The following is a 57,523-nucleotide window of genomic DNA, read 5'->3' on the forward strand; positions in this document are numbered from 1 at the left end:
CGGTGAGCGCCAGCGGGTTCCCGCCGGCGCGCGCGGCGAGTGCGGCGGCGCGGGTCGGCGGCAGCGCCGGTGCGGCCTCGGCGACGAGCGCGGCCGCTTCGGCGTCGGTGAGCTCGGGGACGGGCACGACCGTCGCGGCCGCGAGGACGCGCGCGAGGACGTCTTCGGGGAGCCGGTTGGGGATGCGCAGGGCCGCGGCGACCGGGAGGCGCTCGGCCAGGACCGGCAGGACCGCGAGCGTCGCCGCGTCGCACCACTGGAGGTCGTCGACGATGAGCAGGCCCCCGCGGGTGCGGGAGTAGACGGCCTCGGCCAGCAGCGGGAGGTCGCCGGCGGGCATGCGCGCCCGGGTGGCGCGCTCGAGCGCGAGCGCGGGCTGGCCCGAGAGCATCGCCAGGCCCCCGCCGGCGTGCACGGGCCGCTTGGACGCGCGGGCGAGGCGCTCCAGGAGCCGGGTGCGGCCGGACCCGGGCGGGCCGGTGACGACCACCAGGCCCGGTCCCGCCAGCGCGCCGGCCATGGCGCGCAGGGCATCGTCACGGTTCAAAGCCCCGCTCGGCGGGGGCGTCGAGGCGACGGGCGGCGCCAGTCCGGGGGTGGGCGGCGGGGCGGCCAAGGGGGCTCCTAACGGCGTGGCACGAATGGGGGAGGCGGCCGGGCGGCTGCGGTTTGTAATCTCGTGTTGTCGACCGAAGGCCGACGCCTCTCATGATATTGCGGAAGCTTCGATGCCGCAGACCGGCGTCGGGGCTCGAGGCGCCGCAGACCGGCGCAGGCCCGGACCATCGGGACCGACGAGATTACACGGAGAGGGCGGACGCGGGGACCATGGTGGCAGGACAACTCACCACGAGCGTGGCGAGCATGTGCGAGGAACTGGCCGGCAAGGTCAGCAGCGCGTCGCGCCCCGTGGTCGAGGAGGTCGCGGGCCGGTTGGGGCAGCCGCTGCGCGTCGCCGTCGCCGGGCGCCTCAAGGCCGGGAAGTCCACCCTCGTGAACGCTTTGATCGGGCGGCGGGTCGCGCCGACGGCCGCGGGCGAGTGCACCCGCGTGGTCACCCAGTTCAGGTACGGGCCGGCCGACCGCGTCGACGTGGTCGCCCGCAACGGCGTCAAGCACGCCGTCCCCCTGGACGCGAACGGGATGATCCCCACGACGCTGCCGATCCCCGCCGACGAGGCCGCGATGATCGACGTGCAGCTGTCCTCCGACCGGCTGCGGGACCTGACCGTGGTCGACACCCCCGGCCTCCAGTCGGTGAACACCGACATCTCCGACGCCGCGCGCGAGATGCTGTTCGCCGCGCCGATCGCCGACGACGTCGACGACGACTCCAAGGCCGCCGTCGAGTCGGCCGAGGCCATCATCTACGTGTTCACCCAGCAGGTCCGCGCCGACGACGTCGACGCCCTGGAGGCGTTCGCGAAGGCCTCCCAGCAGCTGGCGTCGTCGCCGATGAACGCCCTGGGCCTGTACAACAAGGCCGACAAGCTCGCGCCCGGGCCCGGCCAGGACCCGTGGCCGGTCGCCGGTCCGATCGCCGGGGACCAGGCGAACGTCCTGCGCCGGTCGGTGTGCGACGTCGTGCCCGTGGTGGGCCTGCTCGCCGAGACCGCCGAGGCCGGGCTGCTGACCGCCGCCGACTGCGAGGCCCTGCGCACCCTCGCGGGCCTCGGCGAGGAGAAGCGCGCGCTCATGCTCGCCTCCGCGGGCCTGTTCCTGTCCACTGAGAGCCCCGTCGACAAGCACCAGCGTCAGCGTCTGCTCGAGCGCCTGGACCTGTACGGCATCCACTTCGCCATCGCGCACCTGCAGGCGTCCCCGCACCTGGCGACCGGGGAGCTCGTGCGGCTGCTGTTCGCGGCCTCGGGGTTCCCGCGCCTGCGCACCACCCTGCACCAGATCTTCGGGGTGCGCGCCGACGTCATCAAGGCCGGCTGGGCGCTGGGGCGCCTGGACGCGGCCGCGGCCTCGGGCCCGGCCGCCGACCGTGACCTGCTGCGCGGCGCGGTCGAGTCGATCGTCGCCCGCCCCGAGTACCACCGCCTGCCGCTGTTGGAGGCGGCCGCGCAGGTCACCACCGGGCAGGTCGCCCTGCCCGAGGCGATGGAGGCCGAGGTCGCGCGCCTGGCCCTGACCGACGACGCCGGCGTCGTCCTGGGCCTGCCCGACGCCCCCCGGCCGCAGCTGCGCCGCGCCGCCATCGAGGCGGCCGGGCGGTGGCGCGCGTTCGCCAACGGCGGCGCCACCCCGTCCCAGGCGCGGGTGGCGAACGTGGTGCATCGTGGTTTCCATCTGCTGGCCCAACGACTCGGCTGACCCCGTCGCCGTACCGAACATTTAGGAGAGCAAAGTGACGAATCGACTCGGCGGACCGCTGGTGGGGGCCCTCGTGGGCGTCGCCGCCGCGGCCCTGGGCGCGGTGTTCCTCACCGGCGGCGGGTTCGATGCGCGCGTCCTGGGCATAGCGGCCGGGTCGGTCATCGTCGCCGCGGTCGTCGCCGTCGTCGCCGGGAAGTCCATCGCCGCCCCCGTGCCCGCGCCCGCCGCCGCTCCCTTGAGCCCGCCGCCGTTCGCGCCGGCCGCCGGCACCGGCGCGGTCTCCGGGGCGATCCCGGTCGGCCAGCTCGCCGACTCCGCGCGCGCCGCCCAGAACGGCGCCGACCGCACCGTCCTGGTCGAGACGTGCATCTGGATGCGCGACCGCGCCACCTCCCCCGCGCTGGCCCAGCACCTCGACGGCGCGTTCGCGAAGGTCGGCGTCACCCCCGTCGACGCGACCGGGCAGCGCTTCGACCCGGCCGTGCACGAGGCCGGGTCCACGGTGGCCGCGCGGGGACCCGCCGACGAGGGCATCATCGCGCGCACCGAGCAGATCGGCTACACCGACCGGGGCCGCATCCTGCGCCACCCGATCGTCACCGTCTACCGGGGCCAGGGGGTGCGGGCATGACCGACACCGCCGCCCCCGCCGCGTCGGCGCAGCAGCCGGCCCCGGCGAAGAAGGCCGCCGCGAAGCCGAACCCGGCCGTGGCCATCCACAAGCTGTGCGTCAAGGCCGCGAAGGCCGGCAACGCGTCGCTGCGGACGGTCGACGCGCGGGCCGCGGCCGAGGTCGACGAGGTCGCGCGCTGGCAGCCCGACAAGCCCGTCGCGGTGGTCGTCGGCGAGACCAAGCGCGGCAAGTCGTCGCTGGTGAACGCCCTCCTCGGCATGCCCGGCCTGTCCCCTGTGGACGCGCAGGTGGCGACGACGGCGTACCTGGAGTTCGCGTACGCCGAGCAGGCGTCGGTGCGCGCGTGGCAGCCCGGCGCCGCCGACCCGATGCTCCTGGGCGTGGGCGACCTGCGCAACTGGGCGACCCGCCTGGGCACCATGCCCCCCGGGATGGTCCCGCCCCGCCGGATGCTGGTGGGCCACCCGTCGGCGCTGCTCAAGCACATGTCGGTGGTGGACACGCCCGGCACCGGCGGCCTCGACCCCGACCACGCGGTCATCGCGCTCGAGGCGGTCGCGCGCGCGACGTGCCTGATCATGGTGACCGACGCGTCGAGCCCGATGGCGAAGACGGAGCTGGACTTCCTCACCGAGGCGTCCAAGCGCGTCAACTTCGTGGTGTTCGCCCTGACCAAGACCGACACGTACCCGGGGTGGAAGACCGTCCTGGAGGAGAACCGGTCCCTGATCGAGGCGCACGCGCCCCGGTTCCGCAACGCCCCGCACTTCCCGGTGTCGGCGATGCTCGCCGAGCACGCCCTCAACTCCCAGGGCCCCACCCGCCAGGCGCTCGCCAAGGAGTCGGGGATCGGCCGGATGCAGCGCGCCCTGGTCAAGGTCGGCGCCGCCGGCAAGGCCCTGGTCGCCGCGAACGTGGTGCGCGCGGTGCGCACCGAGTTCTCCCGCCTCGCCGTCTCGGCGCAGGAGGACATGAAGGCGTACGACCCCGACCCCGAGACCGCGAACCGGTTGAAGGAGGAGAAGAAGTCGGCGCTCAACGCGCGCCGCACCGAGACGAAGAAGGCGAACCTCGCGCTGCGCGTGGAGACCCAGCGCGCGAAGATCGAGGTCCAGGGGCGCCTGCGCGCCCACCTCCAGGAGCTGGAGGAGGCCCTCCTCAACGAGCTGGAGAAGGCCAACAAGGCCGCGCTCGAGTCGCTGCCGCAGCGCATCGACATCGCCCTCCAGGGCATCGCCGCGCGCCTGTCGGGCGAGCTCCACCAGCGGTTCGTGCTCCTCGCCGAGCGCGTCCTGCGGCAGGTGTTCACCGAGGACGAGCTCATGCAGGCCACCAACTCGATCTCCGCGGGCCTGCGGGCCGCGGCCTCGGGCCGGGCCCGGCGCGACGCCAACCAGGACGGGGCGCTGCTCATGGCGTCCTCGGCGGGTGTGGCGATGATGGCCGGGCGCGCGGTGACCGCCGGCGCGGGCATGATCGGCCTGACCGCCGTCGCCGGGTCCGTCGCCTCGGTGGCGCTGACCGCCTCCGGTGTCGGCATCGGCCTCGCCGCCGCCGCGTTCCTGCTGTACCGCCGCAAGATCCAGGGCGACCGCCAGGCCGCCAAGCAGTGGGTGCAGCGCGTCATCGCCGAGGCCCGCGCGAACCTGAACGAGGAGATCGGCTTCCGGTTCACCGAGGTCGAGTTCGTGTTCAACTCCACGCTGGACGACGCCCTCGAGCGCCGCGCCGCCGAGTTCGACGCGCGGATCTCCGCGGCCGAGAACGCCGCGAAGGCCGACCAGGCCGCCCGGGCCAAGAAGCAGGCCGCGCTCAAGCAGCGCCGCGACTCCATGGCCCAGAAGGTCAAGCAGCTCGACGAGGTCCTGGCGAAGGCCCGCACCCTCGTACCCGGAGATGAGGATTCCGATGGATGAGTTCGACGAGTTCGATCCCGAAGGGGGCGAGGGCGACTTCCCCGACCTGGACGACGACGGCGCAGAGGCCCCCGGGTTCGACGACTTCGACACCGGCGAGGTTCCCGACGAGGACGGGTTGGAGGCGTTCGCGTTCGACGACGGCGACCTCGACGAGGACGAGCCGCTCGACGAGGCCTTCGGGGTGGACGCCGACTTCGACGAGCCGGGCGACGAGCCCGGCGGCGACGAGACCGCCTACGCGGCCACGTACGAGGACCTCCTCCTCGACGAGGCCGACAACCCGCCGACGTTCCCGCCCGAACTGGACCTGGACGTGCCCGAGCCGGTCGACGGCTACCCGTGGGTCGACCTCGACGCCCTCGGATCGGCCGAGGCCGAGCCGTGGGTGAACACCGTCGACGCCTCCGAGTACGCCATCGCCGACATCGACGACCCGGCCGCCCAGGCCCTGGCCCGCTTCTGGCAGGGCTAGACCCGCACCGGCTCGGCGGGCCCGGCAGCCGCCGACCGACACGCCCCGGCCCCGCGCCTCCAGGTGCGGGGCCGCAGCCGTGCACGGCCCTCCCGCGCCTGCAGATCGCATCGACAAAGGCGAATGGCACCGGTGTGCACTGTCCGATGTCGCCCGCGCCCGCCGCGAGGCCGCAATCGCGTGAAAGCCCGCCCCGTCGCGCCGCGGCCCCGCGGGCGCCTCGAGAACCCGCTCCCGGGAAGGAGAACCGCAGGCCGGAAGGGCCGCGGGCGCCCGTCACCCTCCGGCCGCGGCGCTCCACAGTGGGCCGTCGGGGGTCGTCTGGGAGAAGTCTCGGACACGACAGGCTGAATTTTCGGGACCTGCCGACACCGAAAGGGGCGAACCGGCGGTAGATTGGGGGCTCCATTACCGTCGAGTCCGACGCCCGATCCCCTCGCCGGGCACAGGCCCGTCCCCGTACGACCGACCGGGAGCCGTGGTGAACGAACCAGACCACTACCGCGTCCTCGGGGTGAGCCCGCAGGCACCACGCAACGAGATCCAGGCCGCCTACCGCAGGCGCCTCCGCGAGACCCATCCCGACCGCGGCGGCGACGAAGGCGAGTTCCACCTCGTCCAAGGCGCCTGGGAGACGCTCTCGCACCCCGGGCTGCGCCGCGAGTACGATCTGCTGCGCTTCGGGCGCCGCGCCGCCCGCCGCTACGGCAGGGCCGCCGCCAAGCCCGCGCACCGCAAGGTCCGCGGCTGGAACGTCGCGCCCGCGCCCGCCCCGGTCCAGCACGCGTTCCCCGCCGAGGGCGCCCTCGTGGCCGTCCCCTGGCACGCGCGCCTGCGCCGCCTGCGCCCGGTGTACCGGCCCTCGGCGTGGACGGCCGCCGCCCTGTGCGCCTCGGCCGCCGCGGTCTGGGTGTTCATGGGCCTGGGCTACCTCGGGCAGGCCCTGGCCTCCGACTCGTGGCTGTTCCTCGTCCTCGCCATCCCCGCGACGATCGCGGTCGCGATGATCGTCGCCGTCCAGACCAGCCGGGCCCTGCGCCGGCGCCCCGACCGGTCCCCGCCCCCGCCCACCGGCCGGCTCGTCATCGCGTTCCTGTTCGCCGCCGCCGTCATCGCGCTCGCCGGACCGTCGACGCCGTGGGGCTGGGCCCTGGGCGTGTACGTCCTCACCGGGTCGGCCATGGCCTGGACGGTCAAGCGCCTGCGGTACACCATCGCCCTGCGCCGCTCCGTCGGCGGCGCCCTGCGCCAGTTCAACGCGTTCGGGCCCGCCGGGACCCGCCCCAAGGCCGACCGGCCCACCGGGAAACTCCTGCGCGAGGTCCTCACCAACCTGCCCGCCGCGCGCCTGTTCGTCGCCCTCCCGGCCGAAGCCGACACCCGCGTGCCGCACGCGATCGTCTGCGGCGACCGCATCGCCCTGCTGTGCGCGCCGATCGGCCGCGACGGCGCCGACGTCGACTCGGTGAACCTCCCCGAAGCCGTCAAGGCCCTCGACGCCGCCCTCCCGGACGCCCACGTCCAGGGCTGGGTCCTGTGGCCGACCCTGCCCGAGACCGCCCGCGCCGGAGAGGCCGCCGCCGTCCACGACGTCGCCGTCTCCCAGGCCGCCGCCGACATCGGCCTGTGGCTCGCCGCCGCCGGGCCCGTCTACGACCTGCCGGTCCTCCAGGCCCTGCGGATGCGCCTCGCCGCCGTCCCGGCCCCGCGCACCGCCGACCGCGCACCCGCCGTCCGGACCTGACTCTTACGCTGCGCTTATGCGCGTTCCGTGAGCAATCGCACCCTCCACACGGGCGGGTGCGGCCAGTATGGTTCAGGCAATGGACGCCACCGCCCGCGCCGACGAGATCGTCGCCGACCGCCTCCGCGCCGCCGCCGACCGCGAACCCCTGCCCGGGCCCGCCGCCGGCGCCACCGCGGTCGAGATCGCCGCTTCGATCGGCGCCGGCTCCCCGCACGCGGACCGGTTCACCGCCGAGGTCGCCGCCGCCGTCCGCGGCACCGCCCTCGCCCTCGACGCCGCGCGCCCGCACCCCACCGACCTGTGGGCCGCCGCCGCGGCCGAGCACCCCGACCCGTCGGTGTGGTTCGAGCAGGCCGTCCTCCTGGGCCACCCCGTGCACCCCCTCGCGCGCTCGCGCGGCGAACTCACCGACGACGAGATCCGCGCCTACGCGCCCGAGCACCGGGCCCGGTTCGACCTGGGCGAATACCCCGTCCCTTCACTGCGCCTGACCGGGACCGGCACGGGGGGCCGCCACCAGATCACCGCCGGGTCGCCCGCGCCCGGCCTGCCCGTCCACCCCTGGCAGGCCCGCCGGTACGGCCTCGGCGACCCCGCCGCGGCCCTCCCGGGCGCCGCCCCGCTCATGAGCCTGCGCACCGTCTCGGTCGGCGACCGGCACGTCAAGACCGCAGTCGACCTCCAGCTGACCTCCGCGGTCCGGCAGGTCTCGGCCGCCGCAGTCCACAACGGCCCGCTCCTCGTCCGCGCCCTCGCCGGCCCGGCCCGCGACTGCGGCATCACCCTCGTGTCCGAAGCGGCCGTCAGCGCCCTCACCGACGCGGGCGAGCCCGACCCGCACCTGTCCGCGATCATCCGCCCCGCCCCCCACACGATCGGCCACCCCCGCGCGATCCCCCTCGCCGCGCTGGCCGAGACGTGCCCCGCCGATGGGCGGCCGATCGCCGTCGCGCTCACCGGGAACGACCCCGACGCGTGGTGGGAGGCGTTCGCGGCCGTCGCCCTCGCGCCGCTGCGGCTGTTCGCCGCGACGGGCGTCGCGCTGGAGGCGCACGGGCAGAACACCCTCGCCTCGTTCACCGGCGACCGCCCGACGAGCCTGGTGTACCGCGACTTCGGCGGGGTGCGCGTCCCGCCCGGGCGCTTCCCCGACGCCGTCGGGGACCTGCCCGAGGCCGATCCCGAAGCGCGCCTGGTGAAGCTCCTGGCCGCGCTGTTCCCCACCACGCTCACCGCGATCGTGGAGGCCCTCGCCGCCTGGTCGGACACCGACCCGGGCCGGTGGTGGTCCACCGTGGCCGGTGCGGTGCGAGGCCTGGCCCTGGAGCCGTGGATCGCCGACGCGGTCCTGCGCGACCCGTGGCCGATCAAGGCCACGACCGCGATGCGCCTGGCCGCGAACCCGACCGACGACATCTGGGTCCGGGTCGCGAACCCGCTGGCGGCGGCGTGAACCTCACCGACCAGATCCTCGCCGCGGCCTGGCGCGAGAACCTCGCCGGGCACCGCACCGGCCCCGCCCCCGTCCGCGAAGGCCCCTTCCACCAGCTCGACTACCCCGAGACCGGCGACGACGGCGACCCGGTGAAGACCCTCGAAGCGATCCTCGGCGCCCCCGTCCCCGCGCACCTGGCCGCCGAACTGGAGTCCGCGCGCACCAGCCGGGCCCTCGCCCGCGCCCGCGCCGCATCCCGGCGCGCTCGCGTCGCCGCGATCGCCGCCCGCACCGGCGAGCCCAGCCTCGCCCGGCTCGCCGCCGCGTGCACCAGCGACGTCGACACGACCGCGCGCCTCCTGGAGACGCTCGCGACCGACGGGCACCAGCTCCACCCGTGCGCGCGCACCCGCCTGGGCTGGAACCGCACCGACCTGGAGCGGTACGACCTCGAGGCCCCCGCCCCGATCCGCGTCCGCCTCGTCGCCGACCGCGCCGGCGTCCTCGACCGGTCCGGCGCCGACTTCCGCACCCACCCGATGCTCGCCGGCCTCGACCTGTCCGACCCGGTCGTCCCCGTCCACCCCTGGCAGCTCGAGCACCGGATTCTGCCCCAGTACGGGGACCTGTTCCGGTCCGGGCGGCTCGCGGTCCTGAACGCGACCGTCCCGGCGTGGCCGACCGCCGCGATCCGCACCCTCGCCGGGCACCGCGCCCCGGGGTTCCTCAAACTCGCCCTCGGCATCCACATCACCTCCACGCGCCGCGACATCTCCCCCGCGACCGCGCTCCTCGCGCCGGTCCTGTCCGCGCACCTCACCGCCCTCGACGCGGCGGCGCCGCACCGTCTCGTCCCCGACCTGGCCGGGGCGTGGCTGCCCGGGCGCCGCGACCTCACCGCGATCGCCCGCGCCCCCCTGTCGACGGTGGTCCCGGCCGGCACGGTGTGCGTGCCCGCGACCGCGCTCGCAGCCGCCTCCCCGGTGACCGGGGTCAGCCTGGCCGCGGAGTACGCCCACTGGCACGGCGACGCCGACGCGTGGCTGCGCGCCTACGCGGCCCTGTTCGTGCCGCCCGTGCTCGCCAAGGCCGCCATGGGCATCGGCCTGGAGGCGCACCTGCAGAACAGCTTGGTCGCGATGGACGGGCCGGTCCCGGTCGCGGCGGTCTCGCGGGACCTGGGCGGCGCCCGCCTGCACCTGCCCTCGGTGCCGTTCGACGTGGCCCTGCCCCCAGGCAGCCCCGTGAACGCCGCCTCCATGGACCAGGTCCGCGCCAAGGTCGCGTACACGCTGTTCCAGAACCACCTCGCCGCGCTCGCGACCGCCCTGGAGCGCGACGCCGGCCTCGACGCCGCGGCGTTCTGGGCCGACCTCGCCGACCTGATCGCCTCGCTCGACCTGCCCCGCGCCGACCGCGACTGCTACCTCGCCCCCGAACTGCCCACGAAGGCGCTGCTGACGATGCGCCTGGACCCGGGCGCCGAGATCGAGGCGCTCGTGGCCAACCCGATGCACCGGGCCCGCCGGTGACCGCCCCCCTCCCGCCGAAGGTCGCCGTCGCGGTCGCGGCGCTGGAGTCCCCGGCGAGCGCCTGGCTGTACGACCCCGGCGCCCTCACCGCCCGCCTGGCCGCCGTCCGCGCCGCCCTCCCGGAGTGGACGGTCCTGTACGCGATGAAGGCGTGCGCGAACCCCGCGGTCCTGGCCGCCGCCGCCCGGTACGCCGACGGGATCGAGTGCGCCTCCGGCGGCGAGCTCGCCGCCGCGCAGACCGCGGGCGCGGCCCGCCTGGCGTTCTCGGGGCCCGCGAAGACCCCCGCCGACCTCGCCGCCGCCGCATCCAGCACCACGCCGGTGTGCGTGCACGTGGAGAGCGGGCGCGAACTCGACCACCTCGCCGCGAACGGGTTCACCGGACCGGTGGCGCTGCGCGTCAACCGCGGCCGGGCCCTGCCGGGCACCCACCGCATGACCGGCGCGCCGACCCCGTTCGGCATGGACGAGGACGCCGCCCTCGCCGCCGCCGCACGCGCCCTGGCCCTGGGCCTGGACGTGGCCGGGTTCCACCTCCACGCCGTCTCCAACTGCCTCGACGCCGCCGCGTACGCCGCGCACGTGACCGACGCGCTGGCGTGGTCGGCCGCGGCCGCTACCGGCCGGTTCGACCTGCGGTACGTGAACGTCGGCGGCGGCCTGGGCGCGGACCCGCGCGGGGACGTCATCGACCTCGACGCGCTCGCGGCCGCCCTCGGCGACACCGCCGCCCCGTACCGGGCCGCGGGGGTCGAGCTCGTGGTCGAGCCCGGCCGGTACCTCGCGGCCGCCGCGGGCTGGTACGTCGCCGAGGTCGTCGACGTCAAGTCCGTCGCCGGCCAGGCGTTCGCGGTGGTGCGCGGGGGCACCCACCACTTCCGGCTGCCGGCCGCGTGGGGGTACGCGCACCCGTTCGCCGTCGTCCCCGGCCCGCGCACCGGCCCGGTCCTCGAGGATGCGGAGGTGCGGGTGTGCGGGGAGTTGTGCACGCCCCGCGACGTCCTCAACGGCGGGCAGCGGGTGGCCGCGCTCGCGCCGGGCGACCGGCTCGTGTTCGCGAACGCCGGCGCGTACGGCTGGGAGATCTCCCACGACCGGTTCCTGGGCCATCCGGGCCCTGACTTGGTTGTCATCGACTGATCGGCTGATCCGCACCCGTTCGCCATGCGTCTACGATGAAGGGCCCTGGCATGCCCGGTCCGTCCCGACCAGGTGCGCTACCCCCCATTGAGGAGTCCGTATGCCGAATCGGCGTTTTGCCCGGCGGACCCATCGCGAAGCGGCGCGCCTGGCCGCCGCCGGCGACCACCCGGCCGCGCAGGCCGCGTTCGCCGCTGCGGCGGCCGAGTACCGCGACCGGCTCGCCGGCCACCCCGGCGACCGGTCGTCCCGCGAGGACTTCGCCGAGCTGCTCGCCGCCCGCGCCGCCTCCCATGCGGCCGCGGGCGACCATGCGCGGGCGTACTGGGCCGAACGCGAACGCGACGCCGTCGCCGAGCCCCTCGGCGCGCCCGCGCCCGCCCGGGCCCGCCAGCGCCTCGACTACCCCGAGGCCGCGGTCCGCGCCGGGCGGCTGCTGACCGCGGCCGTGCAGGCGGTCGCGGCGGTGGGCGGCCTCGACGACTTCGACCCCGCCGATCCCGCGGGCGCGGGCTTCACCGATCTGGCGGCGGCGCTGGCGCGGGCGGCGCGGGTGTTCGGGCGCGCGGCCGACCCGGACCTGGCGGTGGGCGCGGCCGACCAGGCGGCGCGGATGCTCCTGGCCGCGGGCCGCCAGGACGACCTGCTGCGCGACAGCCTGCGCCTGGCCGCCGCCCTGCACGCGGCCGCCGGCCGCGGCGCTCATGCGCGGGGCGCGCGGGACCTGCTGGGCAAGTACTTCCCCGACGCGGCGCCGGTGACGGTACCGAACGCGGTGACGCTGCGCGGGGCGCTCCAGGCCGCGGCGGGCACGGGGGCGTTCGCGGACGCGGCCCTGATCCGGCGCCTGTGCCCCGACCCGGCCGGGCGGGACGCCGCGCCGACGGTGTCGGCGCGCGGGGACCTGGGTTTGGCGGCGGTCGCGCTGCACGCCGCCGAGCCGGCCGTCGCGGTGCTCGCGCGCACCAGTCCGGCGCTGGCGTGGCGGATCGCCACCGAGGTGCACTACCTGCTGGCGGCCGCCGACCGGCACGGGGAGCGGAACCTGCACGTGAACTTCCGCGACCACGGGCCCGTGTGGGTGGCGATGCTGATGGCGCTGACCGGCGAGGGGAACCGCGGCCCGCTCATGGCCGATCTCGCGTCGGCGCTGGCGGGGCTGTGCGAGCGCCTGCACACGCGGCACGCGGCCCCGGAGCACGAGCCGCTGATCCGGTCGGCGCAGCGGTTCATCGCCGCGTTCGCGGACGGGCCGGACCGGTGAGGGCCGTGATCGTGGACGCGTGCTGGCGCGGGGAGCCGGGCACGGGCTCGCCGACGGCGGTCGTCGACGACGACGCGGGGCTGACCGACGCCGACCGGGCGCGGGCGCCGGCCGACCTGGGGGTCTCGCACGCCGTGTTCGTCGACCGCGCCGCGCCGGTGCGGTCGCTGCGGTTCTTCACCGCCGCCGGGGAGCTGCCCGCGTGCGGGCACGCGACGCTCGCGGCGGTCGCGGTCCTGGAGGACTGGGACGGGCGCGACGACTGGCTGCTGCGCACGCCCGGCCGCACGTTCAAGGCCGGTACGACGGCCGAGGGCGCGTTCTTCGACGCCGGCGTCTCCGGCCACCGGGTGCCCGCGGCGGGTGAGGCCGCTCCGGTGCTCGCGGCCCTGGGGGCCGTCCCGGCCGGGGCGGTGCACGCGGCGGGCGGGGCGCGCGAGCGGCTGCTGGTCCCGGTCGAGGCCGACCGGCTCGGGGCGCTCGTCCCGGACTTCGGCGCGCTGGCGGCCGCGTGCGACGCGGCGGGCCTGCTGGGCTGCTTCGTGTACGCGCCGGTGCGGGAGGGGTGGTTCGCGGCGCGGATGTTCGCGCCTTCGATCGGGGTGCCCGAGGACGCGGCGAACGCGAACTCGACGGCGGCGCTGGCGGGGGTGCTGGCCGGTGACGGGCCGGGGTCGGTGCGGGTGGTGGTGTCGATGGGCGAGTCGGTGGGGGCGCCTTCGCGGATCCGCGCCGAGGCGTTCCCTGCGGCGGGCGGGGCGCGCGTGCACGTGGTGGGCCGGGTGGGTCCGCCGCGCGGGGTCGGCTAGGCGCCGGGGCCGAACCAGGTGGGGGTGTCGAGGGGCAGGAGGTCGCCGGGGGTGAGGGCGGCGAGGTCGGCTTCGAGGGCGGTGAGGCGGTCGGGTCCGATGGTGTGGGCCCATTCGGCGCGGACGCGTTCGAAGACGGCGGCGGAGCGGGCGAGGACGTCGAGGCCGGCGGCGGTGAGGCGGACGGCTTTGCGGCGGGCGTCGGCGGGGTCGGGGGCGCGTTCGACGTAGCCCTGCTGCTCGAGGGCGGCGATGGTCTTGCCGGCGGCCTGCTTGGTGACGCCGAGGCGGGCGCCGAGTTCGACGGCGGTGGTGCCGCGGGTGCCGATGGCCTGGAACACGAAGCCGTGCATGGGACGCAGGTGGGGGTGGCCGGCGCGGGCGAGGTCGTCGTGGACGGCGTCGACGGCGGCGCGGAAGGCGGCGAGGAACCGCAGCGGGAGCTCGTATCCGGGGGCCGCGTCAACCATGATCGACAACTAGGTTTACTATATGGGCAACCATGTTGTCCATCATAGGAGGCGTCCCCGTGCGCATCGTCCGCAGTACCGACACCCGCCGCACCGCCACCCCCGCGGCGGTCATGACCACCCTCGCCTCCCCCGCCCAGGGCGGCGCCCCGTTCCCGCTCTGGCGCGTCGAGGCCGCGCCCGGCACCGCCGGGCCCCTGCACCTCATCGACGCCGACCAGGTGTGGACCCTCACCGCCGGCACCGCCCGCGTCGAAGCCGACGACGCCGCGGCCGACCTGGCCGCCGGCGACACCCTCGTCGTCCCCGCCGGGGCCGCACGGCGCTTCACCCCGGGCCCCGACGGCTTCACCGCCCTCGTAACCGGCCCGGCCGGCATGCGCGCCTCCATGCCCGCCGCCCCCGAGGACAAGATCGACCTCGCCTGGACCGCCTAGCGGCCGCGCCGGCGCGCACTGTGCGGCCTCCCGCGCCGGGAAGCCCGCGGATGGCGTCGACAGTCCTAGGGGCGCGGCCTCACAGCCGCGTGTCGGCCCAGGCGGTCATGGCCTCGCGCAGGTAGTGGGCGAGGCCGGGCGCGACCCGGTCGTACGTGTCGCGGAACCGCGGGTCGTCGGTGTAGAGCGCCGCGAGGCCGGTGTAGGCGGCGGCGGTGGGCTCGGCGCCCCAGTGGCGGGCGATGAGCCGGTAGTGCTCGCCGACGACGGCCTGGACGTCGGGGTCGGCGGGGGCCCGGCCGTCGTCGCGCAGGGCGGCGAGGGCGGTGTTGAGGCGGTCGAACTCGGCGGGGATCGCGCGCCGCTCGTCGGGGGTCATGTTTTGGAGGACGCTCCAGGCGCGTTCGACCGCGGCCTGCCCCCACCGGCGGCGGGCCTCCTCACGGTGGTCGTCGTCGAGTCCTTCGAACCAGGTCTCGGGTGCCATGGGTCGGCCTCCTTCGAGTTGTCGGATGGTGTCGTCGACGGTGGCGGCGAGGCGCTCGAGCCGGTCGCGTTCGGCGGCGATCGCCTCGGCGTGGGCCCGCAGGGCGGCCGTCTCGTCCAGGCCGCCTTCGAGGATCTCCGCGATGACGTCCAGGCGCAGGCCGAGGCGTTTGAGCAGGAGGATCTGCTGGAGGCGCAGGAGTTCGGGCCGGCCGTAGCGGCGCTGGCCGCCGGTGCCCTGGGCGGCGGGCGCGAGGAGGCCGATGGCGTCGTAGTGGCGCAGGGTGCGCGCGGTGACGCCGGTCAGCTTGACCACGTGCGCGGTCGTCCAGGTGTCCATCGCCGTCCTTCCGTCGGTGCGGTTGCGACGGTATCGGGTGACGCTGCGTCAACCGCAAGGAAAGAGAGACGCGGGTCACCGTCAAGTGGCGCGACCAAGGCGCTTCCGATTCGTTGTTTACATGGGGCGGCATTGACCCACTCACGTGGGGCGAAAATCCCCCTGGGGTCTCCCCGCTCACGCGGGGCAGGAGAAAGACGAGCGGCCCCCGGCGCAAGCCGGGGGCCGCTTTTCGTCGCGGTTCGCTAGGCGGCGCGGGTGGCGGCCTTGCGGAAGTCGCGGTTGAGGCGGCCGATCACGTCGAGGCCGATCTCCTTGGGGCACGCGGCGGCGCACTCGCCGGCGTTGGTGCACCCGCCGAAGCCGGCCTGGTCGTGGGCGGCGACCATGCCCAGGACGCGGGTCGCGCGCTCGGGCTGGCCCTGCGGGACCAGGCCGAGGTGGGCGACCTTCGCGGCCATGAACAGCATCCCCGACCCGTTGGGGCAGGCCGCGACGCACGCGCCGCAGCCGATGCACGCGGCGGCGGAGAACGCCGCGTCGGCGTCCTGCTTGGGGATGGGGGCGGCGTGGGCGTCGGGCGCGGTCCCGGTCGGCGCGGAGATGTACCCGCCGGCCTGGATGATGCGGTCGAACGCCGACCGGTCGACCACGAGGTCCTTGATGACCGGGAACGCCCCGGCGCGCCACGGCTCGATGTCGATCGAGTCGCCGTCCTTGAACTTGCGCATGTGGAGCTGGCAGGTCGTCGTCGCGCCCTGCGGGCCGTGCGGCTGCCCGTCGATCACCAGCGAGCAGGACCCGCAGATGCCCTCGCGGCAGTCGTGGTCGAACGCGACCGGGTCGTCGCCCTCGCCGATGAGCCGCTCGTTGAGCACGTCGAGCATCTCCAGGAACGAGGCGTCCTCGGACACGTCGTCGAGCTCGTAGGCGACCATCTTCCCCTTGGCCGCGGCGTCGCTCTGGCGCCAGATTCGCAGCTTGAGTTTCACTTGTAGCTCCGTTGGGTGGGCTTGACGTACTCGAACACGAGCGATTCCTTGTGGAGGACCGGCGCGTCCTCGCCGTACTCCCACGCGGCCACGTACGAGAAGTGCTCGTCGTCGCGCTTGGCCTCGCCGTCCTCGGTCTGGGACTCCGCGCGGAAGTGCCCCCCGCACGACTCGGTGCGGTGCAGGGCGTCGATGCACATGAGCTCGCCGAGCTCGAAGAAGTCCGCCACGCGGCCGGCCTTCTCCAGCTCCTGGTTCAGGCCCTCGGCCTTCCCCGTGACCTTCACGCGCTTGTAGAACTCGGCCTTGAGGTCGCGGATGAGCCCGATGGCCTTGCGCAGGCCCTCGTCGGTCCGCTCCATCCCGCAGTACTCCCACATGATCTTGCCCAGCTCGCGGTGGAAGGAGTCCACGGTCCGGTCGCCCTCGTTGCCCAGGAAGAACGCGATCCGGTCGTCGACGGCCTGGCGCGCGGCGCGCACGGCCTCGTGCGACTCGTCCAGCGCCTCGAACGGGCCGTCCGCCAGGTAGTCCGAGATCGTGTTCGGCAGCACGAAGTACCCGTCCGACAGGCCCTGCATGAGCGCCGACGCGCCCAGTCGGTTCGCGCCGTGGTCGGAGAAGTTCGCCTCGCCCGACACGAACAGGCCCGGGATGTTCGACGACAGGTCGTAGTCGACCCACAGGCCGCCCATCGTGTAGTGCACCGCCGGGTAGATGCGCATCGGCCGCTCGTACGGGTTCTCGCCGGTGATCCGCTCGTACATGTCGAACAGGTTCCCGTACTTCGCCTCCACCGCCGGCTTGCCCAGGCGCGCGATCGCGTCCGCGAAGTCCAGGTACACGCCCAGGCCCCCCGGGCCCACGCCGTGCCCCTCGTCGCACACGATCTTCGCGGCCCGCGACGCGATGTCGCGCGGCACCAGGTTCCCGAACGCCGGATAGCGCCGCTCCAGGTAGTAGTCCCGCTCGGCCTCGGGGATGTCCGCCGGGTGGCGGTCGTCGCCCTTCGCCTTCGGCACCCACACGCGCCCGTCGTTGCGCAGCGACTCCGACATCAGCGTCAGCTTCGACTGGTGCTCGCCCGACTGCGGGATGCACGTCGGGTGGATCTGCGTGTAGCACGGGTTCGCGAAGTACGCGCCCTTGCGGTGCGCCCGCCACCCGGCCGTCACGTTGCAGCCCATCGCGTTCGTCGACAGGAAGTACACGTTCCCGTACCCGCCCGTCGCCAGCACGACCGCGTCGGCCAGCTCGGTCGAGATCTCACCGGTGACCAGGTCGCGCACGATGATCCCGCGCGCCTTCCCGTCCACGATGACCAGCTCGAGCATCTCGTGCCGCGTGTGCAGGTCCACCGTCCCGGCCGCGACCTGGCGCTGCAGCGCCTGGTACGCGCCCAGCAGCAGCTGCTGACCGGTCTGGCCGCGCGCGTAGAACGTCCGCGACACCTGCGCCCCGCCGAACGACCGGTTGTCCAGCAGGCCGCCGTACTCGCGCGCGAACGGCACGCCCTGGGCCACGCACTGGTCGATGATCTCCGTCGACACCTCCGCCAGGCGGTGCACGTTCGACTCCCGCGACCGGAAGTCCCCGCCCTTGACGGTGTCGTAGAACAGCCGGTGCACGCTGTCGCCGTCGTTGCGGTAGTTCTTGGCCGCGTTGATCCCGCCCTGCGCGGCGATCGAGTGCGCCCGCCGCGCCGAGTCCTGGAAGCAGTAGTTCGCGACCCGGTACCCCAGCTCGCCCAGCGTCGCCGCCGCGCTCGCACCGGCCAGGCCGGTGCCCACCACGATGACGCGCAGCTTCCGCCGGTTCGCCGGGTTCACCAGGCGCCCCGAGAAGCGCCGCTTCTCCCACCGCTCGTTGATCGGCCCCGCCGGGGCCTTCGCGTCCGCGACGGGCTCACCCTCGCGGAAGTAGTCGATGCTCATATCACTCCACCAAACCGAACGTGACCGACAGGGGCACGACCGCGAACCCCACGACGATGACCACCGCGACCGCCAGCGCGATCGCCTGCGTGCGCTTGCGCCACTTCGTGTCCGGCCCCGCGATCGTCTGGACCGCCGACCAGATCCCGTGCCGCAGGTGGAACCCGAGGGCGACCAGCGCCAGGAGGTAGAACACGGTGACCGGCCACCGCGACGGGTCGAACGTCGCCACCACGGCCCCGTACGCGTCGTGGATGTCCTTGACCGGGTTGACCGTCCGCCAGGTCAGGTCCAGCAGGTGCCAGACCACGAACAGGACGATGACGATCCCGCCCCACCGCATCACGTAGAACGCGTTCGGGGACTCGCCCCGGGACTTGTGCCGATGCGCGTACTTCACCGGGCGGGCCCGGTGCGCGCGGGCGGTGAGCACCAGGGCCGTCCAGATGTGGACGACGATCGAGGCGACGAGGCCGATCCGCAGCACCCACAGCAGGCTCTCGTGCGGCAGCAGCGGCTCGCCGAACGAGCGCAGCCCCGCCGCGTAGGCGTTCATCTCCTCGCGGCCCTCGAAGATGTGCAGGTTCCCCGCCATGTGGGCGACGATGAACAGCACCATCAGGACGCCCGAGACGGCCATGGCGATCTTCAAGCCGATGTTCGAACGCCACGGCGCCAGAGGGGCGCTGCGGCCCCCCGCGGGCTTGGCGGCTGAGCGCGATTGCAGTTCCGTAGACACGACCGGATGCTAGACGCGACCGGGCTCACCGGTCCAATTCATGGCCGAACCCCGAACCATGCCGATACGTTATGAACATGCGCCCGCAGCAGCTCCAAGCGTTCCTCACCGTCGCACAAACCAGACATTTCACTCAAGCGGCCGAAGAACTCGGTGTGACACAACCGTCATTGAGCAAACAGATCCAAGCCCTCGAAACCGAACTCGGCGCCCCCCTCCTCACCCGCAACCGCAGCCGCATCGAACTCACCGACGCCGGACACACCCTCCTCCCCCACGCCCGCACCATCACCGCCGCCCACGCCGCCGCCCACGCCGACATCGACGACGTCCTCGCCGTCCGCGCCGGCCACCTCCGCCTCGGCGCCACCCCCTCCCTCTGCTCCTGGCTCGGCGCCCCCCTCCTCACCCGCAACCGCAACACCCACCCCCACGTCACCGTCACCCTCACCGAAGACGGCTCCGGCCCCCTCGCCGAACACCTCGCCGCCGGCGACCTCGACTTCGCCTTCACCGCCGGCGACACCGGCCACCACCCCAACCTCACCGTCCAACCACTCCTCGCCGAAGCCCTCGTCGTCACCTCCGCCGCCCACCTCCCACCCCTCACCCGCCAGGCCTACATCGGCCTCCCCCAACTCCGCGAACAGGCCTTCGTCCTCCCCGCCCACGGCTACGACCTCCGCGACCTCACCATCACCACCTGCGAGACCGCCGGATTCACCCCCCGCACCGGCGTCGACGGCGGCGCCACCGACGCCGTCGCCTCCCTCGTCGAAGCAGGACTCGGCATCGCCCTCCTCCCCGCCATGATCGCCGCCGGACGCCCCGGACTCCGCGCCACACCACTCGCCCCGCCCGGCGCCTCCCGCACCATCGCGCTGGCGTCCCGCCGCGAGGCGCCGCTGACCAAGGCCGCGCAGGCGTTCGCCTCCAGCCTCGAAGAGCACCTCACCGACCTGCACGCCTGGGGGCGCCTCCCCGAGGGGATGCGCACGGTCTGAGGGCCCCGGTCAGGCCCGCGTGAACGTGTCCCGGTCGAACATCGCCGCGATCTGCCGCGCCGACGGCGTCCCCGCATCCGGATCGGCCCCCGCCTCCAGCAGCGCCGCGACCACGTCCTCGAAGTTCTTGAACACCGCCCCCGCCAGCGGCGACTGCTGCCGGTCGTTGCACCGGTCCACCGCCGCACCCGCCTCCACCAGCGCCCGCACCGTCCCCGCATGCCCGTGGTACGCCGCCAGCATCAGCAGCGAGTCCCCCGAACCGTTCACCAGGTCCACCGGCAGCCCGGCCGCGACGAACGCCAGCAGCCGCCCCGTCTCCCCGGCCCGCGCCAGGTCGAAGGCCGCCTCGGCGATGCTGCGGAAGTCCTCGTCGTCGCTCATGCGCACCAGCTTGGCACACGCGCACGCGCACCGCGAGCCGATCGCGCGCGCTCAACTGTGGACCCGATTCGTCCGGTTCACCCGCCCAGGTGTCGCGCCGGGTATTGACACGACTGCGCCCAGGTGGGAAAGATTGATGCGGGCACGCAGGCGACACGCTGACACGAACCGCCGCGCCGCCCTTATCGGTGGGACAAGAACGGTGAGGACTCGGGCATGAACGAGCCGAAAATCCTAGGACAGTTCCAATTGGAACATCGGACCATCCAGGTCAGTGGCGACGACGCGAGCGTCGGCACGGTCTGGCTCCAACGGCTTCATCCCGATCCCCCCATGGCGCTGGGGTGCGTGGTCGAACTCGACTCCCCGACCCCGCGGCTGCGCCTCTACCGGGCCGAATGGCCCGACGCGCTCCGCGAACGCGCCAAGGAGCAGACCATAGCGATCTGGAAGGCCAGCCGCGGCTTAACGCCAGGCGCGCGGTGACCGCGCGGGCCTTCGCCTCCGCCTCGGCGACCTCCGCGTCGGGGTCCGACCGCCATGTCACGCCCCCGCCCGCCCACAGGTGCGCCCGCGACCGCGACTCCTCCAGCGCGACCGTGCGGATCGTGACCCCCAGGGCCGCCGAACCGCCCCGCACGAACCCGAACGCGCCCATCGCCGGGCCCCGCCCGACCGGCTCCAGCCCCGACACCAGGTCGAGCATCGCCAGTTTCGGCGTGCCCGTCACCGAACCGGGCGGGCACAGCGCCCGCAACAGGTCCGCCAGACCCGTCCCCGCCTCGATATCGCACACCACAGTGGATTCCGCCTGCCACAGGCGGTCCCATTTCGCCAGCGCGAACAACCGCTCCACCGCCACCGAACCGGGAACCGCCACCCGCGCCAGGTCGTTGCGCGCCAGATCCACGATCATCACGTGCTCGGCCCGCTCCTTCACCGAGCCCAGCAGCGCCGCCCGGCCCTCCGCCGACGCCGGCGCCGTTCCCTTGATCGGAAACGACGCCGCCCGCCCATCGGACACCGTCACGAACGCCTCCGGCGACCCCGACGCCACCAGCCAGCCCTCGCCCGACAGCACCCCGCCCCACACCGCGCCCTCGATGCCCGCGACCGCCGCCGCGATCCCCGCCGGATCCCCCGACCACGACGCCGACCGGTGGCCCACCACGTTCGCCACGTACACCTGACCGCGCCCGATGCCCTCCTGCACCGCAACGACCGCCTTCGCATGGTCGGCGCCCGACCACGACGCCCGCCACTCGCCGACCGCGAACGGGCCCGCCGGCGCCTCGGCGCGGACCGGGCCGTGCACATACGCCACCAGCACCAGGTCCGGGACCGCCGGCACCGGACTCGGCGCACCCGTGGCACCGCCGATCATCACCGCCCCCGCCGCAGCGGAGACCAGCACCGCCACCCCGCACACCGCGCCGTCGGCATCGTCGTGGACGGCCCCGTACCGCTCGCAGAACGCGGCCGCCAGCGCGGCCGGATCACCGCCGTCGCCGACCCGCCACTCGAGCCGGTCGACCTCCACCAGGCGCCCGCGGCAGCCCGCATCGAGCCCCGGCGGCGCCGGGGCCACCGCCCCCAAGATCGACATGGCTCCAGTGTCGCCCAACCCGAGCCGCCCTCCCGAACCGAGTGGGCCACCTCACGCCGGGGCGATCGTCCCCAGGATCCCGCCCTCCGACGGCGCCGGCAGGTACGACCCGCCCGCCGCCGTCGCCAGCGACGTCAGGTTCTCCGCATCCGCCTCACCGAACCCGACCGTGTACACCGTGGCCGCCCCCGCCATCCCCTCCAGGGTCTGCGCGGTCTCCTCGACCGTCGGCAGGCTCTCGGTGTCCATCCCCGAATTGGTCAAGACGACCACCACGTTCGCGGCCCCCTCGACGAGGTGCTCGTTCAGATCCCCGTACGCCGCCACCAGCGAGTCGTACAGCGGCGCACCGCCCTCATAGACCGCGTTCTCCGACAGGGCGTACAACTCGTCGGTCAGCGCCGACTTCCCCTCCTGCGACATCTCCGCCGAGGCCACCACCGACCGCCAGTTCGACTCGCCCCCCGCACCGACCCCGTACTCCCACAAGCCCGCCCGCCACGTCGGCTCCATCTCACCGACCATGTCGATCGCCATCCGCACCGCCGCGATCCCGGCCTCCACGGTGTCCCCGCCGTACTCGACGGTCTCCTCCATCGTCGCCGACGACCAGTCCAGCAGGAACAGCACGTTCAAGTCCTGCGCCCCCGACTGCCAGGCCCGCACCGCCGACCCGACCGCATCCGGCGTCGTCTGCGCCAGCGCGGCCGCGCCGTCGTCCACCGCAGCGAGCTCGGGATCCGAGAACGCACCCGAATCGACCTGCGACGCCACGAACGCCCCGAACCGCTCCGCGATCTCCGCATCCGACTCCGACACCCACGCCGCCCCGCCCAGCACCAGATAGGACGCAACCGCCGACACCGACGTACCGCTCGGCGTGACCGGCACCAGCGGCACCTCCGGCGCCACCGTCGAGTTGAAGTCCTCCACCTGGTAGTCCAGCATCGTCATCACCTGCGACGGATCACCCGCCTCCAGATACGCGTCCTTCAACGCCGACGCGTCCGCCGCCGACGAACCCGCCTCGATCGCCGCCGCATACGCGTCCGCCGCCGGCTGCGAGAAGCCCCCCGCACCATCGGACGACGCGTTCAGCAACGCGACCAGCCCCTCCGTCGACGACCGGGGATTCGCGGCCGCGAGGTTGATCGTCCCCGCCGCCGCCGCGTCCACCACCGCCTGCCACGTCGGCGGCTCACCCCCCAGCCAGCCCAGCTCCGTCGCAGTCGACTCCGCCACCGCCAGCACCGACCCCGCCTCACCCAGGACCACCGGCTCCGACGTCACATACCCGGCCGTCGCCTCACCCGACGCCAGCCACGACCCCCACGCCTGCGCATCCGGCGCCCACGCGATCGGCCGGTTCCCGAACGACATCGTGTCCCAGTTCCCGGTGATCCCCCGCGACGCGTCCGCCGCCGACACCTCCGTCACCTCCACACCGATGCACTGCCCGTCGAGCTCAGGCTGCTCCCGCTCCCACGCCTGCGCCGCATCCTCCAGCGACCCGTACACGCTCGGCGCCGCCGCCACCGTCACCCGCCACATGTCACCCGAGCACCCCGACCGCAGCAGCGCCACGAAACCCCAGGTCAAACCAGACGCCACCAGCACGCACACCAGCGTGATCACGATCCACGGCGCGACCAGCATCTTCTGGCCGCCCTTCTTGCGCCGCCGACCGAGACGGTGCGACTTCACCTTGTGCTCAATACCGAAAACCATGCGCGTCACTCCTGGGGGGATCGTCGGCAGCCAGTCTAGAGCCCGCATGTCGGAGGCCCGCTCACAGTGGTGAGCGGACCTCCCGAACCACTACTCCCCGAACGCCTCGATCGGCGGACACGTGCACGCCAGGTTGCGGTCCCCCCACGCATTGTCGATCCGACCCACCGGCGGCCAGTACTTCGCGGCACCGACCCCCGCCGGCCACGCCGCCTCCGACCGCGAATACGCACGGTCCCACCCGTCGGCGGTCACCACCGCCGCAGTATGCGGAGCCGCACGCAGCGCCGACGCCTCCACCGCGACCGCACCGGACGCGACCGCGTCGATCTCGCCCCGGATCGCGACCATCGCCGCCACGAACCGGTCCAGCTCCGCCAGGTCCTCCGACTCCGTCGGCTCCACCATGAGCGTCCCCGCCACCGGGAACGACATCGTCGGCGCATGGAACCCGTAGTCGATCAGCCGCTTCGCCACGTCCTCCACCGTCACCCCCGAGTCCTTCGTCAACTCCCGCAGGTCGAGGATGCACTCGTGCGCCACCAGCCCGTGCTCGCCCGTGTAGAGCACCGGGAAGTGCTCGCGCAGCCGCACCGCCACGTAGTTCGCCGCCAGCACCGCGCTCGCGGTCGCGGCGGTCACGCCGGCGGAGCCCATCATCCGCAGGTACATCCACGGGATCTGGAGGATGCCCGCCGACCCCCACCGCGCCTGCGACACCGGCCCGACCGCACCGGACGGGTCCGACGGGTCGGAGGGCAGGAACGGGACCAGGTGCTCGGCCACCGCGACCGGGCCCACGCCTGGTCCGCCGCCGCCGTGCGGGATGCAGAACGTCTTGTGCAGGTTCAGATGCGACACGTCGGCGCCGAACCGGCCCGGCTTCGCCCACCCCAGCAGCGCGTTCAGGTTCGCGCCGTCGACGTACACCTGCCCGCCCGCGTCGTGGACGCGCGCGCACACCTCGACGATGGTCGACTCGTACACCCCGTGGGTCGACGGGTACGTGACCATCAGCGCCGCCAGGCGGTCGGCGTGCGCCGCGATCTTCGCGTCCAGGTCGGGCAGGTCCACGTTCCCGGCCTCGTCGCACGCGACCACGACCACGCGCATGCCCGCGAGCACCGCCGACGCCGCGTTCGTGCCGTGCGCCGACGCCGGGATCAGGCACACGTCGCGCCCGGCCTCCCCGCGGGCGTGCTGCCACGCCCGGATCGCCAGCAGCCCCGCGAGCTCGCCCTGCGAGCCCGCGTTCGGCTGCACCGACACCGCCGCGTACCCGCACACGTCCGCCAGCCAGCCCTCCAGCTGGTCGATGAGCGCCCGCCAGCCCTCGGTCTGGTCCGCGGGCGCCAGCGGGTGCACGTCGGCGAACTCGGGCCAGGAGATCGGCTCCATCTCCGCGGCCGCGTTCAGCTTCATCGTGCACGACCCCAGCGGGATCATGCCCCGGTCGAGCCCGTAGTCCATGTCAGCCAGGCGCTTGAGGTACCGCATCATCGCCGTCTCGGAGTGGTGCGCCGTGAACACCGGGTGCGTCAGGTACGCCGACTCGCGCCGCAGCGCCACCGGGACGTCCAAGGCCACCGGACCGCCCAGCGCGACCCCGAACGCCGCGCACACCGCCTCCAGGTCCGCGGCCGTCGTCGTCTCGTCGCAGGCCGCCGCGACCGTGTCCGCGTCGACGAACCGCAGGTTCACCCCCGCCTCGGCCGCCGCCGCGACGACCTCGCCCGCCCGGCCCGGCACCGACGCGGTCACGGTGTCGAACCACCCGTCCGACGCGACCGCCACACCCCCGGCCGCCAGCGACGCCGCCACCCGGGCCGCCTGGCCCGCCGCGTGCTCGGCGATCTGCCGCAGCCCCTGCGGACCGTGCCACACCGCGAACGACGACGCGATCACCGCCGGCAGCACCTGCGCCGTGCAGATGTTGCTCGTCGCCTTCTCACGCCGGATGTGCTGCTCACGCGCCTGCAGCGCCAGACGCAGCGCCGGCTGGTCGCCCGAATCGCGCGACACCCCGACCAGGCGCCCCGGCAGCTGCCGCTGCAGCGACTCGCCCACCGACATGTAGCCCGCGTGCGGACCGCCGAAGCCCATCGGCATGCCCAACCGCTGCGTCGACCCCACCGCGATGTCCGCCCCGAACTCGCCCGGCGCGACCAGCAGCGTCAACGCCAGCAGGTCCGCCGCGACCGTCACGAGCGCGTGCCGCGCATGGACCGCCTCCACGACCGCGCGCCAGTCGCGCACCTCGCCCCCGGCCCCCGGATACTGGAGCAGCACCCCGAACACGCCCTCCGGGACCTCCTCGGACAGGTCGGCGACCACCAGGTCGATCCCGACCGGCTCCGCACGTGTGCGCAGCACCGCCAGCGTCTGCGGCAGCACCCGCACGTCCACGGCGAACACGTCGCCGACCCCGCGCTTCGCCGCGCGCCGCGCCAGCAGCATCGCCTCGGCCGCCGCCGTCGCCTCGTCCAGCAGGCTCGCGCCCGCCACCGGCAGACCCGTCAGGTCCGCCACCATCGTCTGGAAGTTCAGCAGCGCCTCCAGGCGCCCCTGCGAGATCTCCGCCTGGTACGGCGTGTACGCCGTGTACCACGACGGGTTCTCCAGCACGTTCCGCCGGATCACCGCCGGCGTGTGCGTCCCGAAGTAGCCCAGGCCGATCATCGACCGCATCGCCCGGTTGCGCCCCGCCAGGCCCGCGAGCTCGGCCTGCGCCTCGGTCTCCGACACGGCCGCCGGCAGCGCCAGACCGTCCCGGGAGCGGATCAACTCGGGCATGCACGCGTCCATCAGCGCGTCCAGGCTCGGATACCCGACCGCCTTGAGCATGGCGTCCTGATCCGCGGGATCGGTGCCGATGTGGCGGGCGGCGAAGGAAGAACGGTCGGTCACGGTACCTCCGGTGACATGGGACGACACTGGCATCCCCTCGTCTGTCACCACAGGTGCGGCTTCAGAGCGGCCTAACCCGAACGGTCCTGGTACCTGAGAGTTTGAAGCGAGGGACTTGCCCCTTCGGTGCCGTGTAGCGCATGAGGCCCACGATCTCTCCCGCCCGGTTTTCCGGCTCTGCCGCCATCGTAGGTCAGGACACCCCGCGCCGGCGACCGGGCACACCCGAGGTGTGGCGCTCCTCCACCCGCCCCGGCCCGTGCAGCTGCGTCGGCGCCTTCACCGGCGCCTCCCCCGGCAGCGTCGACAACCGCCCCATCACCTCGGTGACCGTCGACCGCACCGCGATCCCGAACACGCCCTGCCCGCCCCGAAGCAGATCGATCACCTCGCCCGCCGACCGGCACTCGTACACCGTCGACCCGTCCGACATCAGCGTGATCTCGGCCAGGTCCTTCACCCCGCGCGACCGCAGCGCCTCCACGGCCTTCCGGATGTTCTGCAGCGACACCCCCGCATCGAGCAGCCGCTTGATGACCTTCAGGACGATGATGTCCCGGAACGAGTACAGCCGGTTCGACCCCGACCCCGACGCCGCCCGGATGCTCGGCTCCACCAGCCCCGTGCGCGCCCAGTAGTCCAACTGCCGGTACGTGATGCCCACGACCCTGCACGCCGCCGTCCCGCGCCACCCGCGAATCTGACTCAACGGCACCGCCGGCCGTCCCGACGAGGGTTCACTGTGGGCGTCCATCGCACATCCTCCGAGGTCAACCGGTGCTTACGAGGGTGAGCCTAAACGCCGCCACCCTCCACCATGGGCCGAACCAGAGAAAACCTCGAACCGGAGCGGACCCTCAGCGGTTCTCCTCGAAGTCCTCGGGCGTGACCTCCTCGAGGAACTCCCGGAACTTCTCCACCTCGTCCTCCTGCGTGTCCGGCAGGACCACCCCGGCCTCGTCCAGCACCTCGTCGGCGCACCAGATCGGCGCCTCCGTCCGCAGCGCGATCGCGATCGCGTCCGACGACCGCGACGACACCCGCGTCCGCCCGTCCAGCACCAGCTCCGCGAAGTAGATCGTGTCCCGCAGCTCCGTGATCTCCACCGCCGTCAGCGCCACGTCCAGCGCGTCCAGCACGTCCCGGATCAGGTCGTGCGTCAGCGGACGCGACAACTGGACCTCCTGCTGCTGGTACGCGATCGCCGCCGCCTCGACCGTCCCGATCCAGATCGGCAGGTACCGATTCCCGTCGACCTCTTTGAGGAGCACCACCGGCTGGTTGCTCGGGAGTTCCACGCGGACTCCGACCACGGTCATCATCCGCACCGGTAACGCCTCCAACGGATCGCCGACTAATGGAAGGACCCGCCAGGGACTGGCCCGGGCGGGTCCTGAGACTCTCAGCCTACTGCGCCGATGACGCGCGCGCGGCGCGCGCCGGGGGACGCGCGGTCAGGCGGTCGGCTTGGGGCCGGAGATGAACACCAGGCGGAACTTGCCGATCTGCACCTCGTCGCCGTTGCCCAGACCCGCGGTCTCCACGCGCTCGCGGTTGACGTAGGTGCCGTTCAGGCTGCCGACGTCGCGGACGGTGAATCCCGACGCGTCGCGGTGGAACTCGGCGTGGCGCCGCGAGACCGTCACGTCGTCGAGGAAGATGTCGGAGTCAGGGTGGCGGCCGGAGGTCGTCACCTCGGTGTTCAGCAGGAAGCGCGCACCGGCGTTCGGCCCGCGGCGGACCACCAGCAACGCGGTGCCCGCCGGCAGGGAGTCCGCCAACCGGGCGGAGTTGAGCTCCGCGTCAACCTCGCCGCCCTCCTGCAGGGCGGACAGGTTCATCGTGGCCGTCACATCCGGCGGAGGGAACTCGTCATTCGAACGCGTCATGGGATTGCCACCTTCTAGCAAGTCTGGACCCTCTGGTCACTCCGTAAGCTTCGCATACGCTCCGGCGTCGAGCAAAGCACTGAGCGAGCCGGCATCCTCGACTTCGATGTCGAACATCCAGCCCGCCGCATAGGGGTCGCTGTTCACCAATTCCGGGGATTCCGACAATTCGTCATTGCACGCAAGAATCTTACCGGTCAACGGAGCGTACACGTCGGAGACGCTCTTGGTCGACTCGACTTCGCCGACCACGTCACCAGCCCGAACCTCGGCGCCCGCCTCCGGAAGTTGGACGTATACGACGTCGCCCAGGGCGCTCTGCGCGAACTCGGTGATGCCGATGCGGAGGACGTTCCCCTCGCGCTGCTCGACCCACTCGTGCTCCGCCGTATAGCGCAGTTCTTCCGGAATCACCTGGTGCTCCCCTCTGAGGACCCCGCCGGGAGGCGGGTCGGACGCCCATGACCGTATCGCCCGGCCGAATCGGCGCTGCATCGGGTCGGCGGCCGCGTGATCGCGCGCCGCTCGCAGAGCAGCGGTGGGACCGCTTCACCGCTCAGGCGGCGATCTCGGTGCGCGGCAGCCCGGCCTTGAGGATCTGGCGGGCCTGGCGCAGGTAGACCAGGGCCGCGAGCCAGTACAGGCCCAGGCCCCACCAGGCGAGGGCCCAGCCGAGCGGCTTGGCCCAGAAGTCGGCCTCCGGCACGAGCCCGGCGATGACGAGCACCGGGAACGTGCAGAACACGATCGTCGTCGAGGCCTTCCCGAGGAAGTGCACCTGGGGCGGGGCGTGGCCGTGCCAGCGCAGCACGATGACCATGGCGACCATGACGGCCTCGCGGGCGAGGGCCGCGAGCGTGAACAGCCACGGCAGCAGGCCGACGTAGGTGAGCGCCAGGAGCGCGGTGAGGATGTAGAGGCGGTCCACGAAGGGGTCGAGGAGCCGGCCGAGCTTGGAGACCTGGTTGAGGTGGCGGGCGAGCTGCCCATCGACCCAGTCGGTGCCGCTGCCTATGGCGAGGACGACCGCGGCCTGCCAGTAGTACTGCGTCGCCAGCAGGAGGTAGCAGAACAGCGGGATGCCGAGCAGGCGCACGGCGGTGACCAGATTGGGCCAGGTCCACACCCCCCAACCGGCGGGCGGCGCTGCTGCTGACTTGCTCAAGGCGGTCCTCTCGGCGGCGCCGGCCGCGGCGGCGGTCCGGTGCCCTGGGTCGGTCTCCTCTCGCTCGCCGGTGGACGAGCGGTGTGTGGTCGTTTCGTTTCGCTTCGGTGGGTGTACCGCGATTCTAGCCGTAGCAACCGACACCCGGAGCGGGGAAATCCGAGGCCCTGTTTCTGTGGTTGACGGGCGAAGCCCGGCGTTGTCTCTTTCTGAGCTTGGAATGCGCCGGTCCTCAGAGGAGGCGGCACGCCTCGGAGTCGATATATCTCTTATATAAAACGTGATAGGAAACAACCCGGGCCGGTCCGCTGGGACCGGCCCGGGTCACGTGTGGGAGGCCGGGCGGCGCCTAGACGGCGGGCGCGCCGGGGATGAACTTCTCGGGCTCCTCCTTGCGGAAGTACGCGTTGGAGGCGGGCAGGGCCAGCAGCACGATCACCAGCAGCGAGCCGAGGACGCCCAGGGCGATGACGCCGTAGTCGACGACCGCCGTCCAGGACGGGTAGGCGCCGTAGGCGGCGTCGATGAGCGCCTGCGCGTCGAGGCCCTCGGTGCCGGAGGCCTCCAGGCCGGCGTCCAGGGACGCCGCGCCCGCGAACAGACCGAAGGCGAGGAAGCCGCCGCAGATGAGAACGAGCGGCTGCACGATCCAGGTGAGGATGCGGCCGACGCGGTTGCCCGCGCCGTTGAGCAGCGCGAGGACGATCAGGACGACGGCGAACCCGATCATGGCGATCGCGTTGACGCCGCCGCCTTCGAAGGTGAACCCGTCGGGCAGGTCGGACAGGGTGTAGCCCTGGGCTTCGAGCTCGGCCTCGGCGGCGGCCTGCGCGTCGGCGCCGTAGAGGTAGCCGACGACCGCCTGGGCGGCGAGGAACAGCGCCAGCAGGATCTGGATCCACACGGCGAAGCTGACCGATCCGGGTCGGGACTTGCCGGTGGGTTGGGGCGGGGTCTGGGACATGGGTTGCCTCCGTGCGGGTTCACGGGTGCCGGCCGTGACGGCCGGACCACTGGGGGTGGTACGCCCTTCACGCTAGCAAGCATCGACGCCCGTCGCTGGAAGGAATACCGGTCCTTCTCGCGCAGGACGCCGCCCGGCGCCGCCTCGGCCGTGAGGACTACTCCCCCGCCGCCTCCTCGGCGCGGTCCAGTCGCCTGCGCCGCACGGCCACCGCCGCCCCCGCGAGGCACCCCGCCATCGGCACCGCCAGGAGCCACAGGGCCCACGCGGCGGCCGCGAAGGCCGCCAGTCCCCCCAGGAGGATGCCGGTGCCCGCGGGGTCGGTCCTGGTGTGGTCCAGGGCCGCCGCGAACAGCTCGCGCCAGCGCGCGCCGGGCGTCCAGTCTGCGGCGGCGCGCAGGAGCACGGTGAGCGCGAGGGACGCGACGGCGAACGTCGCCAGGGCGAACCCGGGGCGGCCGGGCACGCCCTCCTGCGCGAGCACCGCGAGGTTGAGCGCCAGGAGGAGTGCGGCGCCGAGCATCGCCAGGCCGACCCGCCAGCCGGTGCGCCAGGCCGCGCGGAAGTCGGCCCAGAAGGCGCCCCAGGAGGCCGGGTCGCCTTCGGTGTAGGCGCGCAGGTGGCGGGCCGCGGCCGCGAACGCGGCCGGGACCGTCACGACCGGCAGTGCGGCCAGCGCGAACCAGACGCCGGTGAGCAGGCACTCGGCGAAGAGCGCGAAGCCGTCGCCGAACGCCTGCCGCCGCGGCCGGGCCGTCATCGCCACTAGCCCTTGATCCCGGACGCGGCGATGCCCTTGATGAGGAACTTCTGGAAGACCAGGAAGAACAGCACCACGGGGATGAGCGACAGGAGGGTCATGGCCATCATGCCGCCGTAGTTGGAGACGGCCTCGGTGTTGTTGTAGGACTGCAGGAGCCGCGGCAGGGGGAACTTCTCGATCTCGTGGAGGTAGATCAGGGGGCCCATGAAGTCGTTCCAGGAGCCGATGAACGTGAAGATCGAGGAGGTCACGATCGCCGGGCGCAGGAGCGGCAGCATGATCGAGAAGAAGATGCGGACGTGCCCGGCGCCGTCGATGGTCGCGGCCTGGTCGAGTTCGCGGGGGATGCCGCGCAGGAACTGGACGTACATGAACACGAAGAACGCGTCCAGGGCCAGGAACTTGCCGATGACGAGCGGGAAGATCGTGTTGACGACGTCGAGCTCGGAGAAGATCAGGTACTGCGGGATGAGCATGACCTGGCCGGGGAGCAGGAGCGTCGCGATGACGACGGCGAACATGGCCTTGCGGCCGGGGAACTCCAGGCGGCCGAGGGCGTAGGCGGTGATGGAGCAGGAGACGACGATGCCGACCACCGAGAGGGCGGCGATGACGAACGAGTTCCAGAAGAACCGCCACAGCGGGACGCCGGCGAGGCCGTCGAAGGCGCTCGCGAAGTTCTCCCAGGTGACCGTGGTGGGGATCGGCGACATGTCGGTGATGATGTCGGCGTTGGGTTTGACGGAGGCGGTGAGGACCCAGAACGCCGGGTAGAGGACGACGACGAGGGACGCCAGGAGGCACAGGTGCCAGATCAGGGACCTGCCGCGTTCGGCGGGGGTGCGCTTGCGGCGGCCGACGACACGCGACGGGGCTTGGGCAGTGGCGGTCATTTGTTGTCCTCCCCCGCGTAGTAGACGAGGTTCTTGGCGGCGCGGAACATGATGAGGGTGACGACGCCGACGGCGAGCACGAGCATCCACGCCCACGCGGAGGCGTAGCCCATGCGCAGGTCGACGAAGGCGAGCGCGTAGATGCGCACGGTGTAGAAGAGGGTGGACCAGGCCGGTCCGCCGGCGGTGCCGCCGATGATGAAGGCGGGGCCGAACATCTGGAAGGCGTGGACGGTCTCCATGAGGACGTTGAAGAAGATGACCGGGGAGAGCATGGGGATCGTGATGTGCACGAACCGGTGCCACTTGCCGGCGCCGTCGACCTCGGCGGCCTCGTAGAGCTCGCCGGGGACCTGGAGGAGGCCGGCCATGAAGATGACCATGGGCGCGCCGAAGGTCCACACGCTGAGCAGGACGAGCATGAGGATGGAGACGTCGGGGTTGCCGATGAACCCGCCGCCCTCCCAGCCGAACAGGCTCATGAACTGGTCCTGGGGGCCGTCGGCGGCGAAGAGCGCCTTCCAGACCAGGGCCATGCCGACGCTCATGGCGATGAGCGAGGGCATGTAGAACGCGGCCCGGTAGAAGCCGATGCCGCGGCGCCGCTGGGTGAGGAGCATGGCGACGGCGAGCGAGGCGGCGAGCTTGAGCGGGACGGCGAGGACGACGTAGAGGAGGGTGACCTTCACGGCGCGGGCGAACATGGGGTCCGCGAACATGGCCGTGTAGTTGTCGAAGCCGATGAGGTCGCCGCCGAGGATCAGGTGGTAGTCGGTGAACGAGAGGTACAGCGACCACAGCATGGGCCCCACGGTGAACACCAGCGAGCCGATGATCCAGGGGGTCATGAAGGTGTAGCCGGTGAGCAGCTCGCCGCGGCGCGAGATCGCGGGGCGGCGCTTGCCGTCCTTCTTCTGCTTGGCCTTCGCGGCGAGTGCTCCGGCCTCGTGCGCCGCGGGCGGGGCCGCGGTGGATGGGGCTGTCACGGTGAGGTTCCTTATCGGCGTGGGCTTCGGGTCGCGGAGCGCTGCGGCGCTCCGCGACCCTCTGGTCGTTACTGCTCGGAGGCGAGGAGGGTCTCGGCCTCGGTGAAGAAGAGGTCGGCGGCTTCGGCGCCGGTCATCTCCGCGTACTGGACCTGCTGGTAGATCTCGCCGAACTTGACCTCGATCGCGCCGGTGGCCGCGGGCGGGGCGGGCGGCGGGGTGGTGAGGTACTGGGAGACGCCGGCCTCGTAGTCGAGGACGGCCTGGGCGTACTGGTCGAGCTCGACGTTCTCGAGGCCGACGTTGGTGGCCGGGATGCCGCGGTTGGTGCCGAGGATCGCGATCGCCTCGGGGTCGCCGAGGAAGAAGTCGATGAACTTGGCGGCGGCCTCGGCCTGCTCGGTGGCGGCCGAGATGACCAGCTGCATCGAGGGCTTGAGGTAGAGGCCGAGGTTGGCCGGGTCCAGCGACGGGGGCGCGGCGAGGGCGAGGGTGCCGCCGTTGGCCTCGACGGTGGGCGAGAAGCCGGGCATGAAGTTGTCCCAGCCGATCTCGGAGGCGAGGACGTCCTGCACGAGGCCGCCTTCGGTCCACTCGATGGTGGTCTCGACCGGCGGGACGTTCCCGGCGGCGTACAGCTCGGCGGTGGTGGCCCACCACTCGACGAGCTGCTCCTTGGTGAAGTTGAGGGCGGTGCCGTCCTCGGTGTAGAACGAGCCGCCCTGCTGGCGCAGCCACAGCTCCATGAAGTGGTACTGGCCGGCCCAGTCGCCGCCGCCCCACTTGCCTTCGCCGAGGGCGGGGGTGAGGGTGGCGATGTCGGCGCCGTACTGGTCCCAGCTGTAGCCGGGGGCCGGGGCGGCGACGCCGTGCGCCTCGAACCAGTCGGCGCGGTAGATCAGGCCGAGGGTGTTGCCGGCGGCGGGGACGGCGACGAGCTGGCCGTCGAGCTTGGCGGTCTCCAGGAAGCCCTCGCGGAAGTCGGAGGTGTCGACGACGCCTTCGAGCGGCAGGAGCATCCCGGAGCCGCCGAACTGGCGCAGGCGCGAGTAGTCCATCTGGAACACGTCCGGAAGGTCGCGCGAGGCCATGCGGCCGCTGAGGCCCTCCCAGTAGGTCGGGAAGTCGGCGAAGTTCGCCTTGATCTTGATGCCCTCGTTCTTGGACTCGAACAGGGCGATCACCTGGTTGGTGAGGTCGGCGCGGGTCTCGTCGCCCCACCATTCGAAGCTGATCTCGATCGGGTCGTCGGCGGTGCCGGCCGGCCCGTCGTCGCCGCACGCCGCGGCGGCCGCGAGCACGGCGGCCGCGGAGGCGCCCGTGAGGAGGGATCGGCGCCGGAGGCGGTAAGGGTGGCTGATCATCGTTGACTGCTCCTTCTTGTATGAGGGGTCCCGCCGGGGCGGGCCTTGCGGGAACTACGGGGTTCGCCCCAACAGGCGTTGGGTTGCTTGCAGCCAGGGGCCCTGGGGCCCTTGGGGTTCGTGGCGCCGGGGCTGCGCGGAGGCGCGGGCGGCGGCGCGGCGGGCCGCGGGCCCGGGCGCGACGAGGCCGAGGGCCTGGGCCTGGACGAGGGCGTTGCCGAGGGCGGTGGCCTCGTCGGGTCCGGCGAGGACGGTCCGTCCGGTGGCGTCGGCGGTGAGGCGGCACAGGAGGTCGTTGTTGGAGCCCCCGCCGACGATGTGAACGGTATCAATCCGCTCGCCGGTGAGGGCTTCGAGTGCGTCGATCGCGCGGCGGTGGGCCAGCGCGAGCGAGTCGAGCACGCAGGCGGCGACCTCGGCGGGGGTCTCGGGGACGGGCTGGCCGGTCTCGGCGCAGTAGGCGCGGATGCGGGCGGGCATGTCGCCGGGGTCGGCGAAGCGGGGGTCGTCGGGGTCGACGACCGAGCGCAGGCGCTCCTGCTCGGCCGCGTCCGCGAGGAGGTCGGCGAGGACGACGTCGCGGCCCTCGCGGCGCCAGGTGTCGACCGATTCGCTGAGGAGCCAGAGTCCGGCGACGTTGCGCAGGAACCGGATGGCGCCGTCGGCGCCGCGTTCGTTGGTGAACCCGGCGGCGAGGGCCTCGGGGGTGGTGATCGGGGTGGCGCGTTCGGTGCCGACGAGGGACCAGGTGCCGCAGGAGATGTAGGCGGCGCGGTCGCCTTCGTAGGGGACGGCCGCGACGGCGGCGGCGGTGTCGTGGCCGGCGGTGGCGATCACCTGGGTGGTGGCGGCCAGGCCAGTGGCCGCGGCGATCTCGGGGAGGATCGGGCCGAGGACGGTGCCGGTGGGGGTGATCGCGCCGAGGAGGTCGGCGCGGAAGCCCGCGGCGGTGCACAGCTCGTGGCGCCAGGTGCCGGTGCCCTGGTCGACGAGGCCGGTGGTGGAGGCGTTGGTGGCCTCGCACGCGGTGGCGCCCGAGAGCCAGTAGGCGATGAGGTCGGGGATGAGCAGGAGCCGGTCGGCGCGGTCGAGCGCGGCCGGGTCCTCGGCGGCGAGCTGGAACACGGTGTTGAACGGCTGGTGCTGGATGCCGGTGCGGGCGTAGAGGTTCGCGGGGTCGAGTTCGGCGAGGAGGCGGTCGCGGGCGGGGGCGTTGCGGGCGTCGCGGTAGCAGACGGGGTTGCCGAGGAGGCGGCCGTCCGCGTCGAGGAGTCCGTAGTCCACGGCCCAGGAGTCGACGCCGATCGCGGCGGCGTCGCCGACGGCGCGCAGGCCGTCGAGGACGCCGGCCCACAGTCCGAGGACGTCCCAGTGGAGGCGTCCTCGGACGGGCACGGCGCGGTTGGGGAACCGGGCGGCCTCGGTGAGGTCGATCCGGGGCCCCGCGTCGCCGTCGACGACGCGGGCGGCCATGACGCGTCCGGAGGACGCGCCGAGGTCGACGGCGGCGAGCGTGGTCACCGCAGGAACCCTTGCGGGTTGCCGGAGTCGACGGGGATGTGGACGCCGGTGGTGAGGCCGAGGTCGGGGCCGACGAGCGCGTAGACGGCGTCGGCGACCGAGGCGGGCAGGACCTCGCGCTTGAGGAGGGTGCGGCCGGCGTAGTAGCGGCCGAGGTCGGCTTCGTCGACGCCGTAGACGGCGGCGCGTTCGGCGCCCCAGCCGCCGGCGAAGATCCCGGAGCCGCGCACGACCCCGTCGGGGTTGACGCCGTTGACGCGGATGCCGTGCTCGCCGAGCTCGGCGGCGAGCAGGCGCACCTGGTGGGCCTGGTCGGCCTTGGTCGCGGAGTAGGCGATGTTGTTGGGGCCGGCGAAGATCGAGTTCTTGGAGGCGATGTAGACGATGTCGCCGCCCAGGCCCTGGGCGATCATGGTGCGGGCGGTCTCGCGGGAGACGAGGAACGAGCCCTTGGCCATGACGTCGTGCTGCAGGTCCCAGTCCGCGGCGGTGGTGTCGAGCAGCGGCTTGGAGAGGGAGAGCCCGGCGTTGTTGACGACGAGGTCGACGCCGCCGAAGGCGAGCGCGGCCTCGGCGACGGCGGCGGCCACCGCGGCCTCGTCGGTGACGTTGCAGGCCACGCCGACCGCGGTGTCGGCGGTGCCGATCTCGGCGGCCGCGGCGGCGGCCTTGTCGGCGTCGAGGTCGGCGATGACCACGCAGGCGCCTTCGGCGGCGAGTCGCGCGGCCGTGGCCTTGCCGATGCCCCCGGCCGCGCCGGTGACGAGCGCGATGCGCCCGGCGAGCGGCTTCGGCTTGGGGCGGCGCTGGAGCTTGGCCTCTTCGAGGGACCAGTACTCGATGCGGAACTTCTCCGACTCCTCGATGGGCCGGTAGGTCGAGACGGACTCGGCGCCGCGCATCACGTTGATCGCGTTGACGTAGAACTCGCCGGCGACGCGCGCGGTCTGCTTGTCGGCGCCGAATGAGAACATGCCGACGCCCGGGACCAGCACGATCGCCGGGTCCGCGCCGCGGATCGCCGGGGAGTCGGCGGCGGCGTACCGCTCGTAGTAGGCGCGGTAGTCGTCGCGGTAGGCGGCGTGGCGCTCCCGGAGCTGCGCGACGACGTCCGCCAGGGGCGCGTCGGCGGCGGTCTCCACGACCAGGGGGCGGACCTTGGTGCGCAGGAAGTGGTCCGGGCAGGAGGTGCCCAGGGCCGCGAGCTCGGGGAGGCGCTCGGAGGCGAGGAAGTCGAGGACCTCGGGGCTGTCGGTGAAGTGGCCGACCTGGCGGTGGTCGGTGGAGGCGAGGCCGCGGATCACGGGCGCGAGCGCGGCGGCGCGCTCGCGGCGGGCGGCGGGGTCGAGCGGGGCCCAGTGGGCGACGCGCTCGCCGAAGGGAGCGGGGCGGCCGTGCGCGGCGAGGTAGGCCTCGCAGCCGCTGATGATCTCCAGCGAGTTCGCCTCGCACTCCTCGGAGGTGTCGCCCCAGGCGGTGATGCCGTGGCCGCCGAGGATGCAGCCGATGGCCTGCGGGTTCGCGGCCTTGATCGCGGCGATGTCGAGGCCCAGCTGGAATCCGGGGCGGCGCCAGTCCACCCATGCGACGCGGCCTGCGAAGCAGGCCTCGGTGAGGGCGGGCCCGTCGGCGGCGGTCGCGAACGCGATGCCGGAGTCGGGGTGCAGGTGGTCGACGTGCGTCGCGTCGACCAGGCCGTGCATGGCGGTGTCGATCGAGGGCGCGGCGCCGCCGCGGCCGTGGAGGCAGTAGTCGAAGCGCTCGACCATCGCGTCCTCGTCATCGACGCCCGGGTAGGTGCCGACCATGGCGCGCATGCGGTCCAGGCGCAGGACCGCGAGTCCGGAGGCGGTGAGGGTGCCGAGGTCGCCGCCGGAGCCCTTGACCCACAGCAGCTCGACGTCCTCGCCGGTCACCGGGTCGGTCTCGGCGCCCTTGGCGGAGGTGTTGCCGCCGGCGAAGTTCGTGTTCCGCTTGTCCGCGCCGAGGCGGTTGGAGCGGGTGATCAGGTCGTCGACGGGGCCCGAGATGCTTCCCATTTAGGCGCCCCACCCGGCCTGGTTCCCGCCGACGCGGGCGGCCTTGATCTCCTCGGCGTACCCGGAGGCGGCGTACGCGGCGAGCGGGTCGGCGTCCAGGCCCTGCTCGGCGCGGACCTCGGCCAGGAGCGGGCGCACGTCGGTGTTGTAGGCGTCCATGAGGACCGCGTTCGCGCCGAGGACGTCGCCGGCCTGCTGGGCGGCGGCGAGGGCGTCCCGGTCGACCAGGAGGGCCTTGGCGGTCGCCTCCTGCACGTTCATGATCGAGCGGATCTGGCCGGGGATCTTCGGCTCGATGTTGTGGCACTGGTCGAGCATGTAGGCGATGCCGGAGTCCGGGAGGAGGACCTCGCGCAGCGACAGCTCGTGGAGGATGCGGAAGAGCTGGAACGGGTCGGCGGCGCCGACCATGAGGTCGTCGTCGGCGTAGAACCGGGAGTTGAAGTCGAAGCCGCCGAGCTTGCCCTCGCGCAGCAGGAACGCCACGATGAACTCGATGTTCGTGCCGGGGGCGTGGTGGCCGGTGTCGATGACGACCTGGGCCTTGGGGCCGAGCTTGAGGCAGTGCGCGTACGCGGTGCCCCAGTCGGGGACGTCGGTGGTGTAGAACGACGGCTCGAACAGCTTGTACTCCAGCAGGAGCCGCTGGTCGTCGCCGAGGCGCTCGTAGACCTCGGCGAGGACTTCGGCGAGGCGGTCCTGGCGGCCGGCGATGGAGTCCTGGCCGGGGTAGTTGGTGCCGTCGGCGAACCACAGCTTGAGGCTGTCGGAGCCGGTCGCGTCCATGATGTCGACGCACTCGAGGAGGTGGTCGGTGGCCCTGCGGCGGACCTTCGCGTCGGGGTGGCACACGGACCCGAGCATGTACTCGTCGTCCTGGAACGTGTTCGAGTTGATGGTCCCGATCCGCACGTTCAGCTCCGCGGCGTGGCGGGCGAGGTCGGCGTAGTCCTCGGTCTTGTCCCACGGGATGTGGAGGGCGACCGAGCCGGCGGCGCCGGTGTACCGGTGGACCTGGGCGGCGTCGGCGAGCTTCTCGTAGGGGTCGCGCGGGACGCCCTGCTGGGCGAAGACCTTGAAGCGGGTGCCCGAGTTCCCGAACGCCCACGAGGGCGTCTCGATGCTCTGGCCCGCCAGCACCTGCTTGGCGTAGGGGGTGCGGTCAGTCATGTGCCGGCTCCTTCAGCCGCGGCGTCGGCCGCGGCCAGTTGGGTCTCCAGGTTGAACACTTCGGTGAGGACGGTGAACGAGTCGTCCGCGTTGGCGCCGCCCGTTCCCTCGAAGAACGGGGCCATGGACGCCTGCCAGCGGGCGTTGACCTCGGTGCGGGCCATCGCTTCGCGGGCGGCGTCGAAGTCGGCGGTCTCGAGGTAGCCGACGAGGAGGCCGTCCTCGGACAGGAACAGGGAGTAGTTCGTCCAGCCGGTCGCGGCGAGCGCGCGGAGCATGTCGGGCCAGACCGCGGCGTGGCGCTCGCGGTACTCCTCGCGGCGCTCGGGCCGCACGCGGAGGGTGAAGCACACGCGGGTGAGCTCGTGCGGGCTCTCGGGTGGCGCGGCGGTCACGGGGTTCCTCCCTGAAGGGGTGCGGGGCGCGGCGTGTGAACGCCGTGTTTTTGAATCGTTTCATGAACGGATTTCGATAAAGTAGAACGCGAAGCAAGCGCTTGTCAAGCCGCGGGCGGGAAGAAATTCGAACACGGTTCGGTATATGCTCCTCACGCTCCCCGTTCACCGTTGAACCGTTTCAATCAGCGGCGGCTTCGACGCGCGTCGATCCCCGCCACTGGAGGACGCGGCAGTCCCCTGCCGTCCCGCCAGCGCCCCTGCCCCCCGATAGACTCATTGAGGTGACCATGACCACTACCAGTATGAAGGACGTCGCCCGAGCGGCCGGCGTCTCGGTCGGGACGGTCTCCAATGTGCTCAACCGGCCCGAGGCCGTCGCGGAGGAGACCCGGGCGCGCGTGCTGGCCGCGATCGCCGATCTCGGCTACGTGCGCAACGACTCCGCGCGCCAGCTGCGGGCCGGGCGGAGCCGGACGGTCGCCATCGTGGTGCTCGACGTGGCGAACCCGTTCTTCACCGACGTGGTCCGCGGGGCGGAGCCCCTTGTGGAGTCCGCGGGCGGGGTGGTGACGGTGTGCGACTCCGGCGAGGACGTGAGGCGCGAGCGCCGGCACCTGGAGCTGCTGGAGGAGCAGCGGGTGCTGGGACTGCTCATCACGCCGGTGGACGACTCCTCGGCCTCGTGGATCGAGCGGCTGTCGGGGCACGACATCCCGGTAGTGCTGGTCGACCGCGGCGCGGGGCGCCACCCGCACTGCTCGGTGGCCGTGGACGACGTGCACGGCGGCCGCCTGGCCGCGCAGCACCTGGTCGAGCGCGGGCACCGCAAGATCGCGTTCATCGGCGGTCCGTCCTCGATCCCGCAGGTGGCCGACCGCCTCGGCGGGTGCCGGGAGGTGTGCGAGGAGTCGGGCGTGGAGCTCGAGGTCTTCACGACCCCGGGGCTGAACTTCCAGGCGGGCCGGGAGGCGATCGAGCTGATGCTCGGGAGCGAGGACCGGCCGACGGCCGTGTTCTGCGCCAACGACCTCGTGGCGCTGGGGGCGCTGCAGGGGCTGACGATGCACGGGGTGAAGGTGCCGCAGGAGTGCGCGATCGTGGGCTACGACGACATCGACTTCGCGGCGGCCGCGGCCGTGCCGCTGTCGTCGGTGCGCCAGCCGCGGGCGCAGCTGGGGCGCACGGCCGCGCAGCTGCTGTTCGACGAGATCGCCGAGGGCGGCGACCACACGCACCGCAACGTGGTGTTCCAGCCGGAGCTCATCGCGCGGGCGTCGACGGCGCTGGAGCTCTGAGAAACCTCCGCCAAGGGACTGTACCGGTAAAGCTCGGATCTGGTAGCGTCACCGCAACCGGGCCCGCAGCGGGCCCGGGTTACCGTTCACCTCGCAGTCCTTCCGGAGGCAGTCATGGCCGACCACCACCGCGCACGCATCGAGTTCGACCCGCGTTTCACCGTCGCCGAGGTCCCCGCGCGGCTCTTCGGCTCGTTCGTCGAGCACCTGGGCCGGTGCGTCTACACCGGCATCTACGAGCCCGAGCACCCGACCGCGAACGCCGACGGCCTCCGCGAGGACGTCCTCGACCTCATCCGCGAGCTCGGCCCGACCATGGTCCGCTACCCCGGCGGGAACTTCGTGTCCGGCTACCGGTGGGAGGACGGCGTCGGCCCCAAGGAGGACCGGCCCCGCCGCCTCGACCTCGCCTGGGGCACCACCGAGACCAACCAGTTCGGGCTCGGCGAGTTCATGAAGTTCTGCCGCACCGTCGGCGTCGAGCCGAACATGGCCGTCAACCTCGGCACCCGCGGCCTCCAGGAGGCCCTCGACCTGTTCGAGTACGCCAACCACCCCTCCGGCACCCACTGGTCGGACCTGCGCCGCTCGCACGGCGACGAGGAGCCCTACGGCATCAAGCTGTGGTGCCTGGGCAACGAGATGGACGGCCCCTGGCAGATCGGTCAGCGCACCGCCACCGAGTACGGCCGCGTCGCCGACCAGACCGCCCGGTCGCTGCGGATGATCGACGGCTCCGACGACCTCGACCTGGTCGCCTGCGGCTCTTCCTCGCGCGGCATGCCATTCTTCGGCGCGTGGGAGAACGAGGTCCTCACCCACACGTACGAGTCGGTGGACTACATCTCCGCGCACGCCTACTACCACCCGCTCGACGGCGACGTCGTCTCCTTCATGGCCTCGGCGCAGGACATGGAGCTGTTCATCGACGGCGTCATCGCCACCGCCGACGCCGTGGGCGCGAAGCTCAAGAGCGACAAGAAGATCGACATCTCCTTCGACGAGTGGAACGTCTGGTACCAGACCGCGCCGAGCGGCGAGCGCCCCGAGCCGTGGTCGGTGGCCCCGCGCCAGCTCGAAGACCACTACTCGGCCATGGACGCGGTCGTGTTCGGGTCGCTGATGATCACGCTGCTGCGCCGCTCCGACCGCGTCACCGCGGCCTGCCTCGCCCAGCTGGTCAACGTGATCGCCCCGATCATGACCGAGCCGGGCGGGCCCGCCTGGCGCCAGACCACGTTCTTCCCGTTCGCCGAGGCCTCCAAGTACGGGCGCGGCACGGTCCTGAGCGTCAACGCCGACTCCCCCGTCTTCGAGACCGCGAAGTACGGCGAGGTCTCGGCCCTGCACTCGGTCGCGGTGGCGAACGAGGACGGCTCGGTCACCGTGTTCGCGGTCAACCGCGACCTGGAGGTCCCGATGACCCTGGAGATCGACGCCTCCTCGGTCCGGGTCGGCGACGTCACCGTCTCCACCCTCACCGGCGAGCGCGACGCCAAGAACACCCTCGACGACCCCGAGCGGGTCGCCCCGGTCGCGAACGAGGACGTCACCGTCAAGGACGGCGTCGTCTCGATCGAGCTGCCGGCGATGAGCTGGAACACCATCCGCATCGTGTAGGGATGTGTGCGGCGGGGTCCGGACCGGCGGTCCGGACCCTTTCGCGTCCGGACGGCGGCGGCTCAGCCGGGGAGGACGCCGCGGCCCTCGCGGACCTCGAAGACGAGCTGGGTCTCGGTCTGGCGGACCATCGGGTGGACGGTGACGTGCTCCAGGATCAGGTCGCGCAGGGCCTCCGGGCCGGCGACGGCCACGTGGAGGAGGAAGTCGTCGTCGCCGCCGACGTGGAAGACCGTCAGGACGCCGGGGAGGGCGACGAGCCGGTCGTAGAGGTGGTGGACGAGCTCGCGGCTGTGGCTGCCCAGGCGCACCTTGACGATCGCGTGGAGCGGGCGGCCCAGGGCCTCGGGGTTCAGGTGGGCGCGGATGGCCGTGAGGACGCCGGACTCGCGCAGGGCACGGACGCGGTAGGCGCAGGTCGACTCCGCGACGCCCGCGCGGGCGGCCAGCGCCGCGTTGGTCATGCGCCCGTCCGCGACGAGCGCGGCGAGGATCGCCAGATCGGTGCCGTCCAGTGCCGCCTGAGCCTGTTGCGTTTTCTTCGGCAGCTCCCCCGCCATGATCGCCCCTCCCGCGGAATCCGCACCGGTATCGCCTCCTGCCGGAGGGATCTGCGGCAAGTATTGCAGCCGGTTGTGGAACCGCCTACAGTCCCCGCATGACTTCGCCGTGGCTGCAACCCGACACGATCGCCGTTCACGCCGGCCGCGAGGACCTCGCCGGACTCGGCGTGCACGCCCTCCCGATCGACCTCTCCTCCACCAACCCCCTGCCCGACATCGAGGCCGGCGGCCTCTCCTACGAGGCCATGGCGACCGGCGGCACGCCGACCCCCGAAGGCGGATCGGTGTACGCGCGCCTGTGGAACCCCACCGTCGCCCGCTTCGAGACCGCGCTCGCCGAGCTCGAGCACGCCGACGCGGCGGTCGCGTTCGCCTCCGGCATGGCCGCGATGACCGCCGCGATCCTGGCGGCCACCGCCGGGACCGGGCGCCGCCACGTGCTGGCGGTGCGCCCGCTGTACGGCGGCACCGACCACCTCCTGTCGACGGGCCTGCTCGGGACCGAGACCACGTACTGCACCGCGGACGGGGTCGCGGCGGCGGTGCGCGCGGACACGGCGATGGTCGTGCTGGAGACGCCCGCGAACCCGACGCTCGACCTGGTCGACATCCGCGCCGTCGTCGAGGCCGCCCAGGGCGTCCCGGTCCTGGTGGACAACACGTTCGCGACCCCGGTCCTCCAGAACCCGGTCGACTTCGGGGCGTCGATGGTGCTCCACAGCGCCACCAAGTACCTCGGCGGGCACGGCGACGTCGTCGCCGGCGTCATCGCCTGCGGCGACGAGACCGCGGCCGCGCTGCGGCGGGTCCGGGCCGTCACCGGCGGGCTCCTCCACCCCCTCGGCGCGTACCTGCTCCACCGGGGGCTGACGACGCTGCCGATCCGGGTGCGGGCGCAGCAGGCCGGGGCACAGCGGGTCGCGGCGTGGCTGCGGGGCCACCCGGCCGTCGCCCGCGTCCACTATCCGGGGTCCGAAGGCGACCCGCGGGGCCTGCTCGGCACGCAGATGCGCGGCACCGGCGCGATGATCGCGGTCGACCTGCGCGGCGGCTACGACCAGGCGCGGCAGGTCACCTCGACGGTCGGGCTGTTCACGCACGCGGTGTCGCTGGGCGGCGTGGACTCGCTGATCCAGCACCCGGCCGCGCTGACCCACCGGCCCGTGGCCGGGGACGCGAAGCCCGCCGCGAGCATCGTCAGGCTCTCGATCGGCCTGGAGGACCCCGAGGACCTCATCGCCGACCTCGACCGGGCGCTGGCCGTGCACCGGCCGGTCGAGGCGCTCCAGGCGTGACGCCCCGTCAGGGCATGGCGTAACCGAGCTCCTCGGCGGCCACCGGCCAGAACCCGTTCTCGTCCTCGACGGCGGCCGGGTCGATAGCGGCGAGGCGTTCGAGGACCATTTCGGTGAACGCGTCGCCGCGGTCCTCGTCCTCGTCGGGGTCCTCGGCCTCGACCCGCTCGACCTCGGCGGCGGACTCGGCGTAGACCTTGGAGCAGGCGGTGAACGCCGCGGCGCTCGTGTTGACGAGCGCGGGCGCGTCGCCTTCGGGCAGCAGCCACACGCCGCCGCCGGCGCGGTCGACGCCGATGTCGCTGAGCCCGGGGTCGGAGGCCACGAGGGCGTACACGCGGTCGCCGGCGCGGTGCTCGCGGAACGGCGGCTCCTGCCACTCGCCGGGATAGGGGGTGTCGGCGCGGTCCGCGAGGTCGCGGGCGATCTGCTGGTCGGTCACTGGGCGAACCTTTCGACGAGGTCGTAGAGGGCGTCGGCCGCGGCGCGGTCGCCGTCGACCGCGAGCGAGCCGGCGGGCAGGCGCCGCCACAGCCACAGCAGGACCTCCGCGGGCGTCCCCTCGACGGTGGCGCTCGCTCCGGCGGTGATCCCGTCGGCGATGTCGATGCCCGCGACGCTGACGATGACGGTCCACTCCTGTTTTCCAGCGCGGACGCCGAGTTCGAGGCCGAGGTTCGCGTTGACGTCGTCGGCGACCCAGTCGCGGTAGGCGCGCGAGCCCCACGACAGCATCACCGTGAACATCTCGTCGATGCCGTCCAGGGCCAGCGCGTCGTCGACCGGCCCGACGGGTCGGCCCGCGGCGAGTTCGGCGTCCACGCGGTGGACGAGGGTCTCCTGCGCCATGCGGCGGATCCAGAACCCGACGGTCTGGTCGGGGCCGTACCAGGTGTGCGACAGGCTCTCGGGGCCCCGGTCGTCGAACTCCGCGAGCAGTTCGGCGAGCGCGGCGTCGAACCGCTCGGCGGCCGCTCCGGCCCGCTCGATCCTGTCGGCCTCGGCGGGCTCGCGGAACAGCCGCATCGACAGGAGCTTGTGGTCGTACACCTCGGTCACGTGGTCGAGCAGATCCGTGGCGGTCCACTCGGGGCAGCTCGGCACCGTCGCATCGGGGGCGGCCGCGAGCGCGGCGGCCCGGAACGCGGCGGCTTCGGCGATCAGGTGCGCCTGGAGGTCGGGGAAGTCCATCCGCGCATCCTCGCACGTCCGTACGACACCGCGGTGGTCACTCCTCCGCTTCGGGCTTCGCGAGCTTGTCGAGGAGCTCCTTCGTGTACTCGGCGGCCCGCTTCCCCTTGACCGTCTCCACTTCGACCTCGACGTCGCCTCGCCTGGCCCTGATGCGGGTCGGCCGCGAGCGCGCGGCCAGCCAGATCCCGACGGTGGTCGACGCGGCCGTCAGCACCGCCTCGTCGGTGAGGATCGCGACGACGGTGTCCGCGACCGCGCCCAGGTGCCCGCCGGTCTGCTTCGGCACCTCCAGCGCGAGCCCGGCGAGCCGCAGCTCCGGATCGCGCCGCAGCAGCGCGAGCAGCTGCCGGACCTCGTCCGGCTCGCCGGAGACGGCGAGGGTGTCGGCGTCAGGCATGTTCGCGGTCCTTTCCGAAGGGGTTCTTGACGATGGCGAGCTGGCCGATGTTGTTGGTGCCTCGCTGCTGCGGGTCCGAGAAGCCCTTGGCGGCGAGGTTCGAGCGGAGCCGCGGGTACAGTTCGGCGACGCGAATGACGTCGGAGCCGTTGTCCAGGCCCTGCGCGAGGATCTCGAGCAGTTCGGCGGTGAACGCGGAGTTGCGGTGGCCCTCGGGGGCGTGGGCGAGGCGCGTGCCGGAGCTGGCGGTGAGGACGTAGGTGCCTTCGACGTCGAGCTGCCCGCCGAGGCCGTTCGCGCCGGCGAGCATGTCGATGGCCTGGCCGGAGTAGCAGCAGTCCAAGACGATGAGCTTGTTGGCCGCGGGGCTGTCGATGACGGCGCTGCGGAGCTGGTCGTAGGGCAGGCCGGTGTGCTTCCACTTGTCGGACTCGGTCGATCGCATGCCGAGGTAGAACCGGCCGTCGTCGGCGACGAAGCCGTGCCCGGAGTAGTAGACGAGCAGCGTGTCGGTGGTGTCTCGGGACTCTTCGGCGATCGCGCTGAGCATCGAGTAGTCGAGGGTGTCGGAGGTGAAGACGCGGTCGGGGTTGAACGTGCCGTGCACGGGGTGGGCGAGGCAGCTGCGCAGGTCCGCGAGGTTGTTGCCGACCGCGGGGATGTCGTCGATGGCGGCGTCCTCGTAGCGGCCGTTGACGAGCAGCAGCGCGGTCGAGGCCGATTTGATCGGCAGGCGCGGCTCGGCGGGGGCGGTGGCGCGGAACCCGCCCTGCGGGGCGGACCTGACCGGCTCGTACTCGAGTTCCTCGACGGGGATGCCGGTCCACTCGGCGGTGACCGCGAGGACTGCTTGGGGATCGACGGTCGAGCGCCCGCTCAGTTCGCCGGTGCGCCAGGCGTCGGAGAGCATGACGTGGCGCAGTTCGAGGTTGGTGATGCGGCGCCGGAGCGCCGAGGCCTCCTCGAAGTCCTCGGCCGCGACCGCGGCGGCCTGCTCGGCTTGGAGCCGGTCGATCTCGGCCTCCGCCTCGGCGAGTTCGCGGGGCCGCCGGGCCAGGTGGAGGGCGACCAGCGCGCAGGCGTCATCGAGCAGGTCGACGGCCTTCGCGGGAAGGAGCCGGTCGGTGATGTACCGGTCGGCGAGCTCGACGGCGGCCGGCAGCGCCTCGTCCTCGATGACGACGCCGTGGTGCCGTTCGAGTTCCGGCACCGCGATCCGGACCGCCTCGACGGAGTCGGCCGCCGAGAGCTCGACGACTGAGATCCGGTCGATCTTCCCGGCCGCCGCGAACTCGGCCGCGGCCTGCGCCAGCGGGGAGTCGGGGACGGTGGTGAGGATGAGCGGGACGTTCAGCTCCAGGAGCGCCCAGAGTCCGAAGTCGATCTCGCTCTCGCGTTCTGTCGTGATGCCCGGCCACATCTCGGGGTGCTCGATGCAGATGAGGGGCAGGTTCTCGAACTCCTCGGCCTCGACCTTGAGGCGCATGCCCTCGAAGGCGAACTCGCGGATGCCGGAGACGAGTTCGCCGGCGAGCTCGTCCATCTGGTCCCGGAAGACGGCGGCGACCTTCGAGGCCAGGCTGAGGTCCACGATCGCCACCCGGGTGTCCCTCAGGGACTTGGGGACGCCGCGGTCGTCGTGGAGGAACTGCGCGATCGCGTGGAGGAGCGCCGTCTTGCCGACGCCGGGCTCGCCGACGAGCAGCAGGTGCCGCCGCTTCCGGCGGCTGAGCGCGCGCAAGATCCGGTCGAGTTCGACGGCGCGGCCGACCACGGTGTCGAGCTTCCCCGCCTCGGCCAGCGCCGACAGGTCGAAGAACGCCTCCAGCTCCGACCGGTCGTCGCCGGTCGAATCGGCTTCGTCCTCATTGGTTTCGCCGCTCATGGTCCCGCCCTCCTCGCCGCCGCCGGGCCCTCAGGGTATCGGCCGACGGCAAGACGCGGGGTACGTGGAACAGCGGTGGCGTTGGCGCGCAGCGGGTCAGCCCGCGCGGTGGGCTCGCCATCCCCCCTTGTGGGTGATGTCGGCGCCTGCAGGTTCACTGGCGACGAAGCCGGTGGTCCAGGTGCCGTCGTCGAGTTCGACGCCGCCGAGGGTCATGGGGGCGGGGAGGGCGGTGAGGAAGGCGCCGAGGGCGGCGGGGCTGAGGAGCCAGCGTTCGCCGGGGAGGCTGGCGCCGTGCTCGGTGCGGACGACGAGGGGTTTGGGGGGTGCGGTGTCGAGTTCGTGCATGCGGTAGGCGGGGGCGGTGGCGACCTCGCCGTCGAAGCGGGCGCCGAGGTCGGTGAGCTGGTGGTTGAGGGGCATGCCGGTGAGGTGGGCGCCGAAGACGACTAGGGCGGTGGCGGCGGGGGCGAGGAGCGGGGCGGTGACGTCTTGGGCGCGGGCGGCGAGGTCGAGGGCGACCTGGTCGTGGAAGGCCGGGGTGATGACGCTGACGCCGAAGCCCTTGGTGCCGGCGGTGCCGGCGGGGATGGCGACGGCGGCCATGTCGAGGAGGTTGACGAAGTTGGTGTAGGTGCCCATGGCGGCGTTGACGGCGATGGGGTCGGCCTGGACCTCGCCGATCGACGGGTGGAGCGGCGCGGTGGGGAGCAGGAGCGCGTCGAAGCCGGACAGGAGCCCGGCGGCTCGGGTGCGGGCCGCGCGGAGGCGCTGCTGGTCGGTGACGAGGTCGGCGGCGGTGAACTTGCCGGCGCCCTTGACGATCTCGGCGACGGTGGGGTCGGCGTCGGCGGGCCAGGCGTCGATGTGGGCGCCGAACGCGGCGTACCGCTCGGCGACGAGCGCGCCCTCGTAGAGCAGGAGCGCGGCGTCGAGGAGGGGCTGGACGTCGACGGGCGCGAGTTCGACGCCGGCGGCGGCGAAGCGGTCCAGCGCGGCGTCCCACAGGGGGCGGAGCTCGGGGTCGAGGCGGGCGAGGTTGGCGTTGACGGGGACGGCGGCGCGGGCGGCGGGCGGGGCCGCGAGCGGGAGGTCGGCGGGCCAGGCGCGGGAGGCGGGGTCGCGGTCGCTGGGGCCGGTCATGATGCGCATGGCGGCGGTCGCGGCGGCGAGGTCGGGGGCGAACACCGTGAGGCAGTCGTAGGAGGGGCAGGCGGGGACGACGCCGTCGACGGGGACGAGGCCGAGGCTGGCCTTGACGCCGACGATGCCGTTGAGGGCGGCCGGGACCCGGCCGGAGCCGGCGGTGTCGGTGCCGAGGGCGAAGTCGGCGATGCCGAGGGCGACCGCCACGGCGGAGCCGGAGGAGGAGCCGCCGGAGATCCGCTCGGGGTCGGCGGCGGCGCGGACCGCGCCGTAGGGGCTGCGGGTGCCGACGAGGCCGGTGGCGAACTGGTCGAGGTTGGTCTTGCCCAGGCAGATCGCTCCGGCGGCGCGGAGGCGGGCGACGGCGGTGGCGTCGCGGTCGGGCTCGTACGCGAAGGACGGACAGCCGGCGGTCGTGGGGAGGCCGGCGACGTCGATGTTGTCCTTGGCGGCGAAGACCGTCCCGGCGAGGGGCAGGTCCTCCCCCGCGTCGAGGCGGGCCTGGACGCGGGCGGCCTCGGCCAGGGCGTCGGCCTCGTCGCGCAGGCTGATCCAGATCTCGGGCCGGCCGGCCCCGGCGATGCGGGCGTAGGCGGCCGCGACGCGTGCGGTGGTGTTCACTCGGTCCCCTGTCTCGTTGTCCGTGTTGCCTATCGGATGACCAGCAGCGGCGCGCCCGGGGCGGCCTGGTCGCCCGGGTTCGCGAGCACGCGCGTCACGGTACCGGAGACGGCGCAGTGCACGGGCATCTCCAGTTTCATCGCCTCGAGGACGACGACGGCGTCCCCGGCGGTGACGGTGTCGCCTTCGGCGACGTTGACGCGCCACACGCTGGCGGCCATGGGCGCCTCCACGAGGACTTCGCCCGACGCGAGTTCGATCGCGCTGCCGTCGCCGGGGGCCGGTTCGGTGTGGTCGCGGTCGAACTCGCCCGCGTCGGCCCACCGCTGCCGCTCGGCCTCGAACGCGGCGGCCTGGCGGGTGCGGAACGCGTCGATGGAGGCGGCGTTGTCGGCGAGGAGGCGCCGGTAGTCGGCGTAGGCGAACACGCCGTCGCGGATGTCGATCTCGGCGCGGCCGGCGGCGAGGTCGCGGCGGGTCTCGGCGAGCTCCTCCTCGGAGACGCGCTCGAAGACGACGCGGTCGAAGAAGCGCAGGAGCCAGGGCAGGCCGTCCTTGAAGGACGCGAGGTCGCGCAGGCCGGCCCAGATGGGCGCGGTGCGGCCGACGAGCTGGTAGCCGCCCGGGGAGTCCATGCCGTAGATGCACATGTAGGAGCCGCCGATGCCGACGGTGCCCTCCGCGGTCCAGGTGCGGGCGGGGTTGTACTTGGTGGTGACGAGCCGGTGGCGGGGGTCGACGGGGACGGCGGCGGGCGCGCCGAGGTAGACGTCGCCGAGGCCGAGGACGAGCCATTCGGCGCTGGTGGCGATCCGCGCGACGTCCTCGACGCCGTCGAGGCCGTTGATGCGGCGGATGAACTCGATGTTGGAGGGGTTGAACAGGGCGTCATCGCGGACGTTGGTGGCGTAGCGGGCGATGGCCTCGTCGACGACCGAGTCGTTCCAGCAGATGGGGAGGCGCACTTCGCGGGAGGGGACGGTCATGTCGCCGGTGTCGGGGAGGTCGGCCTCGAGTTCGGTGAGGAGCCCGGTGAGGGTGCGGACGGGCAGCACGTCGGGGTCGACGTGCAGGTGGAGCGAGCGCACGCCGGGGGTGGTGTCGATGAGCCCGGCGGGGTTCGCGGCGGCGAGGGCGTCCATGAGGGCGCCGACGCGCATGCGCAGCGCCAGGTCGAGGTGCATGGGCCCGTATTCGAGGAGGATCGCGTCGTCGCCGGCGCGGCGGTAGGCGACGGCGGGCCGGTCGCCGTCGGCGTCGATCGCGGCGAGGGTGGCCTCGTCGCGGGCGGCGTGAGGAAGCAGGACCGGGGCCGAGACGGGCGCGGCGCGCAGGCGGTCGGCCTCGGCTTCGGAGACGGGCAGGAACCGGACGGCGTCGCCGGGGCGCAGCTGCCCGAGCTTCCACCGGTCGGAGGTGGTCACGGTGAACGGGCACGCGAAGCCGCCGAGGCTGGGCCCGTCGGGGCCGAGGAGCGCGGGGGTGTCGCCGGTGAAGTTGACGGTGCCCACGGAGTACGGGTTGTCGTGCAGGTTGGACGGGTGGAGCCCGGCCTCGCCGCCGTCGGTGCGGGCCCAGGTCGGGCGGGGCCCGTCGAGGCGCACGCCGGAGCGTCCGGCGTGGACCTGCACCGACCACTCGGCGTCGTAGATCCGCTCCATGTCCTCGACGGTGAAGTAGTGCGGGGCCGGCTGCGGGCCGGGCGTGACGGCGAGGGTCCACTCGTGGCCGAACGAGGGCCGGTCCGCGGGCGGGACCGGCGCGGTCGGGCCGGCGGCGGGGACGGGGACGAGGCGGTCTCCTGCGCGGAGCTGGTCGCCGGTGTACCCGCCGATGCGGCCGGGCGGGAACGTCGAGGCGGAGCCGAGGAACAGCGGGACGTCGAGGCCGCCTTGGAAGAGCACGTAGGCCCGGGCGCCCGCGTCGGCGATCTGGCCGACCGCGAGTTCGCCGCCCGCGGGCACCGCGATCGGGACCCACTGGTCGACGGGCGCGCCGTCGAGGGTCACGGGCGCGGGCGCGCCGGTGACGCACACGGTGACCGGGACGCCGAAGCGCAGCGTCGGGCCCGCGATCGTGCATTCGAGGCCGGGGGCGCCCTCGTCGTTGCCGAGGGCGCGGTTGCCGAGGCGGAACGAGAGGTCGTCCATCGGCCCCGACGGCGGCACGCCGACCTGCCAGTACCCGATGCGGCCGGGGAAGTCCTGGACGGTGGTGAGGACGCCCGCGTGGAGGACGTCGATGCGCGGGGAGGCGTCCTCGATGGTCGCGACGGTGCCGGTGTGGTGCTGGACGGCGAGGACGCGGGCGTCGACGGCGGCGGCGCGCAGCTGCCCGAGGTTGGTGTGGACGCCCTCGATGCGGGTGCCGTCTAGTGCGTCGGCGAGCGCGGCCCACGCGTCGGCGCGGGTGGCGCTGGCGGTGACGACCTTGGCGAGCATCGGGTCGTAGACGGCGGGCACTTCGAGGCCGCGCTCGATCCACGTGTCGACGCGGACGCCGTCGGGGAGGTCGACGCAGGTGAGGAGCCCGGCGCTGGGGAGGTGGTCGCGGGCGGGGTCCTCGGCGTAGACGCGGGCCTCGACGGCCGCGCCGGTGACGGCGGGCCCGGTGTCGGGGAGGCCGTCGAGGAAGGCGGTGTCCCCGGCGGCGGCGCGGATCATCCACTCCACCAGGTCGATGCCGAGGACGGCCTCGGTGACGGGGTGCTCGACCTGGAGGCGGGTGTTGAACTCCAGGAAGGACGCCTCCTCGCGGTCGGCGTCGTAGATGAACTCGACGGTGCCGGCCGAGCGGTACTTCGCGTCGGCGGCGAGCGCGCGGGCGGCGGCGTGCATCGACTCGCGCACGGCGTCGGGCAGGTTCGGGGCGGGGGCCTCCTCGATGACCTTCTGGTGGCGGCGCTGGAGCGTGCAGTCGCGGTCGGCGAGGGAGACGACGCGGCCGTCGCCGTCGCCGAAGACCTGGACCTCGACGTGCCGGGCGGCCAATACATAGCGTTCGATATATACCGAGTCGTCGCCAAAGTTGTCGGCGGCCAGGCGCTTCACGGACGCGAAGACCTCGGCCAGCGCGGCCGCGTCCTCGGCGACGCGCATCCCGATGCCGCCGCCGCCCGCGGAGGCCTTGACGATCACGGGGTAGCCGATGGCGTCGGCGGCCGCGACGGCCTCCTCGGCGGTGTCGAGCGCGGCGGTCCCGGCCGCGAGCGGGACGCCGGCGAGGGTGGCGGCCTCGCGGGCGGTGACCTTGTCGCCGAAGCGTTCGAGCTGCTCGGGGGTGGGGCCGATGAACACGAGCCCGGCCTCGGCGACGCGGCGCGCGAACTCGGCGTTCTCGGCCAGGAACCCGTACCCGGGGTGGACGGCCTGCGCGCCGGTGTCCTTGGCGGCGGAGAGGATCGCGTCGACGTTGAGGTAGGACTCGGCCGGGGCGGCGGGCCCGACGCACACTGCTTCGTCGGCCTCGCGGACGTGCAGGGACGCGGCGTCGGCCTCGGAGTAGACGGCGACGGTGGCGATCCCGAGCCGGTGGGCGGTCCGGGTGATCCGCCGGGAGATCTCGCCGCGGTTGGCGATGAGGATGCGCTCGAACATGGGGATCGGCTCCAAAGGTGCTAGGGGCGGACGGCGTTCGCGAGGTGGGCCCAGGTGAGGGCCGCCTCGGCGCGGCCGACCACGATGGACCGGGACGTCTCGATGTGGCGGGTCAGGATCGCGGTGGCCTCGGCGTAGCGCCCGTCGAGGGCGCCTTCGGCGATGGCGATGTGCTCGGCGATCGTCGACTCCATCCGCTCGGCCGTGAAGTAGTCGAACATGCGGGCGGGCCTGATCCGGTTGTTCACGACCTTGAGGGCCTCGGCGAGTTGCGGGTTGCCGGAGGAGGCCAGGAGCGTCAGGTGGTAGCGCTCGTCGGACTCGACGAACCCGGCGTCGGGGCCGGGCGGGGCGTCGCGGAGGCGGTACCAGCGTTCGAGCTCGGGCCCGAGGAGGTCGTGGTCGTGCGCGACCGCGGGGTCGGCGGCGGCCCGGGAGAGGCCGCGCAGCTCCAGGGTGAGACGGACCTCGTACAGGTCGTTGAGCTGGTCGATGCGGGGCCGGTACGGGTACAGGCCGTCCACTTCGCGGGAGACGAGGCCGTCGGCGGAGAGGCGGCTGAGGGCCTCGCGCACGGGGGTGCGGGAGACGCCGTAGTTCCCGGCGAGCCGCTCCTCGCCGAGGCGCTTCCCCGGCTCGTAGCGGCCGGCCATGAGGTCGGCGCGCAGGGCGACGTAGACGCGGGCCGCGAGCGGCTCGCCGGACTCCGGTAGGGGGGAGAAGGCGGCGGTCATGCGGGGGCTCCGGTTCGGGGCTGGGTGCGGGTCATATGGCCATGGCCTCTCGGACGCGGGTCTCGGCCTCGCCGCCGGTGGCGCCTTCGGAGGCGACGCGGCCCGAGCGGAGCACGCAGTAGCGGCTCGCGGCCTGGAGCGCGAAGCCGAGGTGCTGCTCGACGAGGAGCACCGAGAGGCCGCCGCGCGCGGCGAGGCCGACCACGGTGGACTCGATCTCGGCGACGACGTTCGGCTGGATGCCCTCGGTGGGCTCGTCGAGGATGAGCAGGCGCGGCTCGGTGATGAGGGCGCGGGCGATGGCGAGCTGCTGGCGCTGGCCGCCGGAGAGGAGGCCGGCCTGGCGTCCCAGGAGCGGGCGGAGCGCGGGGAACAGGTCGAGCTGCTCGTCGATGAGGGCCTTGCCGCGCTTGCGGCCGTCGGCGACCAGGCGCAGGTTCTCCCCCGCGGTCAGGTGCGCGAAGCACTGCTGGCCCTGGGCGACGTACGCCATGCCGGCCTTGACGCGCTTGTTCGCGGGTCTGCGGGTGAGGTCCTCCCAGTTCCCGTCGGCGTCGGCGAGTTCGACGGTGCCGCGCATGGCGGGGATGAGGCCGACGACGGCGCGCAGGAGGGTGGTCTTCCCGGCCCCGTTGTGGCCCATGACGGAGACGACCTCGTCGGGGCCGACGTCGAGGTCGACGCCGTGGACGACGGCGGAGCGGCCGTAGCCGCAGGTGAGGTCACGCAGTCGCAGCATCGGCGGACTCCTTCGCGGTGCCGAGGTAGACCTCCTGGACGCGGGGGTCGCCGGAGACGTCGTCGACCGAGCCGGTGGCGAGGACGGACCCGGCGTGGAGGACGGTGACGCGGGAAGCGAAGGCGCGCATGAAGTCCATGTCGTGCTCGACCACGGCGACGGCCCGGTCGGCGGCGATGTCGTGGAGGAGGCGCCCGGTGGTCTCGCGCTCCTCGTGGCCCATGCCGGCGATGGGCTCGTCGAGCAGGAGCACGTCGGCGTCGCCGACGAGGAGCATGCCGATCTCCAGCCACTGCTTCTGGCCGTGGGCGAGGATGCCCGCGGGCGTGTCGGCGCGGTCGGCGAGGCCGATGCGCGCCATGGTGTCGGCGACGTGCTGCGGCAGGTCCCGGCGGCGGCGCAGGAGCGTCCACGGGGAGCGGCCGGCGCCGGCGGCGATGTCGAGGTTCTGGGCGACGGTGAGGTTCTCGAAGACGGCGGCGGTCTGGAAGGTGCGGCCGATCCCGGCGCGGGCGATGTGGTGGACCTTCCTGCCGCGCAGCTCCTCGCCGTCCTTGACGACCGAGCCGGTGTACTTGGCGAGGCCGGTGATCGCGTCGACGAGGGTGGTCTTCCCGGCGCCGTTGGGGCCGATGAGGAAGTGGACCTCCCCCCGGGCGAGTTCGAGGTCGACGCCGTCGACGGCCCGGAACCCGTCGAACTCGACGACGATGTCGTGGCAGGCGAGCACGGCGTTCACTCCTTCTCGGGGACGGCGGGCGAGGGTCGGTGCGGCGCTCATGCGGCGGCCTCCACTTCGGTGCGCTTGGTCGGGAACCGCTTGGCGACGGTCGCGATCGAGGCGATGCCGCCGGGGAGCAGGGCGATGACGAGGACGAACAGGAGCCCTTGCGCGTACGTCCACGCGGAGGGGAACTGCTCGGAGAGGGCGGTCTGGGCCCAGCCGACCGCGAGCGCGCCGATGACGGGGCCGACGAGGCTCGCGCGGCCGCCGATGGCGACGCCGAGGATGAACATGATGGAGGGGACGATGCCGATGCTCGCCGGGGAGATGATCCCGACGATCGGCACGAAGACCGCTCCGGCGACCGACGCGAAGAGCGCGGCGACGGCGTAGGCGACGACCTTGACGTTCGCGGCGTCGTAGCCGAGGAAGCGCACGCGCTCCTCGGCGTCGCGGACGGCGACGAGGAGCTCCCCGTAGCGGGAGCGGCGCAGCTGGAGGGCGACGGCGACGACGGCGAGGAGGACCCCGGCGGCGATGAAGTAGAGCATCTGCTGGTTGACCGGGTCGTCGAGGTTGTACCCGAAGAAGTACCGGAACCGGCTGAGGCCGTTGAACCCGCCGAGGGACTGCTGTCCGATGAGGAGGATCGCGAAGGCCCCGGCGAGCGCCTGGGAGAGTATCGCGAAGTAGGCGCCCTTGACGCGGCGCTTGAAGACCGCGAGGCCCAGGAGCACCGCGAACGCGGTCGGCAGGAGAAGGATCGCCGCGATCGTGAACGCCGGGGAGGCGAACGGGGCCCAGTAGGCGGGGAGTTCGCGGATGCCCGCGAGCTCCATGAAGTCGGGGACGGCGCCGGGGCCGTTGCGGAACTCGGCGTCGGCCATCTTCAGGTGCATCGCCATGAGGTAGGCGCCCATGCCGAAGAACACGCCCTGCCCGAGGGTGAGCATCCCGCCGCGGCCCCAGGCGAGGCCGATGCCGACGGCGACGATCGCGTAGCACAGGAACTGGGCGAGCAGGCCGAGCCGGAACCCGGAGAGGAGGAGCGGGGCGAGTCCGAACAGGACGAGCGCGGCGGCGGCGAACCCGGTCCAGGTGCCGGCGCGGGTGGCGAGGAGCCGGGGCAGCATCAGCGTGTCCTCCTGTTCGGGGGAGCGAGCGGTGGGCGGGGCGGCGGGTGCGGGCTCATGCGAGGCTCCTGGTGCGCAGCGTGAACAGGCCCTGGGGGCGCAGTTGGAGGAAGACGACGATGACGATGAAGACGCCGACCTTCGCGAGCGACGCGGTCGAGTACGTCTCGAACACCGCCTGGAGCGCGCCGAGGGCGACGGCGGCGACCACCGCGCCCTGGATGCGGCCGAGGCCTCCCGCGACGACGACCAGGAACGCGTCGACGAGGTAGGACTGGCCGGTCGTGGGGCTGGTGGACCCGATGAGGGTCAGCGCGACCCCGGCGACGCCGGCGAGGCCGGAGCCGATGAAGAACGTGCCGGCGTCGACCCGCCGGGAGGAGATCCCGGCGGTCTCGGCGAGGTCGCGGTTGCCGACCACGGCGCGGATGCGCCGCCCGGCCGGCGTGAACCGCAGGACCAGGGCCACGGCGGTGACGGCGAGGACCGCCAGCGCCATGATGAACAGGCGGGTCTTGGGGACGGTGGTGCCGAGCAGGTCGACGCCGCCGCGCAGGGCCTCGGGGACGGACACGTTCACCGCGGGAGCGCCGAAGACGTCGCGGGCGACCTGCTGGAGGATGAGGCCGACGCCGAAGGTGACCAGGAGCGTGTCGAGCGGCCGGTGGTAGAGGCGGCGGATGAGCACGGTCTCCAGGACCAGGCCCATCGCGCCGCCCACCAGGAATCCGACGGGGAGGGCGATCAGGAGGGAGGCGCCGGCGTCGCCGACGGCCTGCTGGACGACGTACGCGGTGTAGCAGCCGGCCATGATGAACTCGCCGTGCGCCATGTTGACGACGCCCATCTGGCCGAAGGTGAGCGAGAGTCCGAGGGCTGCCAGCAGCAGGATCGAGCCGGTGCTGAGGCCGGTGAACAGCTGGCCTACGAGGAGGTCCACGGTGTCTCCTTCCTGATCGCTAACTTCGATGCTTGCGAGAAGTGCATGTGCAGGGTGGGGGCTACTCGGAGACCGTGAGTTCGGCGGCCCAGTCGTAGCCCTCCAGGAACGGGTCGGGGTCGATGGGCCCGTCGGACTCCCAGACGGTGTAGAGGAGGCCGTCGGCGCTGATCTCGCCGATGCGGG

General features: G+C 73.2%; 52 protein-coding genes and 1 riboswitch (1 of these 53 cut by a window edge). Of the genes, 15 read left to right on the forward strand and 37 right to left on the reverse strand.

Annotated features, from left to right (window positions below; all coding sequences use genetic code 11):
* A partial coding sequence (locus tag ABD419_RS23340) for a P-loop NTPase family protein (RefSeq protein ID WP_425556178.1) occupies positions 1–547 on the reverse strand: 547 nt, incomplete at its 3' end.
* 317 nt (positions 548–864) lie between these two features.
* Between ABD419_RS23340 and ABD419_RS23345 the strand changes: the two genes are divergently transcribed.
* From ABD419_RS23345 to ABD419_RS23390, 10 genes are all read left to right on the forward strand, one after another.
* Positions 865–2,319 (forward strand): dynamin family protein, encoded by a 1,455-nt coding sequence (locus tag ABD419_RS23345; RefSeq protein ID WP_344491989.1) that lies wholly within the window; start codon positions 865–867, stop codon positions 2,317–2,319.
* 34 nt (positions 2,320–2,353) lie between these two features.
* Positions 2,354–2,953: a nucleotide exchange factor GrpE gene (locus ABD419_RS23350; protein WP_344491992.1), complete on the forward strand. Its 600-nt coding sequence runs from the start codon at positions 2,354–2,356 to the stop codon at positions 2,951–2,953.
* Positions 2,950–4,872 (forward strand): dynamin family protein, encoded by a 1,923-nt coding sequence (locus tag ABD419_RS23355; protein WP_344491995.1) that lies wholly within the window; start codon positions 2,950–2,952, stop codon positions 4,870–4,872. The genes ABD419_RS23350 and ABD419_RS23355 overlap by 4 nt, the downstream gene beginning before the upstream one ends.
* Positions 4,865–5,347 carry a hypothetical protein gene (locus ABD419_RS23360; protein ID WP_344491998.1) on the forward strand — a complete coding sequence of 161 codons (483 nt, stop codon included), beginning with the start codon at positions 4,865–4,867 and terminating at the stop codon, positions 5,345–5,347. Before ABD419_RS23355 ends, ABD419_RS23360 begins: the two co-directional genes overlap by 8 nt.
* Before the next feature lie 481 nt (positions 5,348–5,828).
* Complete coding sequence (locus tag ABD419_RS23365) at positions 5,829–7,091, forward strand: J domain-containing protein (RefSeq protein ID WP_344492001.1); 1,263 nt, start codon at positions 5,829–5,831, stop codon at positions 7,089–7,091.
* A 79-nt stretch (positions 7,092–7,170) separates the two neighbouring features.
* Positions 7,171–8,547, forward strand: a complete 1,377-nt coding sequence (locus ABD419_RS23370; RefSeq protein ID WP_344492004.1) for an IucA/IucC family protein — start codon at positions 7,171–7,173, stop codon at positions 8,545–8,547.
* Positions 8,544–10,061 carry an IucA/IucC family protein gene (locus ABD419_RS23375; protein ID WP_344492007.1) on the forward strand — a complete coding sequence of 506 codons (1,518 nt, stop codon included), beginning with the start codon at positions 8,544–8,546 and terminating at the stop codon, positions 10,059–10,061. Before ABD419_RS23370 ends, ABD419_RS23375 begins: the two co-directional genes overlap by 4 nt.
* Positions 10,058–11,203, forward strand: a complete 1,146-nt coding sequence (locus ABD419_RS23380; protein WP_344492010.1) for a type III PLP-dependent enzyme domain-containing protein — start codon at positions 10,058–10,060, stop codon at positions 11,201–11,203. Before ABD419_RS23375 ends, ABD419_RS23380 begins: the two co-directional genes overlap by 4 nt.
* 100 nt (positions 11,204–11,303) lie before the next feature.
* Positions 11,304–12,467, forward strand: coding sequence for a hypothetical protein (locus ABD419_RS23385; protein WP_344492013.1), 1,164 nt, complete (start codon positions 11,304–11,306; stop codon positions 12,465–12,467).
* 5 nt (positions 12,468–12,472) lie between these two features.
* Positions 12,473–13,276 carry a PhzF family phenazine biosynthesis protein gene (locus ABD419_RS23390; RefSeq protein WP_344492016.1) on the forward strand — a complete coding sequence of 268 codons (804 nt, stop codon included), beginning with the start codon at positions 12,473–12,475 and terminating at the stop codon, positions 13,274–13,276.
* Here ABD419_RS23390 and ABD419_RS23395 read toward each other — a convergent pair.
* Entirely contained in the window at positions 13,273–13,746 is a 474-nt protein-coding gene (locus ABD419_RS23395) for a MarR family winged helix-turn-helix transcriptional regulator (RefSeq protein ID WP_344492142.1), read from the reverse strand. The genes ABD419_RS23390 and ABD419_RS23395 overlap by 4 nt on opposite strands.
* A 59-nt stretch (positions 13,747–13,805) precedes the next feature.
* Between ABD419_RS23395 and ABD419_RS23400 the strand changes: the two genes are divergently transcribed.
* Positions 13,806–14,183 carry a cupin gene (locus ABD419_RS23400; RefSeq protein WP_344492019.1) on the forward strand — a complete coding sequence of 126 codons (378 nt, stop codon included), beginning with the start codon at positions 13,806–13,808 and terminating at the stop codon, positions 14,181–14,183.
* Between the two features lie 79 nt (positions 14,184–14,262).
* On the opposite strand, the gene ABD419_RS23405 is transcribed toward ABD419_RS23400, so the two are convergent.
* The 4 genes from ABD419_RS23405 to ABD419_RS23420 form a co-directional block, all read right to left on the reverse strand.
* Complete coding sequence (locus tag ABD419_RS23405; protein WP_344492022.1) at positions 14,263–15,009, reverse strand: MerR family transcriptional regulator; 747 nt, start codon at positions 15,007–15,009, stop codon at positions 14,263–14,265.
* Between the two features lie 245 nt (positions 15,010–15,254).
* Positions 15,255–16,001 carry a succinate dehydrogenase/fumarate reductase iron-sulfur subunit gene (locus ABD419_RS23410; protein WP_344492025.1) on the reverse strand — a complete coding sequence of 249 codons (747 nt, stop codon included), beginning with the start codon at positions 15,999–16,001 and terminating at the stop codon, positions 15,255–15,257.
* A complete protein-coding gene (locus ABD419_RS23415; protein WP_344492145.1) occupies positions 15,998–17,929 on the reverse strand; it encodes a fumarate reductase/succinate dehydrogenase flavoprotein subunit in 1,932 nt (643 codons plus the stop codon). Before ABD419_RS23415 ends, ABD419_RS23410 begins: the two co-directional genes overlap by 4 nt.
* A 7-nt stretch (positions 17,930–17,936) precedes the next feature.
* Complete coding sequence (locus ABD419_RS23420; RefSeq protein WP_344492148.1) at positions 17,937–18,614, reverse strand: succinate dehydrogenase cytochrome b subunit; 678 nt, start codon at positions 18,612–18,614, stop codon at positions 17,937–17,939.
* A gap of 137 nt (positions 18,615–18,751) precedes the next feature.
* Here ABD419_RS23420 and ABD419_RS23425 point away from each other — a divergent pair, with 137 nt between their 5' ends.
* On the forward strand, positions 18,752–19,678 hold the full coding sequence (locus tag ABD419_RS23425) for a LysR family transcriptional regulator (protein ID WP_344492028.1): 927 nt from the start codon (positions 18,752–18,754) through the stop codon (positions 19,676–19,678).
* A 9-nt stretch (positions 19,679–19,687) separates the two neighbouring features.
* Here ABD419_RS23425 and ABD419_RS23430 read toward each other — a convergent pair whose 3' ends face one another.
* The 18 genes from ABD419_RS23430 to ABD419_RS23515 form a co-directional block, all read right to left on the reverse strand.
* Positions 19,688–20,062: an ankyrin repeat domain-containing protein gene (locus tag ABD419_RS23430; RefSeq protein WP_344492031.1), complete on the reverse strand. Its 375-nt coding sequence runs from the start codon at positions 20,060–20,062 to the stop codon at positions 19,688–19,690.
* A 271-nt stretch (positions 20,063–20,333) separates the two neighbouring features.
* Entirely contained in the window at positions 20,334–21,668 is a 1,335-nt protein-coding gene (locus ABD419_RS23435; protein WP_344492034.1) for a chorismate-binding protein, read from the reverse strand.
* A gap of 51 nt (positions 21,669–21,719) precedes the next feature.
* Positions 21,720–23,396, reverse strand: a complete 1,677-nt coding sequence (locus ABD419_RS23440) for a hypothetical protein (protein ID WP_344492037.1) — start codon at positions 23,394–23,396, stop codon at positions 21,720–21,722.
* 90 nt (positions 23,397–23,486) lie between these two features.
* The gene (gene gcvP, locus ABD419_RS23445; protein ID WP_425556180.1) at positions 23,487–26,336 is read right to left on the reverse strand and encodes an aminomethyl-transferring glycine dehydrogenase; all 2,850 of its coding nucleotides are present in this window, start codon (positions 26,334–26,336) and stop codon (positions 23,487–23,489) included.
* Positions 26,337–26,374: 38 nt separating this feature from the next.
* Positions 26,375–26,475, reverse strand: a riboswitch (glycine riboswitch).
* Positions 26,476–26,496: 21 nt separating this feature from the next.
* On the reverse strand, positions 26,497–27,057 hold the full coding sequence (locus ABD419_RS23450) for a MerR family transcriptional regulator (protein ID WP_344492043.1): 561 nt from the start codon (positions 27,055–27,057) through the stop codon (positions 26,497–26,499).
* 103 nt (positions 27,058–27,160) lie between these two features.
* On the reverse strand, positions 27,161–27,631 hold the full coding sequence (locus tag ABD419_RS23455) for a bifunctional nuclease family protein (RefSeq protein ID WP_344492046.1): 471 nt from the start codon (positions 27,629–27,631) through the stop codon (positions 27,161–27,163).
* 126 nt (positions 27,632–27,757) lie between these two features.
* On the reverse strand, positions 27,758–28,192 hold the full coding sequence (locus ABD419_RS23460; RefSeq protein WP_112133387.1) for an FHA domain-containing protein: 435 nt from the start codon (positions 28,190–28,192) through the stop codon (positions 27,758–27,760).
* 36 nt (positions 28,193–28,228) lie between these two features.
* On the reverse strand, positions 28,229–28,606 hold the full coding sequence (gcvH, locus tag ABD419_RS23465) for a glycine cleavage system protein GcvH (RefSeq protein ID WP_344492051.1): 378 nt from the start codon (positions 28,604–28,606) through the stop codon (positions 28,229–28,231).
* A gap of 142 nt (positions 28,607–28,748) precedes the next feature.
* Complete coding sequence (locus ABD419_RS23470) at positions 28,749–29,357, reverse strand: CDP-alcohol phosphatidyltransferase family protein (protein WP_344492054.1); 609 nt, start codon at positions 29,355–29,357, stop codon at positions 28,749–28,751.
* Between the two features lie 349 nt (positions 29,358–29,706).
* Complete coding sequence (locus ABD419_RS23475; RefSeq protein ID WP_344492057.1) at positions 29,707–30,321, reverse strand: hypothetical protein; 615 nt, start codon at positions 30,319–30,321, stop codon at positions 29,707–29,709.
* Between the two features lie 157 nt (positions 30,322–30,478).
* Entirely contained in the window at positions 30,479–31,081 is a 603-nt protein-coding gene (locus tag ABD419_RS23480) for a DUF624 domain-containing protein (protein ID WP_344492060.1), read from the reverse strand.
* Between the two features lie 5 nt (positions 31,082–31,086).
* Positions 31,087–31,977, reverse strand: a complete 891-nt coding sequence (locus ABD419_RS23485; protein WP_344492063.1) for a carbohydrate ABC transporter permease — start codon at positions 31,975–31,977, stop codon at positions 31,087–31,089.
* Positions 31,974–32,963 (reverse strand): carbohydrate ABC transporter permease, encoded by a 990-nt coding sequence (locus ABD419_RS23490; RefSeq protein ID WP_344492066.1) that lies wholly within the window; start codon positions 32,961–32,963, stop codon positions 31,974–31,976. Before ABD419_RS23490 ends, ABD419_RS23485 begins: the two co-directional genes overlap by 4 nt.
* A 68-nt stretch (positions 32,964–33,031) precedes the next feature.
* A complete protein-coding gene (locus ABD419_RS23495) occupies positions 33,032–34,327 on the reverse strand; it encodes an ABC transporter substrate-binding protein (RefSeq protein WP_344492069.1) in 1,296 nt (431 codons plus the stop codon).
* Between the two features lie 54 nt (positions 34,328–34,381).
* The gene (locus ABD419_RS23500; RefSeq protein ID WP_344492072.1) at positions 34,382–35,848 is read right to left on the reverse strand and encodes a rhamnulokinase; all 1,467 of its coding nucleotides are present in this window, start codon (positions 35,846–35,848) and stop codon (positions 34,382–34,384) included.
* The gene (locus tag ABD419_RS23505) at positions 35,845–37,887 is read right to left on the reverse strand and encodes a bifunctional aldolase/short-chain dehydrogenase (protein WP_344492075.1); all 2,043 of its coding nucleotides are present in this window, start codon (positions 37,885–37,887) and stop codon (positions 35,845–35,847) included. The genes ABD419_RS23500 and ABD419_RS23505 overlap by 4 nt, the downstream gene beginning before the upstream one ends.
* Positions 37,888–39,057, reverse strand: coding sequence for an L-rhamnose isomerase (rhaI, locus tag ABD419_RS23510; protein ID WP_344492078.1), 1,170 nt, complete (start codon positions 39,055–39,057; stop codon positions 37,888–37,890). It abuts the gene before it with no gap.
* Complete coding sequence (locus tag ABD419_RS23515; RefSeq protein WP_344492081.1) at positions 39,054–39,452, reverse strand: L-rhamnose mutarotase; 399 nt, start codon at positions 39,450–39,452, stop codon at positions 39,054–39,056. Before ABD419_RS23515 ends, rhaI begins: the two co-directional genes overlap by 4 nt.
* Before the next feature lie 290 nt (positions 39,453–39,742).
* Here ABD419_RS23515 and ABD419_RS23520 point away from each other — a divergent pair, with 290 nt between their 5' ends.
* Both ABD419_RS23520 and arfA read left to right on the forward strand, forming a co-directional pair.
* The gene (locus ABD419_RS23520) at positions 39,743–40,750 is read left to right on the forward strand and encodes a LacI family DNA-binding transcriptional regulator (protein WP_344492083.1); all 1,008 of its coding nucleotides are present in this window, start codon (positions 39,743–39,745) and stop codon (positions 40,748–40,750) included.
* A 114-nt stretch (positions 40,751–40,864) separates the two neighbouring features.
* The gene (arfA, locus tag ABD419_RS23525) at positions 40,865–42,370 is read left to right on the forward strand and encodes an arabinosylfuranosidase ArfA (protein WP_344492086.1); all 1,506 of its coding nucleotides are present in this window, start codon (positions 40,865–40,867) and stop codon (positions 42,368–42,370) included.
* A gap of 62 nt (positions 42,371–42,432) precedes the next feature.
* Here arfA and ABD419_RS23530 read toward each other — a convergent pair whose 3' ends face one another.
* Positions 42,433–42,930, reverse strand: coding sequence for an Lrp/AsnC family transcriptional regulator (locus ABD419_RS23530; protein ID WP_344492089.1), 498 nt, complete (start codon positions 42,928–42,930; stop codon positions 42,433–42,435).
* A 98-nt stretch (positions 42,931–43,028) separates the two neighbouring features.
* On the opposite strand from ABD419_RS23530, the gene ABD419_RS23535 reads away from it, so the two are divergent.
* Complete coding sequence (locus tag ABD419_RS23535) at positions 43,029–44,228, forward strand: trans-sulfuration enzyme family protein (protein WP_344492092.1); 1,200 nt, start codon at positions 43,029–43,031, stop codon at positions 44,226–44,228.
* Positions 44,229–44,235: 7 nt separating this feature from the next.
* On the opposite strand, the gene ABD419_RS23540 is transcribed toward ABD419_RS23535, so the two are convergent.
* The 12 genes from ABD419_RS23540 to urtA form a co-directional block, all read right to left on the reverse strand.
* On the reverse strand, positions 44,236–44,670 hold the full coding sequence (locus ABD419_RS23540; protein WP_344492095.1) for an SUKH-4 family immunity protein: 435 nt from the start codon (positions 44,668–44,670) through the stop codon (positions 44,236–44,238).
* Positions 44,667–45,419, reverse strand: a complete 753-nt coding sequence (locus tag ABD419_RS23545; RefSeq protein ID WP_344492098.1) for a maleylpyruvate isomerase family mycothiol-dependent enzyme — start codon at positions 45,417–45,419, stop codon at positions 44,667–44,669. The genes ABD419_RS23540 and ABD419_RS23545 overlap by 4 nt, the downstream gene beginning before the upstream one ends.
* A 37-nt stretch (positions 45,420–45,456) precedes the next feature.
* Positions 45,457–45,819 carry an effector-associated constant component EACC1 gene (locus ABD419_RS23550; RefSeq protein WP_344492101.1) on the reverse strand — a complete coding sequence of 121 codons (363 nt, stop codon included), beginning with the start codon at positions 45,817–45,819 and terminating at the stop codon, positions 45,457–45,459.
* A complete protein-coding gene (locus tag ABD419_RS23555) occupies positions 45,812–47,704 on the reverse strand; it encodes a caspase, EACC1-associated type (RefSeq protein ID WP_344492104.1) in 1,893 nt (630 codons plus the stop codon). The genes ABD419_RS23550 and ABD419_RS23555 overlap by 8 nt, the downstream gene beginning before the upstream one ends.
* Before the next feature lie 96 nt (positions 47,705–47,800).
* On the reverse strand, positions 47,801–49,471 hold the full coding sequence (gene atzF, locus ABD419_RS23560) for an allophanate hydrolase (RefSeq protein ID WP_344492107.1): 1,671 nt from the start codon (positions 49,469–49,471) through the stop codon (positions 47,801–47,803).
* A gap of 29 nt (positions 49,472–49,500) precedes the next feature.
* Positions 49,501–53,067 carry an urea carboxylase gene (gene uca, locus ABD419_RS23565; RefSeq protein WP_344492110.1) on the reverse strand — a complete coding sequence of 1,189 codons (3,567 nt, stop codon included), beginning with the start codon at positions 53,065–53,067 and terminating at the stop codon, positions 49,501–49,503.
* A 20-nt stretch (positions 53,068–53,087) separates the two neighbouring features.
* On the reverse strand, positions 53,088–53,801 hold the full coding sequence (locus ABD419_RS23570) for a GntR family transcriptional regulator (protein ID WP_344492113.1): 714 nt from the start codon (positions 53,799–53,801) through the stop codon (positions 53,088–53,090).
* A gap of 31 nt (positions 53,802–53,832) precedes the next feature.
* Entirely contained in the window at positions 53,833–54,540 is a 708-nt protein-coding gene (locus ABD419_RS23575; RefSeq protein ID WP_344492117.1) for an ATP-binding cassette domain-containing protein, read from the reverse strand.
* Entirely contained in the window at positions 54,524–55,321 is a 798-nt protein-coding gene (urtD, locus tag ABD419_RS23580) for an urea ABC transporter ATP-binding protein UrtD (RefSeq protein ID WP_344492120.1), read from the reverse strand. Before urtD ends, ABD419_RS23575 begins: the two co-directional genes overlap by 17 nt.
* Complete coding sequence (urtC, locus tag ABD419_RS23585; RefSeq protein WP_344492123.1) at positions 55,318–56,397, reverse strand: urea ABC transporter permease subunit UrtC; 1,080 nt, start codon at positions 56,395–56,397, stop codon at positions 55,318–55,320. The genes urtD and urtC overlap by 4 nt, the downstream gene beginning before the upstream one ends.
* A 55-nt stretch (positions 56,398–56,452) precedes the next feature.
* Positions 56,453–57,337 (reverse strand): urea ABC transporter permease subunit UrtB, encoded by an 885-nt coding sequence (urtB, locus tag ABD419_RS23590; protein WP_344492125.1) that lies wholly within the window; start codon positions 57,335–57,337, stop codon positions 56,453–56,455.
* 61 nt (positions 57,338–57,398) lie between these two features.
* On the reverse strand, positions 57,399–57,523 hold the 3' end of the coding sequence (urtA, locus tag ABD419_RS23595; protein ID WP_344492128.1) for an urea ABC transporter substrate-binding protein. 1,147 nt of this gene lie beyond the right edge of the window; 125 of the gene's 1,272 nt are visible here — the last part of the coding sequence; the start codon falls outside the window, past its right edge; it ends in the stop codon at positions 57,399–57,401.

The sequence above is a fragment of the Glycomyces endophyticus genome, assembly GCF_039531525.1.
GTDB classification, from domain to species: Bacteria; Actinomycetota; Actinomycetes; order Mycobacteriales; family Micromonosporaceae; genus Glycomyces; species Glycomyces endophyticus.

Coding starts and splice junctions, on each gene's coding strand:
- ABD419_RS23345 (WP_344491989.1), top strand. CDS start 865: ATGTGCGAGGAACTGGCCGGCAAGGTCAGCAGCGCGTCGCGCCCCGTG.
- ABD419_RS23355 (WP_344491995.1), top strand. CDS start 2,950: ATGACCGACACCGCCGCCCCCGCCGCGTCGGCGCAGCAGCCGGCCCCG.
- ABD419_RS23360 (WP_344491998.1), top strand. CDS start 4,865: ATGGATGAGTTCGACGAGTTCGATCCCGAAGGGGGCGAGGGCGACTTC.
- ABD419_RS23370 (WP_344492004.1), top strand. CDS start 7,171: ATGGACGCCACCGCCCGCGCCGACGAGATCGTCGCCGACCGCCTCCGC.
- ABD419_RS23385 (WP_344492013.1), top strand. CDS start 11,304: ATGCCGAATCGGCGTTTTGCCCGGCGGACCCATCGCGAAGCGGCGCGC.
- ABD419_RS23395 (WP_344492142.1), bottom strand. CDS start 13,746: ATGGTTGACGCGGCCCCCGGATACGAGCTCCCGCTGCGGTTCCTCGCC.
- ABD419_RS23405 (WP_344492022.1), bottom strand. CDS start 15,009: ATGGACACCTGGACGACCGCGCACGTGGTCAAGCTGACCGGCGTCACC.
- ABD419_RS23425 (WP_344492028.1), top strand. CDS start 18,752: ATGCGCCCGCAGCAGCTCCAAGCGTTCCTCACCGTCGCACAAACCAGA.
- ABD419_RS23430 (WP_344492031.1), bottom strand. CDS start 20,062: ATGAGCGACGACGAGGACTTCCGCAGCATCGCCGAGGCGGCCTTCGAC.
- ABD419_RS23435 (WP_344492034.1), bottom strand. CDS start 21,668: ATGTCGATCTTGGGGGCGGTGGCCCCGGCGCCGCCGGGGCTCGATGCG.
- ABD419_RS23440 (WP_344492037.1), bottom strand. CDS start 23,396: ATGGTTTTCGGTATTGAGCACAAGGTGAAGTCGCACCGTCTCGGTCGG.
- gcvP (WP_425556180.1), bottom strand. CDS start 26,336: ATGCCAGTGTCGTCCCATGTCACCGGAGGTACCGTGACCGACCGTTCT.
- ABD419_RS23450 (WP_344492043.1), bottom strand. CDS start 27,057: ATGGACGCCCACAGTGAACCCTCGTCGGGACGGCCGGCGGTGCCGTTG.
- ABD419_RS23460 (WP_112133387.1), bottom strand. CDS start 28,192: ATGACGCGTTCGAATGACGAGTTCCCTCCGCCGGATGTGACGGCCACG.
- ABD419_RS23475 (WP_344492057.1), bottom strand. CDS start 30,321: ATGTCCCAGACCCCGCCCCAACCCACCGGCAAGTCCCGACCCGGATCG.
- ABD419_RS23480 (WP_344492060.1), bottom strand. CDS start 31,081: ATGACGGCCCGGCCGCGGCGGCAGGCGTTCGGCGACGGCTTCGCGCTC.
- ABD419_RS23485 (WP_344492063.1), bottom strand. CDS start 31,977: ATGACCGCCACTGCCCAAGCCCCGTCGCGTGTCGTCGGCCGCCGCAAG.
- ABD419_RS23495 (WP_344492069.1), bottom strand. CDS start 34,327: ATGATCAGCCACCCTTACCGCCTCCGGCGCCGATCCCTCCTCACGGGC.
- ABD419_RS23505 (WP_344492075.1), bottom strand. CDS start 37,887: ATGGGAAGCATCTCGGGCCCCGTCGACGACCTGATCACCCGCTCCAAC.
- rhaI (WP_344492078.1), bottom strand. CDS start 39,057: ATGACTGACCGCACCCCCTACGCCAAGCAGGTGCTGGCGGGCCAGAGC.
- ABD419_RS23520 (WP_344492083.1), top strand. CDS start 39,743: ATGACCACTACCAGTATGAAGGACGTCGCCCGAGCGGCCGGCGTCTCG.
- arfA (WP_344492086.1), top strand. CDS start 40,865: ATGGCCGACCACCACCGCGCACGCATCGAGTTCGACCCGCGTTTCACC.
- ABD419_RS23530 (WP_344492089.1), bottom strand. CDS start 42,930: ATGGCGGGGGAGCTGCCGAAGAAAACGCAACAGGCTCAGGCGGCACTG.
- ABD419_RS23535 (WP_344492092.1), top strand. CDS start 43,029: ATGACTTCGCCGTGGCTGCAACCCGACACGATCGCCGTTCACGCCGGC.
- ABD419_RS23545 (WP_344492098.1), bottom strand. CDS start 45,419: ATGGACTTCCCCGACCTCCAGGCGCACCTGATCGCCGAAGCCGCCGCG.
- ABD419_RS23550 (WP_344492101.1), bottom strand. CDS start 45,819: ATGCCTGACGCCGACACCCTCGCCGTCTCCGGCGAGCCGGACGAGGTC.
- ABD419_RS23555 (WP_344492104.1), bottom strand. CDS start 47,704: ATGAGCGGCGAAACCAATGAGGACGAAGCCGATTCGACCGGCGACGAC.
- uca (WP_344492110.1), bottom strand. CDS start 53,067: ATGTTCGAGCGCATCCTCATCGCCAACCGCGGCGAGATCTCCCGGCGG.
- ABD419_RS23570 (WP_344492113.1), bottom strand. CDS start 53,801: ATGACCGCCGCCTTCTCCCCCCTACCGGAGTCCGGCGAGCCGCTCGCG.
- ABD419_RS23575 (WP_344492117.1), bottom strand. CDS start 54,540: ATGCTGCGACTGCGTGACCTCACCTGCGGCTACGGCCGCTCCGCCGTC.
- urtD (WP_344492120.1), bottom strand. CDS start 55,321: ATGAGCGCCGCACCGACCCTCGCCCGCCGTCCCCGAGAAGGAGTGAAC.
- urtC (WP_344492123.1), bottom strand. CDS start 56,397: ATGCTGCCCCGGCTCCTCGCCACCCGCGCCGGCACCTGGACCGGGTTC.